We start from the raw sequence: 57,671 nt of genomic DNA on the forward strand, positions 1-57,671 counted from the left end.
GCGTACGCAAACGATCCGGCGCCGGCGAAACGCTCGAAGGCATTCCCGGTGCTGCTCTCGCTGCTGGCTGTCGCGATTCTCGCGCTCGGCGGCGTCGTCGGCTGGCTGCTCTTCACCGGGACCAACAGCGACAGCGGGACAACGATTGCCACTGGCGCTCAGGGCGTGCCCTTGACTCAGGCCAACCCGACCGCACCCGCGCAGCCGAGTGGCGCAACACCGGCACTGCCCGCCGGCGCGACACCGTGTCCGGCCGCGAGCGGTGCCACTGGCACCTACACCCGGTCCGCGGCCGGAAATGCCACTACGTCATGCCCGTTCGCCGAGGAGGTACGTGAGGCATACGTCGCCGCGGGTGCTCAGCCGAAGCAAGTGACGGCCACGAGTCCGGTGACGGGCAAGTCGTACAGGTTGACCTGCACAACGTCCGGCAAGGTGGTTACCTGCACCGGCGGAAACAATGCGGTCATCCACCTCTACTGAGATCGGAAAGTATTTGCGCGCATGGCTTTACGCCATGCTCGTTGGAGTTTTCGCGATCTTGGGATGTGGATCGGGACCGAATGATGGGGCAAGCGGTACCTCGGTCGCCGCGGCGGAGACAACCGCCCCGCCGACACCACTGGCTGCCGCCTTGCGCGAACTCGAGCGGGCTCTCCCTGCCAAAGTGGGGATCGGCGTCGCCCCCGTTGGAGGTACTTCCGCAGTTGCGGTGACGCAGGCGGGCGAATGGACCACGGGTGTCGCGTGGTCCACGATCAAGGTGCCGCTCTCGCTCGCGGCCCTACGGGCATCCGGCGCAAGCGCCGATTCGCTGGCCACCGCCGCGATCACCCAATCGGACAACGTTGCGGCCGACGGGCTTTGGTCCCTGCTCGGCGATCCGATTGCCGCGGCGCAGGCGGTCGGATCGGTGCTTGCCGAAACGGGTGATACAACGACTCAGGTCCAGTCGCAGCGGGTGCGCCCGCCGTTCAGCGCGTTCGGTCAAACGATGTGGAGCATTGCCGATCAAACCCTGTTCACCGCGCAGTTGCCCTGCCTGCCCGGTACCGAGGCGGTGACGTCTCGGATGAGGGAGATTGTGCCGGAACAATTTTGGGGGCTGGCTCGCGTCGAGGGTGCAGTCTCCAAAGGAGGCTGGGGTCCGGGCGAGGATGAGCGCTATCTGGTGCGCCAACTTGCGGTGATCACCACGCCGCAGGGGCAGAGCGCGGTAACCGTTGCCGCCGAGCCGGCGTCGGGCGCGTTCGCGGATGGCGTCGCGATCCTGGACACCGTGGCGGCCTGGGTTGGCGAGCATCTCGATCTGCTGCCCTACGGCATATGCCCGTGAACGGAAGATTGGTTGCGATAGACGGAGTGAACGCTTCCGTTCACTCCGCCTAGTCGGTACCGCGAACGAGCGGGCTACCTCGTCGCCGGCGTCCCGTGGTGCCCACCGAACAGCCCGCCGAACCGGGACTTGTGCCGCGGTTCCTCCGCTGCTCGTGGCGCGTCCGCTGTTCGCGGCGCGTCGGCGTAGCCGGTGTCCGTTGCTGCCACAGCGGGTTCGCGCGCGTAGGCCCGACGGTCGGCGTATTCGATATCGCGCGCGGTCCGCACCGACAAGCGGCCGAGTGCGGTTGCGCCGAAGAAGACGATCACGGCTCCGAGGCCGTAGAAGTAGGTGATCTCGAGGAGCGCGCGCTTGGTGTCTCCATCGGCGATCGGGAAGCCGACACTGCCGATGTTCAGCGGTCCGGCAAACACCTGCCCGACCACGAACCAGGCACCGGCCACAACAGCGAGCCAGCCACCGAACATCGCGGTCGCGCGGTTCCGGGTCATCAGCAACAGCAGACCACCGAAGGCCGCGACGGCTCCGGGCAACACTTCGAGCCAGCCGCGTGCGGCGGTCCAGGTCCACGCCTCGTCAGGGGTGTAGGCCCAGTTGAAGTACGGCCCGATGAACGGAATCAACGCACCCCAAGCGCCGAGTGCTATCAAAAACAAACCACTCAATGCACCACGGCTACGCGGCATATGCATCCGCCCGCCGCGCTGCGCCGGTACACCGGACTGCACGTTGGTCATGACGCCCTCCTTCGAGGCTGCGCCGTCTGCGGTCGCAGTCGGCCTCGAAGTGGGCGTACCCCGTCCAGCGGGCACTAACCCGCCGGACGAGGAGAACGATCAGACGAGCTCCATGTCCTCTGCGCTCCAGACGGCCTTCATGCTGGTGATCTTGCCGTCCTCGTTGAACTCCATGATGTCGATCGGAGCCAGGTTCATGGTCTGCTCGCCGGCCTTGGTGGATAGACGGAACCAGAACGCCGCGACGTTGCCGCCGATACGCGTGGTGAGCAGCTCGGTTTCCTTTTCGAGCGGCTCGAGGATCTGGTAGAACTCGCGGATCGCCTGGTGACCGTGACGCGGCTCGGTGCCGATCGGGTCCTCCACGGTGGCGTCTTCCGCGTACAGGTTGACGATGTCCTCGGTGGCTCCGGCACCGACGAACTTCACGTAGAGCTCGACGGCGGTGCGGATCTGATCAGCTGATGGCATGTGATGGCCTCCTTGGCGCGAAATGTAACACGTTCTAGTTTCGCACCGGAAGGCCTCGTCAGCGCTGGGCGTACTCGAGCATCGGTTGCGTCGCCGCCACCTGACCGCTGCCACTCACGATGACGAGCGCGCTCGGATCGATGCGGTATTCCGTCTGACCGGCCGAGGTCGCCACGGTGAATCCGGAGGGGGTACGTACCGGGTCATCGAGTTCAATCGCCGCGCCGTCGCTGATGCGCATGCCCTTGTAGTAATACCGGCCAGTCCGTTCGACCTGGCACACGACCACGAGCGAATTCGTCGTGCGCCCGATCGCGACAGCCGAGTCGGCCGCGTTGCATCGCGCCGTCTCGGTTGCAAGAAAGCCCTGCTGGTCCGCACCGCCAACCGCACCCGAGAACAGCGGCGGCGCCACGCCGGTCGGGGGCGTCGGCTGCACCGCCGGTATTGGAGGAGGATTCACTGCGCTCGGCGTTCCGGGTGTGGGGGACGCCGCGACAGGGGCATCCGACTTTTCGTTCGAATCATCGCCGGACACAGCGAGCCCGGCCGCGATGCCGCCGAGCACCAACACGCCAATTGCCATCAGGATCAACACGATTGGCGCCAGCGATCGCCGCGCGCGGGGCGTCGCCGCATCCGCTGGCGCCCACTGCGGTTGAAGCGGTGAGTGAGCATGGGCCTGCGGGTTGGCGGTCCCGGCTGACAGCACTACGGTCTCGGTGAGCCGGCGAGTGAGCGCGCTCGCCGCCACCGCGTCGGCGCCAGTCACGGCTTCGCGTGCGGCCCTGGCAAATTCACCAGTTGTCGAGTAACGGTCGGCTGGGTTCTTTGCCATCGCACGCGCGAGGACGGCATCGATGCCAACCGGTACACCCGCGACAAGCGTGCTCGGCCGCGGTGGCGGCTCTTCGAGATGTGCGTGCATCGCGGTATTGGGCGTTGTGAAATCGAATACCTTTGCACCGGTGAGTAGTTCGTGGAGGGTACAAGCCATTGAGTACGTGTCGGCTCGGTCGGTGACCGAGCCGCCGCCGAAACCCTCCGGCGCCATGTACGCATACGACCCGACAGTCATAGCCCGCGTGATGAGGGAACCTTCGCGAGCATCGGCTGCGATACCGAAATCGGTCAAGTACGCGAAGTCATTACCGTCCGCGGTGATCAGGACGTTCTCGGGCCTTACGTCCCGGTGCATCAAGCCCGTGGCATGCGCAGCATCGAGCGCGGCGGCGACCTGGCTCACGATAAGCACTGCACGCGCTGGGGGCATCGGACCGGACCCGCTGATCAGTGCCCGCAGGCTCGGGCCCTGTACCAGGCGCATATCGATGTAGAGCCGGCCGTCGATCTCGCCCCAGTCGTAAATCGGGATAACGTGCGGTTCGGTAAGCACCGCAGCGCTCTGTGCCACCTGGCGGAACCGGTTCGCGAACTCCGGATCGCGGGCGAGCGCTGCGGGCAAGACCTTGAGCGCGACCGTCCGTTGCTTGACGGTGTCGAAGGCCTCGAAGACGTCCCCCATTGCGCCGCGACCGATAAGCGAACGCAGCTGATAGTGACCGAGTTGGCTACCGGCCTTCGTCTCGCCGACCATATGGACGATCCTCACCTGCCTCGGCGACCACTCGGACGAACGCAGCACGGGCCCGACCGCCGACCCACCGGTTGCCGGATCAAGCGACGACGTTGACCATGCGGCCCGGCACCACGATCACCTTGCGCGGAGCCTTGCCGCCGAGCAGCGCGACGATCTTCTCATCGGCGAGCGCCAGTGCTTCAACCTCGTCCGCGGTGGCATCCGACGGCACTGTGACCTTGCTGCGCACCTTGCCGTTCACCTGGATCGGATACTCCACCGTCTCCGCGACCAGATATTGCGGGTCGGCGGCCGGGAACGGACCCGAGGCCAGCGATTCGAGGTGGCCGAGGCGCTCCCACAGCTCCTCCGCGATATGCGGCGCGAGTGGTGCGAGCATCAGCACCAGCGGCTCGACCACCGAGCGCGGTGCACCGTCGGGGTAGGCCTTGGTGAGGTGGTTGTTGAGCTCGATCAGCTTCGCGCCGGCCGTATTGTCGCGCAGCGCAGCGTAATCCGCGGTGACACCGTCAATCGTCTTGTGCAGCAACCGCAGTGTGTCGGCAGAGGGGTCGGCATCGGTGACGCGGAGCTTCCCGGTCTCCTCATCGAGTACGACTCGCCATATCCGCTGCAGGAACCGGTGCGCACCAACGACATCCTTGGTCGCCCACGGCCGCGACTGGTCCAGCGGGCCCATGGACATCTCGTAGAAACGAAGCGTGTCGGCGCCGAAGTCATCGCAAATCTGGTCCGGCGCAACGGCATTACGCAGACTCTTGCCCATCTTGCCGTACTCCTGGAACACCTCGGCGTCCTGGTGGTAGAACTTGCCGTCCCGCTCGACAACCTCATCGGCCTGCACGTAGGCACCGCGCGCATCGGTGTACGCGAAGGCCTGGATGTAGCCCTGGTTGTACAGGCGGCGGTACGGCTCGCTCGAGCTCAGGTGGCCGAGGTCGAACAGGACCTTGTGCCAGAACCGCGAGTACAGCAGGTGCAGTACCGCATGCTCGACGCCACCGACGTAGAGGTCGACGCCGCCGGGGTCGTTCGCACCGTGCAACTCTGGCCGCGGGCCGACCCAGTACTCCTCGTTCTCCTTGGCGCAGATCGCATCCGGGTTGGTCGGGTCGATGTAGCGCAGCTGGTACCACGAGCTGCCGGCCCAGTTCGGCATCACGTTGGTGTCGCGGCGGTACTGCTTGGGGCCGTCGCCGAGGTCGAGCTCGACGTGTACCCATTCGGTCGCCTTCGCCAGCGGAGGCGACGGCTCGGAGTTCGCGTCGTCCGGGTCGAACGACACCGGCGCAAATTCTTCTACCTCCGGAAGCTCTACGGGTAGAGCACTTTCCGGTAGCGGATGCGCGTTGCCATCCTCGTCGTACACGATCGGGAACGGCTCGCCCCAGTAGCGCTGGCGGGCGAACAGCCAGTCGCGCAGCTTGTACTGGATGGTTCCTTCGCCGTGGCCATCAGCCTCGAGCCGGCCGACGACGGTGGCCTTCGCGGTCTCGATGTCGAGGCCGTTGAGGTAATCGGAGTTGACCAGCGCACCCTCGCCGGCATGGGCCGCGTCGGTCACGTCGCCGCCCGCGATTACCTCGACGATCTCGAGACCGAACGCTGTAGCGAATTCATGGTCGCGGTGATCGTGACCCGGGACGGCCATGATCGCGCCGGTGCCGTAGCCGCTGAGCACATAGTCGGCGGTGAACACAGGCACGCGGTGGCCATTCACCGGGTTGGTGGCGTACGCACCCAGGAAGACGCCGGTCTTCTCCTTGTTCTCCTGGCGCTCCAGATCGGACTTCGCCGCGATCGAACGCCGGTACGCGGCAACGGCTTCCACCGGGGTTGCCGCACCGTGGTTGGTCCACCGGGCGTCGACATCGGCGGGCCACTGCGCCGCGGTGAGCGCGTCCACCAGATCGTGCTCCGGCGCGAGCACCACATAGGTGGCGCCGAACAGAGTGTCGGGCCGGGTAGTGAAGACCTCGATAGCGCCGGCATCGGTGTCGAAGCGAACGGACGCACCGCGCGAACGACCGATCCAGTTGCGCTGCATGGTCTTGACCTTGTCCGGCCAATCCAGGTGGTCGAGGTCGTCGACAAGGCGATCGGAGTAGGCGGTGATCCGCATCATCCACTGCTGCAGGTGCTTCCGGAACACCGGGAAGTTGCCGCGCTCGGAGCGGCCGTCCGCGGTGACCTCCTCGTTGGCCAGCACAGTGCCCAGTCCTGGGCACCAGTTGACCTGCGAATCACTCAGGTAGACAAGGCGGTACGAGTCGATCAGCTTGCGGCGCGCATCGGCGTCGAGAGCGTCCCAGCTGCCGCCGTCCGGAACCTGTCGTGTGCCCGAGGCGAAGTCGGCCTCGAGCTCGGAGATCGGCCGCGCGCGGTTCAGGTCGGTGTCGTACCAGGCGTTGTAGATCTGCAGGAAGATCCACTGCGTCCAGTGGTAGTAGTCCACATCGGTGGTGGCGAACGAACGCCGCTCGTCGTGGCCGAGACCGAGGCGGTCGAGCTGCGCCTTCATGGTCGCGATGTTCGCCTCGGTGGTGATCCGCGGATGCGTGCCGGTCTGCACCGCGTACTGCTCGGCGGGCAGGCCGAACGCGTCGTAGCCGAGGGTGTGCAGCACGTTGCGGCCGCGCATGCGATGGAACCGGGCGAACACGTCGGTGGCGATATAGCCCAGCGGGTGCCCGACGTGCAGCCCAGCGCCGGACGGATACGGGAACATGTCCTGCACGAAAAGCTTGTCCGTGGGAACGTCGGCCGGGTCGCTGGGCGCAAGCGGACCGACGGGGTTCGGTGCCTCGAAGGTGCCGCGCTCGCGCCAGCGCTCCTGCCAGCGGCGCTCGAGCTGCCCGGCGAGCTGCGCGTTGTAGCGATGCAGGGGTTCCGCGGCGAGCCGCGCATTATCTGCCGTCTGCTGCGCGTCGCTGGCCTTAGCGGTGGCGGGCATCTCGGGGTTCGGCACGACTCGTCTCTTCTTCTCGGCGGGCTGTTCAGTCAGGGGCGGCTCCGCAGGCCGCGCGCCCTGCTCGGTCGGGGAAGCTGCGCGCCCTGTTCGCCTATCCAGGGTATGCCGCGCGCCACTGTGACCTGCACCCACCCGAGACCCGATGCGACGTACTCCCGAGTAGGACCCGTATCCTTCTTGGGTGCTCGTTGTCGCAGTTGTCCTGTTCGTTCTCGCCCTCGCGGCTGTCGGTTGCGGTGTGGCGGCCCTGATCGGACGGCTGCCGCGCAATCGCTGGGTCGGTATACGCACCCCGCACACCATGCGCAGCGACGCGGCGTTCCGGGTCGCCAACAAGGTGGCCGCACCCACCACGATCACCGCCGGCGTGCTGCTCGGCGTGGGTGGTTTCGCAGCAATTGCCTTCGACGGCATGCTCGCCACCATCGGCGTTGTCGTCGCAGTCATCGCCGGTGTCATCACCGCAGGCAACGGCGGCACGCTGGGCAATCGCGCAGCCGAGGCCATCACCGCCTCCGCCGGGGCCGGGGGCTGCGGTCATTCCTGCGGCTCCTGCTCGCTCAAGGACACCTGCGCACCGTCCTGACGTGAAGGCGGCCGCCTCGGAGAGGCGCAAAAACTGCCGTCGCGGCGGGTCGTGATTGACTGCACATCCGTGAACACCCGACGCATCTTCGATCCGTGGGGCTTGGCGTTCGGCGTTCTGTTGCCGTTGCTCGCCGCCGCGAGTGGGCTCGTGCTCACCTCGATCTGGGAATCACGGCTGCCGACCGAGATCGTCACGCACTGGGGACTCGACGGACCGGACGGTTACTCGACCCCGATGTCTTTCGCCTGGGTGTTCGCGCTGGTGACCATGTTCGTCGGCGGCGGATGCGCCTCATTCGCGGCCCTCGCGCAGGCCCTCCTGATGTGGCGGCGGATCATGCTCGTCACCGGTCTCGTCGTCACCGGACTGCTCTCGACGCTGCTGGTCGCGGTGCTGTGGGTGCAGCTCGACACGGCCAAGGGCGATGACGTCGAACTCCCGGGTGCAGCGATCGGCCTCGGGGTGCTCATCGGCTCCGCCCTCGGCGTGCTCGGCGCGTCGCTGCTGCGCGACTACCGCGTGCGTGTACCTGCCCTCGGTCCGCCCGACGCGAAGTTGCCGCGCGGCGCGGCCGAGCCGTGGCGGATGGTCGGCGGGTTCGGCACCGTCGGGATCGTCGTGATCGCAGCGATCGGAGTCGGAATCGCGCTGTTGGCTTGCGGGACGATTGGCTCCACCTGGCCACTCTGGGTCGGCCTCCCGGTGATCGTGCTCGTGGTCGGCGGATTGCGCTACGACGTCACCATCGACTCGACCGGCGTGCGGGTGCGCAACTTCGGTCTGACGACGTTCGACGTCGACATGGACGAGATCATCGGGGCGAAGCTCACCGATGTGGCGGCGTTCAAGGATTTCGGTGGCTGGGGGCTGCGCGCCAAGGGGCCCGGCCGCTACGGCGTCATCACGCAACGGGGGACCGCAGTCGAGATCGGAACCGCCTCCGGACTGACGCTAACCATCACCACACCGCAGGCCGAGGAAGTGGTCGGCGCACTCAATACCTGGGCGAGTCAGCAGCACGCTGAGCGCTAACCCCGCCAGAATTCGCAGCCCTTCCCCGGGGGCAAATTGTGTAAACGGGGGCGAAACTTCGCACCCACGAAGAAGGTTTGCACTCACGAAGCGCGGGTTCCGCTCAGTCGGGGCTGGCGAGCTGCTCGTCCAGGAGCGCCGCCACCACCGCGGTGCCGGCCGCCGGGTCGCCCACCGCGATGCGGGCGCTGCCATTCGGATAGCTCTTGGCGACGATTCCGGCCCGCCGCAGCGCGGGGGCGATTGCGGGTCCGTCGAGATAGAGGAAATTGGCGTGGCTGTCCGGGACGGCAACACCGAAGCGGCGCAGCGTGGCGGCGAGCCGCTCACGTTCGGTGTTGATCGCCTGCACCCGCTCGCGCAGCTCGGACTCAGCCGCATATGACGCGCGGACCGCCGCGGCGGCGGCGGCGTTCATGCCGAACGGTACGAGCCAGCGTCGCACCCGTGCCGCGAGGTCTGGCGCCGCCACCGCATACCCGATGCGCAGACCCGCAAGTCCGTACGCCTTGGAGAAGGTCCGCAGCACCAGGACGTTGGGGAAGCGGCGCTGCAGGCCGACCACGTCGATGGTGTCGGCCGGGTGCAAAAACTCCACGTAGGCCTCGTCGAGCACCACCACCACGCGCCGCGGCACCGCGGCCAGGAAGGCCCGCAACTCTCCGCTGGGGATCAGCGTGCCGGTCGGGTTGTGCGGTCGGCACACCACGACCACCCGAGTGCGGGGCCCGATCGCCCGCACCATCGCCCACAGGTCCTGGCGCCCGAACCCATCCAGTCCGACCGTCCGGGTGCGCACACCCGCGATCCGGGCCATGATCGGATACCCGTCGAACGTCGGAGTCGAGAAGACCATCTCCTCGTCCGGCCCGATCAACGCCTGCATGATGTGCATCGCCACCCCGGTCGCACCCCCGCCGACCACCAGCCGGTCCGGCGTGACGCCGACCCGTTCGCCGATGATGCGAGGTAGCTGCTCCGGCAGGAACTCCGGATACCGATTCACCTGCGCCATCGATCGATTCAGCTCTTCGAGCACGGAAGGCAATGGCGGATAAGGGTTCTCGCTCAGCCCCAGCTCGAAGCGCTGCTGCACCGGCGCCGTGTACGGGCGGGTGTCGTCGAAGGTGCTTGTGCTCATGCCGCGCTTGCTCCCCACCGCACCGCCGCCGCCCCGGCAAAGTCGCCGGCATGCGCGAACGCGGACATCAGAATCAGCGCACCGTTGGGGATCCGGCCGGCACGGTTCTCCGCGTCGAGGGTGACCGGGATTCCCGCACCGAATAGGTTGCCGCATTCGTCGAAGGTGTCCGGATGCTTGTCCGCCGGCACCTCGAGTGCCTCGTGCCAGTTACGTAGGAACAACCGGTTCGGCTGATTGGTGACCAGCATGTCGACATCGCCGGACTTCGCCCCGATGTCCTTCAGCACCGCATATCCGGCACTGGGCACGAGCTCGTTGCCGCGGGTGAAGACCTTCGCGATCTTCGACTCGGTGAATCCAATTGTCGGCTCGCCGATTCCGGGCTCCCAATACTTCCGTGGCACAGTGCCTTTGGGCAGACCGACGCCCTCGAAGGTCATATCACCGGCGTATTCGGGATAGGTGCGACAGTAGGTGCCGAGAATCGGCGCGTCCTCGTTCTTCACCAGGAGGCCCACACCGCAGCCGTCACCGGGCACCGGCGCGAACGCGAGCTTGCGCACCTCGGGCTGCGTCATGCTGGGACCGGCCGCGTTCTGGGCCGCGGCGATCAGTGCGGTCTTCGCATCGGTGGTCGCCAGGATCATCTTGGCCAGTTCCATCATGTGCATGAACGACGCGCAACCGCCGTTGTGCACGTCGATTACCTTGTCCGGGTGCATTCCTAGCCTGCGTGCCACCTCTGGCCCGCTGCCGAGCACGGGGTTGTCCGGTAACTGGACGTGGGTCAGCAAAACGTCGACGCCCTTGATCATGTCGGCGCCGTGCCGCGCGATCAGCGGAGCGGTCGCGCGCTCGATCATGTCGACGGCGGTTTCATCGCGCGCGACATGGTGACGGTACTTCGGCGAGCGGAACATGACGTTCTTCGCCATTCGTTCCGACCGCGCGAATTGCGTGAAGTATTCGGTGGGAACACGGTTTTCGGGCAGGTAGCTCGCTACGTCGATGAGGCTGACGGTGGGCATGGTGTCGGTCATTCGGCTCTCACTTCATCCAGTCGGGCTTGATCGGCAGGCCATGGCTTGCGCGGTATTCGCAAATTGCCTTGAGGTTGTCCATTTCCATCTGGTGGCCGGCGTAGAAGAGGTCCCAGCCGTCGCCAACCCACACCGGACGGCCGGGCGGAGCCGTTTCCGGATAGGGGTTTTCGTCGTAGAACGGGTGCTTGCAGTTCACCCAGGTGACCACCGAGCCGGGCTTGTTCAGCACAACCTGCGCGTCGATCACCCGCATCAGGTAGATCATCCAGAGGTGCTTGCCCTGGTCCCAGGCGCAGTGATAGTCGACAGTCATGGCGTCGGGATTGGCGATCGTGCGCGCATAGCACTTCGTCTGCCCGCCGACTCGGTCGAACGACTCCCACAGGCCCGGTTCGTCGGTCTCGACGAAGCCCCGGAGGCTGTAGGTCCATTCCTCCAGACTTCGGGTGTCCGCAAGGTACTCGTACACGTCCCGGAACGGCGCATCTATGTAGGCGTTAATGGGACAGAACTCGCCGAACATCTGCGCGTGCGGATACACCGAACGGGTCCGGTCGAAGATGAGCTCCTTGGCCTCATCCTTGTCTTGCGTCTCGATCCTCGTCACGCCGGGAAGCGCATCGGTGATATCGCAGAGGGCGGGCAGCACGTCGGTAGTGGTCACGTTGGATCTCCTCGGGGTTGATCAATCGCCGGCCAGGACGGCCAGAAATGGTGCGAATGGGGGGATTTCGTCGGGATCGCAGTCGATGGCGATGAATGCGGGCCCGGAGACGGTCGCCGTTTCGGACAGTGCGTGGTCGAGTTCCTCCGAGGTTCGAGCGGTGAATGCGGGCAATCCCGGGAACATCGCGGCAACACCTTCGCCGATCCGCGTGGGCCGGAACCTGTTGAAGCTGTATCGATCTCGGTAGAGCAGCTGCTCGCGCGTCACGCACATGGCATGCGCGTTGTTGTTGAAAACGACGAAGGTCATCGGTAGGTCGTGCTCGATCGCGGTATGCAGTTCCATGCCGTGCATGAAGAACGCGCCGTCGCCGGCGATGACGAACGTCCGCCTGCCGTTATCAGTGCAACGAGCGAACGCCGAGCCGATCCCGGCACCGAACGCGTACCCCATTCCGCCCATGCCGAGCGCGACCACGAAGCGGCCACCATCCGGGACCGGCAGGTGGTGCACCACGGCGGCACCGGTGTTTCCTGCGTCCGCGAAGACATCGGTGCCGGGCGGCAGCATCGCAGCGATCGCCTCCACCGCTTCGCGGTAGCGCAGCCCGGGGCCGGTCGCGGCCGGGACGGACAGCGCGCTTGGTCGCTGCGACGACCTGGCCGGCTCGCGACTAGCGCCGTCCGCCAACTCGTCGGCGAGTTTCGCCAGGTCGGTGGCGAGGTCTGTGCTCGTCGCGTGCATCGCCCGCGCGTGCGGCGGCTCCACACCGATACTCGACACCGCGGATTCGGCGAGAAGGTCGTCGAGCCCGCCGCGTGCAGTCACCGGCATCCGGGTTCCCACCAGTAGGCAGATCGTGGCCTCGCGGAGCGCATCGCGGAGTTCGGGATGGCCCATGATCCCGGCGACGCCGCAGTACCCGGGCTCGTTCGCGCCGTAAACGTCCTTGGCGTCCGGGACCACGCCTACGCCCGCATCCAGTGCTTCGGCGAGCCGCCGTAACGCGCCGCGCGCATCGTCGCGCGCGACCTGATCCCCGGCGATGATCAGAACCTTTCCCGCCCGGTGACCCGCGGCGAGGATGCCCTGCAGCGCCTGTAGACCCAGGCGGTCAGACACATGCGCTAGAGCGGGCGGCTGGAACGGCTCGTCCGGATGGAACTCGGCCTGCTGAATGTTCTTGGGCAGCAACAGCACTGCCGGTCCGCCGCGCTTCGCAGCGGCCACGGCGCGGGCGAGGTGCTCGGGGAGATCGGCCGGCCGCTCGACACGGGCGCAATAGCGAGTGATCTCGGAGTACATCTTCTCAATGTCGAGCGTGCCCGCGCGGCCGCTGGTGTCCTGGAATGCGCCGTGGCCCTCGAGGTTCGTCGGGGGCTGCCCCACCAGGGCGAGCACCGGAACGCGCGATTCGTACGATTCGGACAGGCCTGCAACGAGATTCATCGCACCACCGCCGGAGGTCGCCGCGACCACACCTATCCCTGACGTCGACCGTGCGTATCCGTCGGCCATCGTCGCGGCGGCGAACTCATGCTTGGCCACCACACCGGTGACCCGGCCCGGATGGCTGCAATCGGCATCGAAGATCGCGTCGTAGAGATCCTCGATGTTGGCGCCGTCGACCCCGAACACGTGTCGCACGCCGAGCGCGGCAATGGCCTCGACGAGATAATCGACGACCCGTGATGGGCGGTCAGTTTGGGTGGCCGTATCCACTCGCACCTCCTAGGGTCGGCACTGACTGTGCGTGCGTCCCGTCCATGGATACGACCGGGCGTCCGCCGGGGTTCACCACCGACGGCACCGGTCACATCACGCTGGACAGCAGAACTTGTTGGGTAGCCGTCGACCGGATGTCGACCTGCTGGATGTCGGTTGGCGGCAAATCGATCGACGCGCTGGCGTTGATCACATCGCCCGGTTTGGCCGCCCACGTGGCCAGATGCGTCTGGATGCCCGCCGTGGAGGTGACCCACATCGAGTACTCCCCGGTGTAGGCCATGCCGGCGTCGTCGTAGCGGCACTCCATATTGATCAGCGACCCACCGGCGGTTCCCGCGAACAGGTCGAAGTCGGCAGACAGCGGCGTCGGTACCAGCGGCTCCATCGTGCGGGAGGCGACCACCTCGGGTTGCCCCGTCGCGGTCGTCGAAGTGTCATGGGAGCCCGCGTTGACGACCAGTGGCACGGCGATCGCAATCGCCGCGGCGGCAGCGGCAACCGCCGCACCGACGGCAACCCAGCGACGGCGGCGGCGATCCCGCCGGGTGCGTTCGACCAGGCTGTGCATGAGCGCATCGGGGGGTTCGGGGATGTCACGCATCACCAGAGCCGGCGCACCACGTGGTGTCGGCGGCGCGTCGTCGAGCAGCGCGAGCGCTGTCTGGCGCGGCACCAGCGCGAGCATTCCGGGCAGGCCGGCGAGGTCTGCCACCGTCGCGCGGCAAGCCGGGCAATCGTCCAGATGCTGCTCGTAGCGACGACGGTCCGGTGGGGTCAGCGCACCGAGCACATAGGCCGCGTCCCAGGTCGCGAACTCGTCCTCACCGATCTGCGCGTCACCCATGCCGACATCGAAGTTGTCTGAACCGGTGGTCATTTCATCACCCCCATGTCCTGGAGGGCGGCACGCAGCGCCCGCATGCCGTAATGCATCCGGGACTTCACGGTGCCTTCCGGGATGGCGAGCTGGGCCGAGATTTGCTGAGTCGAGAGCCCGCCATAGTAGGAGCGCACGATCACGTCCCGATGGTCCTGGGACAGGGTGGCGAGCGCGTCGGCGACAACCCAGGTGTCGACCGCTCGTTCGGTTTGATCTGCGCTCGGCTGCTCCGGAGGTGCATCCATCCGGATTTCGCGTCGGCTGCGTGCGCTGCGGTGTTCATCGAACGCGAGGTTGCGCGCGACCGTGAAAAGCCACCCGCGGGCAGACCCGCTCGACTGGTCCAGCACCTTGGGGTGCTGCCAGGCTCGAAGCAGTGTCTCCTGCACGATGTCCTCCGCGCGTCCCGCATCTCCGACCAAGCTGAAGGTGTAGCGCCATAAAATCGACGCGTGCTGGTCGTACAGAGCCTGCAAGAGATCGGCATCGTCCGTGCGCACCCGCTCACCTCCACCTCGTCAACGACAGAGCCGTTCGGACGGTTCACCTGCCTCTACCGAAGTAATGGCGGGGCGACGGTGGAACGTTTACATAAGGACAGAAAACTAGTCGGCGGTAGTTTTCGAGGGCTTCTTCGACGGTACTCGCCGGGTGCGTCAATTCCCGCGAAATCGCTGGTCGCAGCGCTTAGCCTTGAGCCGTGAAACGACTCGTGCATCCCGACGGCGTTTTGGCTCCGGCATATACCGGCAGGCTCGCGACGAATCCGGTGCCGGCGTTACGGCTACCGGATTCGGAAATGGATCCCGATCAGGCGTATCAGTTCATTCACGACGAATTGATGCTCGACGGTAGTTCCCGACTCAATCTCGCCACCTTTGTCACGACGTGGATGGATCGCCACGCCGAGAAACTGATGGCCGAGACATTCGACAAGAACATGATCGACAAGGACGAGTACCCGGCCACCGCCGCCATCGAGTCTCGATGCGTGAACATGGTGGCCGATCTGTTCAATGCCCCCGGCCTCGATCCGGTCGACCCGGGTTCGGCCACCGGCGTGTCCACCATCGGGTCCAGCGAGGCTGTCATGCTCGCCGGGCTGGCACTGAAGTGGCGATGGCGCGCTCGTGGCGCCGGATCGGGCACACCCAACCTGGTTCTTGGCAGCAACGTCCAGGTGGTGTGGGAGAAGTTCTGCCGTTATTTCGAGGTCGAGCCGCGCTACCTGCCGATGGCGCATGACCGCTACGTCATCACACCTGAGCAGGTGCTGGAAGCGTCGGACGAGAACACGATTGGCGCAGTAGCCATTCTCGGCACCACGTTCACCGGCGAACTCGAACCGATCGCCGAGATCGTCGCGGCACTCGACAAACTGGCCGCGGGCGGCGGTCCGGACATTCCCGTGCACGTCGACGCGGCGAGCGGCGGATTCGTGGTGCCGTTCCTGCACCCCGACCTGTCTTGGGACTTCCGGCTGCCGCGCGTCGCGTCCATCAACGTCAGCGGGCATAAGTACGGATTGACCTATCCCGGAATAGGTTTCGTCGTCTGGCGGGACAAGGAATCGCTACCCGAGGATCTTGTGTTCCGGGTGAACTACCTCGGCGGCGATATGCCGACCTTCACGCTGAACTTCTCGCGCCCGGGTAATCAGGTGGTCGGGCAGTACTACAACTTCCTGCGGCTGGGCCGGGATGGGTACACCGCGATCATGGAGGCGCTGCGCGATACGTGCCTGCGGATCAGCGGAAAGCTGCGCGAGATACCGGAGCTCGAGGTGATCACCGACGGCTCCGCCATTCCGGTGATCGCGTTCAAGCTGCGTGACGGCGAGGAGTTCGACGTCTTCGACGTGTCCCACGAGCTCCGAGCCCGTGACTGGCAGGTGCCGGCGTACACGATGCCCGACGACGCCACCGATGTCGCCGTGCTTCGCATCGTGGTGCGCGAGGGCTTCAGTGCCGATCTGGGGCGGATGTTGTGTGACGCCATCGCCGAGTCGCTGGCCGCCCTCCGCAAGGGGAAGGGCGGGCATTCGGAGGCGCGCGCCTTCGCGCACTGACCGGTGGGTTAAGTAGCCGAATCGGCATGCAAAACGCCCAGGGAGCAAGTCCCTGGGCGTTTCCACCAATCCCTGGAAGGAAGAGTGGCGCTTACCGTACAGCGACTATCGAGCCGCGTCCAGAGCCGACTTCCGGACCGCGCCAACAACACCCACGCCCATGGCATGGGCCGCTTGCGGCCTACTTGGTCATATCCAGAACGACGCGGCCGTCGATCTTGCCCTGCTCCATAGCGGTGAAGATGTCGTTGATGTCGTCGATCGGCCGTGTGGTGTAGGTCGGCGAGACCTTCCCGCGAGCGAAGAAGTCGATCGCCTCGGTCATGTCCTTGCGGGTGCCGACGATCGAACCGCGCACCGTGAGCCCGAACAGCACCGTGGTGAAGATGTCGAGCGGGAACTGCTCGGGCGGCAGCCCTACAAGTGACACCGTGCCACCGCGACGCAATCCACCGACCGCCTGCGGGAACGCGTGCGCGTTGACAGCGGTGACAAGCGCACCATGCACACCGCCGCCGGTCTTCTCCTTTAGCTCACCGGCCGGGTCGGACGATGTGGCGGCATTGACCGTCACCTCGGCGCCGTGTTTCTTGGCGAGCTCGAGCTTCGAGTCGTCGACGTCGATAGCCGCGACCCGAAGGCCCATCGCGATCGCATATTGCACGGCCACGTGACCGAGTCCGCCGATGCCGGAGATGAGCACCCATTCGCCCGGCTTCGTGTCGGTCACCTTCAGACCCTTGTAGACGGTGACGCCGGCACACAGGATCGGACCAACCGCCGCGAGTTCGAGCCCGTCGGGAATCCTTGGCGCATAACGCGAATCGACGAGCATGTACTGCCCGAACGATCCGTCTACCGAGTAGCCGCCATTCTTTTGCGCCTCGCACAGGGTTTCCCAGCCGGTCTCGCAGTACTCGCATTCACCGCAGGCACTCCACAGCCAGGCGTTGCCGACGGTGTCGCCGACCTTCACGCGGGTAACCGAATCACCGATCTCGACGACGGTGCCCACGCCTTCGTGGCCGGGAACGAACGGCGGGGAGGGTTTGACGGGCCAGTCACCATGCGCGGCGTGGAGGTCGGTATGACACACGCCCGAGTACTGCACGCGCACGAGGGCCTCGAAGGGACCCGGTTTGGGAGTCGGAATTTCCTCGACTTTGAGCGGTTCAGTGAACGAGTGAACAACCGCTGCACGCATCGTCTCGGACATGAGAAAGTTAGTTCCTTTCCACCTCGATGGGGTGTGAGGCGAGCATCGCCAGGGGGAGCGGCTGACGCCGCAGAACATGCGCCCACAGATCGACCCGAGGCGGGCCAATGAGATCGGTGGGCAAGGCGGACAGCACGATCCAATCGTCTCGGTCCAACTCACCCTCGAGCTGACCGAAGGTCCAGCCGGAGTAGCCGGCGAAGACCCGCAGTCCGACGATGTACGGCGCGATCTGGTCCGGATCGGAATCGAGATCGACCATCGCGACGCGCCCGTCGACTCGGCGTAGCCCTGTCACGTCGGTGATGTCGGCGCCGATCCGGATAGTGGCCAGGCACAGCGCCGCGTCACGTTTGACCGGTCCACCGACGAACAGCGCCTTGGGCCGGGCAGCTAGCTCTGACCACTGCGGCAACACGGTGTGTACCGCGGTCTCGCTTGGGCGGTTCAGCACAACGCCGAGACTTCCGGCGTCGTTGTGTTCGATGACGTAGACGACGGTGCGTCGAAAGGAAGGTTCGACCAATTCGGTCGACGAGACCAGCAGGCTACCGGGGCGGACCGTTCGATCTGCCGCGATCCCCTCACCGCGGTCCCAACGTTCGCCTCGGGCGGTGCGATCCTCGGGTTCCTCCGCATGTGCCACGAAATCATCATGGCACCGTTGGGGGCCATATGTGTTCAGACGCTCGGCGAATCGTTATCGCAATCGGAGGGATTCCACGAGCACGTCGAGGTGGTGCTCGAACAGTTCTGCGGGGTCATCGAAGGTGTCCGGGCCGTACTGCCCGAAGACCTCGAAGTTCACCGCGCCGAACAACGCCGACCAGGCGAATACGCCGCGCGTAATCACCTCGCCGGGCGTGTCTATGCCGAGTTCGGCCCGGATCCGCTCGAGGCTTGCCGCCAGTTTCTCCGGCGTGTTCGTGCTCGCCGACAGAGCCACGGCACCTGCAGCCCAGGCTCGGTCGTAGATGCCGACGAGGGCGTAGATCACCCGGGTGCCGGGAATGGTGGTCTGCTCGGCCGGGGCCGCGTAGCCCGGCACTGGGCTGCCGAACAACAGCGCGTAGCGGGCCGGCTCGCGTAGCGCCCAGGCCCGGACTGCACGTCCAACCGTGCGGAACTGTTCTGCGAAATTGTCCTCCGGCACTTCCTTCAGCGCGGCGTCCACCGCGTCACCGAGCTCGTTGTACGCGTCGACCACGAGCAGCGTCAGCAGCTCGTCCCGGCTGCGCACGTATCGGTACACCGCCGACGACACCACCCCGAGATCGCGGGCCACCGCGCGCAATGACAGCGCGGCCGCGCCTTGCTCGGCGAGATGGGCCCGCCCGATACGGGTGATGTCGGCCATCGTCTGCGCGCGGGCGCGGTCGCGCGGTGTTCCGGTCACGACCACAGCGTGGCCAATTTCGCGAGCAGTGTCAACAAAAGAGAGCAGTGCTCTTGACACTGCAGCGCTGCGGGTGCAGGCTGGAGTCACAACAGAGAGCAGTGCTCACATTTACCGGAGGTCGTCATGAGTCAGCTTCACCTCGTCACCGGAGCAGGACCCGTCGGATGGAACGTCGCGGAACAACTCGCGGAGCGTGGCCACCGGGTCCGGGTCCTCACCCGGTCCGGCAGCGGCCCGGATCACCCGCAGATCGAACGGCGCCGCGTCGATGTCTCCGATCCTGCGGCCTTCGCGAGCGCGATCGAGGGCGCGACCGCGATCTACCACTGCACCCACGGCTCGGCTTACTCGGCGAAGGCCTGGCGCGCCGAGCTCCCTGCGATGGAGCAAGTCGTCCTGGAAGCCGCAGGGCGAATCGGTGCGGTGGTCGTGTTTCCGGAGAGCCTGTACTCGTTCGGCAAGGTCGACGCGCCGATGACGGAGGACACCCCGCGCTCGGCGACCACCGGCAAGCTGGGCATTCGCGCCGAACTTCTGCGGGCCCGCGAGGATTCGGCCACCGCGACCATCAGCGTTGCCGCATCGGACTTCTTCGGCCCGCATGTGCGCGGCGCCCACGCCGGCGAGCGGATGGTGCCCACGATCATGGACGGCAAGACCATGCGCGTGATCGGCAGTCTCGACCAGCCGCATTCGTTCACTTACGTGCCCGACCTCGCCGCCGCCATGGTCACCGCGGCCGCGGAACGCGACCTGTGGAACAGCTTCCTCTTCGCGCCAACCTCAGCCGCGGTCACGCAGCGGCAGCTGATCGAGACGTTCGCTGCCGCCGCGGGTGTGCCCGCGCCCAAGTGCTCGGCCATCCCGGCCTGGGCGATGGATGCGGTCGGTTTTGTCCACGCCGACACCCGTGAACTCGCCGAAACCGCATACCAATTCGCGCGTCCGTTCGTGATGGACAGCAGGACCAGCGAGCGCCTGCTCGATCTGGCACCCACGCCTCTCGCGGATGCGGCGGCCGAGACGGTGCGGTGGTGGCAGGGCCTGCGGGCGGCCGCCTGAGGTCCTGGCGATCACCCCACGAAATCGGGCTCGCCGGCCCGGCTCACCGCATCGAGGCGTCCATCACCGTCCCGATCGACCACGGCCAAGGTAGGCGAAACGAGCAATGCGTCGTAACCCGCCCGGCCGGCCGCGCTGATGAGAACACCGTCAGCGCGGCCGTCGTGGTCGACACCGAGCGCTGCCTGCTGTGTCTGTTGATCGAAATCGGCTGCAGTGAAGGGCTTTTCGATCCCGCGCAGGCCCTCCGATTCGACTGCGGACTGTCGGGCACCCGGCGATTCGTGTGCCCATACACCCCTGCCGCCCGGGTCGACGAAGAACCGCTCGACACGGCCGTCATCGTCATAGTCGAGCGCTGCGGTATCGGCGATACCGTCACCGTCCGAGTCCCACATCGCGTCGTCACGCCGGCCGTCACCGTCGAAATCTAGAGCCACGGCATCGGCGCCGCCCGGGGTGCCGAGATCGAGATCGGCCGGTGTCGACCACACCACCGGATCATCGAAACCCGTGCCGAACGAGTACTCGAGCTCCATACCCGGTAGACGCGATGCCGCCCAGTGCGGTTCCTCGAGCATTCATGCGGCCGTAATCGACACGAGTCCGACCGCGGGCACGCCGCATCGGCGGGCCAAGTATTGTTTCAGCGATCATGACTGGCGCACTGCACCGATGTCCGGGGCCGTGAAGGCACCCGGGGTTGGCCGATCCTGGCTGGACCAATGGTTCGCCAAGACGGCAGCATGGGCCGATCCGGTCGCCACGCTCGGCGCCGGAACGGCCACCGCGCTGTTGCCTGATGTCCTGGTCAGCGCGCTATCCGAAGGCATTTTGAGCCGCTTCGGCGGCCAGCGAATCGACCTCGTCCTACGCGGACGGCCGATGTCCGCGCATCTCGTCTCGCTCGAAGTCCGCCGTACTGGCGCATCGTTCCGCGCCCGCGCCGAGCTCACCGACGTGGACTGGGACGGCTACGGTTTCGACTCCCTCAGCATCACCGCGAACGGTGTCCGGCTCATTCCCAGCCTGGCCACGCGGTTCCAGGCCGAACAGATCGATATCCAGGGCGAACTGCCGCTGTCCGAGCTGATCGAATGGCTCAACGGGCATGGCCTGCAGTGGGCGCTCGGAATCGACGACTCCGGATTGATCCGTGCCAAACATTCCCGGCGCAAACTCGTCGCCCTCGTCGATGCAGCCGTCGTCAACGACCTACTGCGCATCGAGGTCAAGCGGGCGCACTGGATGGGCATGGTGATCCCGAACTCACTGCTCACCACGCGTTCGATGCCGCTTCCCGCGCTACCGAACGATGGCCGGATCGTGCGGGCCACCCGGCACGGCGACACGGTGCGGTTCGCGATCGACATCGCCTCGATGTCCGGCAGCGTCGATCTTGCTCAGGTGCGTACCGCCATCGCTGCAGGGAGCGGCTTCACCATCTGGTGAGCCCCGGCTACGCCCAAGCTCGCAGCGAGCGAATGACACCCCGCGTCGCGGACTCGACCGCGAGCAGGGGCGAGAGGGCAAGTTCGGCCACATCGACGATCCGCTCGACGCGTTCGACGATGCCGTCCAACCGCACGGCGATATCATCCAACCGCCCCACCGCGGTATCGACTTTGCCCAGCGTGTCGTTGAACTTGCCCATCGCGCCGGTAAATCCGTTCAGCGCGCCATCGAAATCGGTTAGCGCAGTGCCGAGATCGTTGATGACGGCGTTGAGTTGGTCGACCGTGAGATCGGCATTCAGCGCCGCTTGAGCCAACTTCCGGATACGCCCGGGTTCACCGGCGGTACGGTCGGCCATCGCGTCTCCTCAGCACATTTTCCTACTGACGAAACGACAATAACGGCCGGCCGCGGGTGCTTCTAGCGACGCTCACGAACGCGCCGAATCGTGCTGGACCACAAGAGCTTCGGAACGGCGACAGCCTGTGCCCGAGTCGAACGGCGGATGCGGGTCGTATTCGATGACGAGCTGAGCCACTTCGGCATGCTCGCGCCTTGCGATCTGCACGATTTCGGACGCTCCTCGATTACATGGGGCGGTTGTCGAGCAGCTTGCGCACGCGCTGCTTGTTGCGCTCGAGCACGCGTGCCTCGTACGCGATCGGCAGGTAGCGAATCCGTTCCGGCAGCAGCGGCGTCACGCGGGCAACGACCCAGCCGATGCGGACCAGCTTGCGCTCGTCGGCCTCGGTCCACTCGAGCCCGAGCAGGTCACGGGCGTGCTGGGGCGTGGTGCCGACCGTGACGAAGTGCTGCAGCTTTCCGACCGGGCGGGTGATGGTGCGCCACGCCGGACGGAATACGCGCGGCAGCTTCGGCGGCGGCGGGATGACCGCGATGCTCTTGAGGAAGTCGTAGGCGGTGGGATGTGCGACCAGACGCTCTTTGACGAGCTGCTCGAACTTGACCTCGAACTCCGCGTAGGTCTTCGGGATCTCCTTCTCCGCCACGTACAGGTTGCGCCAGATCTGGAGGGTCTCCGCGTAGTAGTCCTCCTTCTCCTGATCGGTGAAGGGCCGCTTGGCGAAGTAGCGGGCACCCTCGATGAACGCGTATGCACCGGTCAACATGACCCAGGCCCACGGTCCCGAGGACAATGCCTTGTGCCGGACGCCGTTCTCGTCGGTGGAGTTCAGGGTGGCGTGCATCTTGCGCAGCCGGTCGGCTTCGACCAGCGCCTCGTCACCGCCGTAGACCCAGGTCATCACCGAGGCGAGGCTGCGGGTGGCGCGACCCACGGCGTCCGTGCGGAACGTCGAGTGCTCGCCGACGACGGTGCCGATGGTCGGCTCCATGGTCTGCAGCAGGAAGGCGGTGCCTCCGGTCAGCGAGAAGGTGACGAGCCCAATTTCGTCCCACAGCCGGGTACCCGGCTCGATGGGGCGGCGGCGCGCCTCAGCGGGCGCCTGCGGCGCATTCGCCTCAGCAGGGACGGTGTCGGGGGTATCCGTGACCTCTGGGGTCCGGAACTCGGCAACACTCATACCAGTCGGCCTCCTTGCCGATAGAGTGAGAGAAACGTGTTGCAAATCTCTCACCTACCGGCAGGCGCTGTCAAGCCCGATCTGGTCGAACGTTCAGTTGCTGCGTTCGTTCCACCATCCGAGCAGCGCAGCCTCGGCCTCATCACGGCTCAACGGACCACGATCGAGCCGCAGTTCCTTCAGGAACTTCCACGCCTCGCCGACCTGTGGACCAGGCTCGATTCCCAGTAGCTGCATGATCGCGTTGCCATCCAGGTCCGGGCGTACGCGCGCAAGATCCTCGGCCTCCTGCAGCCGGGCAATCCGAACTTCGAGATCGTCGTAGGTGGCCTGCAGGGCGGCCGCTCGGCGCTTGTTGCGGGTGGTGCAGTCCGCCCGGACCAGCTTGTGCAGCCGGGGGAGTAGCGGTCCCGCGTCGGTGATGTAGCGGCGAACCGCCGAATCGGTCCACTGCCCGGTGCCGTAGCCGTGGAAGCGCAGGTGCAGGAACACCAATTGCGCAACATCGTCGATGACGTGCTTCGGGTACTTCAGGGCCCGCATCCGTCGCCGCACGAGCTTGGCGCCGACCACCTCATGGTGATGGAAGCTCACGCCGCCACCGGCCTCGTTGCGCTTGGTATCGGGCTTGCCGATGTCGTGGAGCAGCGCGGCCCAGCGCAGCACCAGGTCGGGGCTTGGCACCTTCGTCGGATCGTCGGCCGGGCCGCCGTCCTCGAGGTCGATGGCCTGCTGGAGCACGGTCAGCGAATGCCGGTAGACGTCCTTGTGCTGATGGTGCTCGTCGATCTCGAGTTCCATTGCTGGAAGCTCGGGCAGCACCTGGTCCGCGAGACCGGTGCGGCACAGCACCTCTACGCCGTCCACCGCGTGCGCGCCGAGGATCAGCTTGTCCAGCTCCACATGCACGCGCTCGACGGTGATCCGGTTGAGCTCCGGCGCCATCGCGACGATGGCGTCCTGCACCCGGGGCGCGAGCTCGAAACCGAGCTGGGACACGAACCTCGCCGCCCGCAGCATCCGAAGCGGATCGTCGTTGAAGCTGTCCTCCGGTGCCGCCGGGGTATCGAGCAGGCCCGCGAGCAGGGCCTCCATCCCACCGAGCGGGTCGATGAACTCCTGCTTGCCGCCGGTGCCGAGCTGGACCGCCATGGCGTTGACGGTGAAGTCGCGACGCACGAGGTCACCCTCGAGGGTGTCGCCGAAGCGAACCTCGGGATTGCGGCTCACACGGTCGTAGGCGTCGCTGCGGAAGGTGGTGATCTCGATCTGGTGCTCACCCTTCGCGGCGCTGACTGTGCCGAACGCCAGTCCGCCGGTGTCCCAGATGTGATCCGCCCAGCCACGCATGAGCGCGAGCACCTGCTCAGGCCGTGCATTGGTGGTGAAGTCCAGATCGGTGCCTAGCCGGCCGAGCACCGCGTCGCGCACACTGCCTCCGACGAGGTACAGCTCATGACCCTGCGCGGCGAACAACTCACCGAGTGGAGTAAGTACATCCGACAGCCGCCGCAACGTGATCGCGGCGGAGGCGAGCAACCTGGTCCGGCGCTCGTCGTCGATCGGGAAAGGGGGCGCAACCACGGGTGGCCAGCATACTTGTAGCCGGTCGGGGTGGGGCATCCCCAGGCCCTGCCACCAGGGCAGCTAAGATTGATCGGGTGTCTCCGGCCGAACGTGCGAACAACCGGCGCCGCCACTCGCGGCGTCGCGGTTCGGTCGGTGGAGGCCAAAAACCCCAGCTTCGCACCGTTCGCGAAACCTCCGCCGGCGGGCTTGTCCTCGAAGGCCTCGATGGGCCGCGCGACAAGGTGTGCGCAGCGTTGATCGGCCGGACAGATCGCCGCGGCCGGCTGCTCTGGTCGATGCCGAAGGGTCATATCGAGCAGGGCGAGACCGCCGAACAGACCGCGATGCGGGAAGTCGCCGAGGAAACCGGCATTCAAGGCCGGGTGTTGGCGTCGCTGGGCAGCATCGACTACTGGTTCGTCACCGAGGGCCGGCGGGTGCACAAGACCGTGCACCACTACCTGCTGCGCTATGTCGGCGGTGAACTCTCGGACGCCGATGTCGAGGTCACCGAGGTCGCGTGGGTTCCGCTAGCCGAACTCAACTCCCGGCTCGCCTACGCCGACGAACGTCGCCTCGCCGAGGTCGCCGGCCGGCTGATCGAAGAAATGGCCGGCGGGGATTCCCCATCCGATAACACCGGGTCACAGGCAGCATTCGTGAATGCGCCGCAGCAGGGCATCGGCAACGAATGACGCGTGGGTTTGCGATGCGGTCCGCGCTGATACTCGTGGCGGCCGCGGTTATCGGTGGCTACGGAGCAGGACCTGCCCTCGCGTCGCCATCGCAGCCGCGGCAGCCGATCGGCGACAGCGCGGAGAACGGCGACTCACCCGCAGCTGACCAGACCGTAGATCAGGACTCCGACGAAAGCCCCGAATTCCTCGCGCTTTCCATCGACTCGGTAGCGCCGACAACCGTGACGCCGGCAAGCTCGCCGTACTTCGTGGTCGAGGCGACCGTCCGCAACGTCGGTGATCGCACGGTCAGCGATGTCGATGTCCGCATCCAGCGCGGCGACGCCATCGCCCAGGCGTCTGGGCTGCGGACCTCACTGCAACTCGATCAGACCAATTTCGAGGTCGCCGGCGAGTTCGTCACCGTCGCAGAAAAGCTCGCCAAGGGGCAGAGCAAGCACTTCCGGCTGACCATCCCGCTGCGGGCCGGCGGCGTGGACACGCCCGACCTCGACATCCAGAAGCCGGGCGTCTACCCGATGCTGCTGAACGTGAACGGCACGCCCGAGTACGGCGATGCCGCTCGTCTCGACGACGCGCGGTTCCTGCTCCCAGTGCTCGGTCTGCCGCCTGTGCCGACGGCGGACGACCCCGACGCCGCGAAAGCCGTTGCCGCGCCGACAGATGCGCCGGTGGCCATGACGATGCTGTGGCCGCTCGCGGATCGCCCGCGAATCGCGGCGGGGCAGCCCGGCTCGCTGGATCAGCCGATCCGGCTCGTCGACGACGGCCTCGCCACCTCACTCGCCTCGGGCGGGCGGCTCGACGGGCTCGTCGCGGCGCTCGAATACGCCATCGGCCCGAACACGGAGATGGGCAGCCGGATCGCCGAAGGCACGTGCCTGGCAATCGATCCCGACCTCCTCGTCACGGTCAGCAGCATGACTCGCGGATACCTCGTCGTCGAGGACCCCGCCGATCCGACCGGCCCGGCACACGAAGGCGCCGGTGCGGCTGCGGCCACGCAGTGGCTCGACCGGGTTCGCGCGCTTGCGGGCGGGCTCTGCACGGTTGCGCTGCCGTTCGCACAGGTGGACGTAGTCGGGCTGGAGACGGTGCACAACGAGGCGCTCGAGGCCGACGCCCTCGACAGCGGGCCCGATGTGGTGGATCGGGTGCTCGGCATCACGTCGGTACGCGGGGTCGTGTGGCCCGATTCGGGCAGCATCGACGACGACACGGCAGAGATGCTGGACCGACGGCGTGCGGGCACGGTACTGCTCGCCAGCAACGCGGTCACCAGGTCCGATGAGCCGGCTGTCCCGCCGGATGTCGTCGAACTCTCGGCATCCGACACCACCGACGAGGACGAGCCCGAAACCGGCACAGAACCCGCGCCGAATACCGCGACGACATTGCGCGCCGCGCCATTCGACGTTTTTGCCGCCACCGCGCTGGCTGCGGTCGGCACCGATCCGCAGACGCCGTCCTTCACCCCGGCGCGTATGCGCTACGACCTCGATGAGGATTCGGGCACCGCCCGCCTGCAGGACGCGCTCGGCGCGTTGACCTGGACCGCCCTCACACCGCAGCCGAATCATCCGCGTTCGGTGCTGTTCGCCCCGCCGCAAATGTGGACTGCGGACCGCACCGAGGCCGGTGCGCTGCTCGCCGAGGCGGCGCTCCTGATGCAGACCAATCTGGCCAACCCGCGCGGGCTGTCGACCCTGCTCGGGCAAAGCGCGGGACCGCAGCCCTTCGAGACCAATTACGTCGCACAGGCCGTGCGTGATGCGGTGCCGGACGCGACTCGGGCGGCGGCCGGTTCCCAGGCCGCGCGGATCGACAACCTGAATGCCGCGCTCGTCGACGACCCGCAGCGCGAACTGACACCGACGCGCTACCTGTCTCCCGTGCGCGAGGATCTGCTTCGCGCGATGAGCCTGTCCGGCCGGCGCGACAACCACAGCATCGCGCAGCAGGCCTCCGACGATCGCATCGACGCCACGGCTCAGTCGGTTGAGGACATGTACGCCGGAGTCACCATCCTCGCCCCGGGCGGCGTGTACACCCTCGCCTCCGAACAGAGCCCGCTGCTGCTGGTTGCGCGCAACGACCTCCCGGTAGGGATTCGCGTCCTGGTTGATATCGACGCCCCCGCCGCGATGTCGGTGACCGACCTCGGCGAACAGCAGCTGCCCGCCAGCGGCAGCCGGACTCTGCAGGTGCCCGCAAAGGCGAGCGATTCGATCAACATGGCCGTCGACGTCGCGCTGACCACCCCCGCGGGCGTGCCGCTGGGGACCCCGACCACGGTGTCGGTGCGCTCCAACGCTTACGGGCCAGCGCTGGCGATCGTGACCGGCTGTGCGGGCGGGCTGCTTTTGCTGCTCGCTGGGCGGCGGCTGTGGCATCGTTTCCGTGGGCAACCCGATCCCGCCGACGACGATTACGAGCGCCGATGAACTGGATCGAACCGGGCCAGCAGAGCCACCAACTACGGCCGCCACCGGCACCGTGGGAGCGGGTCTCGTGGCCGGTGCGCCGTCCTGCGCATGCCGCGGCGCCGCAGGGATTCAACGGTGGGTATTCGGCGCCCAGTCCAGCTGAACCGCCGAACGTCCCGCCGCGCCACGCCCAGCCACAACGAATCCCGGCAGCTGTTGTGGCGGCTGCCCCGGCACCGCAAGCCCCGCCGCGCACCGCGCCTCAGCCGATTCAAGAACGCCCGACCGACACCCAGCGCGGTCTGCTCGCCGCTACCGGATCCATCGCCTTCGCGACGTTGATCAGCCGGATGACCGGCTTCCTGAAGCAGATGCTGCTTCTCACCGTGCTCGGCGGCGCGGTTGCGAGCTCGTTCACGGTCGCCAGCCAGATTCCCAACATGATCGCCGAGCTGGTGCTCGGCGCCGTGCTGACCGCGATCGTCGTGCCCGTGCTCGTCCGCGCCGAACGGGAGGACGCCGACGGCGGCGCTGCGTTCGTCCGCCGGTTGTTCACCGCAGCGATGACGCTCCTCGTGATTGCCGCCCTGATGGCAACGGCGGCCGCTCCACTGCTGACCACGCACGTGTTCCTGTCCGACGACGGCAAGGTCGACACGTCACTGACCACAGCGCTGTCGTTCCTGTTGCTGCCGGCGATCCTGTTCTACGGCCTGTCCGCCCTGCTCACCGCGATCCTCAACACCCGGCAGGTCTTCAAGCCCGGCGCGTGGGCACCGGTGCTCAACAACGTCGTCGTCCTGACGGTGCTCGGTATCTATCTGGCTATGCCTGGGGAGATTTCGCTCGACCCGGTGCGGATGAGCGATCCGAAGCTGCTCGTCCTCGGGCTCGGCGTGCTGGCCGGCGTGGTCACCCAGGCGGTGAGCCTGGTTCCCGCGCTGCGCCGGCAGGGCATCTCGTTGCGCCCGCTGTGGGGGCTCGACGACCGGCTTCGTCAGTTCGGCGGCATGGCGGTCGCGATCGTTCTCTACGTCATGATCAGCCAGATCGGTTTCGTGTTCGCCACCCGCGTGTCCTCGCATGCGGACGCCGCCGGGCCTGCGATCTACAACAACGCGTGGCTGCTGCTGCAACTGCCCTACGGCGTGCTCGGCGTGACTGTGCTGACCGCGATCATGCCGCGGCTGAGCCGCAACGCCGCCGACGACGACACCCCGGCCGTGGTCGACGACCTTGGCACAGCCACCCGGCTCACGATGCTCACCCTGGTCCCGGTCGTCACTTTCCTGACTCTCGTTGGACCACAGGTCGGCCAGGCCCTCTACGGCTACGGCAACTTCGGCGACGCGGACGCCGAACGCCTCGGCCAGGCGGTCAGCTGGTCGGCGTTCACGCTGATTCCCTACGCCCTCGTGTTGATTCACCTGCGCGTTTTCTACGCTCGCGAAGAAGCGTGGACACCGACGTGGATCATCATCGGCATCACCGCGGTGAAGATCGTGCTCTCCGCGCTCGTCCCGGTGTTCGCTGCCGACGACAACGTCGTGAGCCTGCTCGGCGTCGCGAACGGCATCAGCTTCGCCGTCGGCGCCGCAATCGGCGGCTACCTCCTGCATCGCAGCCTCGGCAACCTGCACATGGCGAACGTCGGCAAGACCGTATGGCGGGTACTGGTCGCGTCGCTCGCCGGAGGCGCCCTGATGCTCGTCGTCGACTGGGCGATCGGCCTCGAGGTGGTCTCCAGGCAACTCGGCAGTGTCGGTTCGGTGCTGCGGGTCGCCTTCGACGGCGTGCTGATGCTGTCGGTGACGTTCGTGATCCTGCGCCTCGTCCGCGTCCCCGAGGTCGTCGCGGTAACCGTCGCGATCGAGCGCCGCCTGCGCGGCCGCCCCGCCGAAGAAGAGACCGCGGACGAGTACGACGGGTCCCGGCCGGATACCGATCCATTCGCCGCATACGCCAGGAGCCGGGCCTACGACCCGCTCATGGATGCGGAAACTATGGTATTGCCAGTCTTCGGCAGCGGTGCTTCGATACCTTCTCGCAGTCGAACGGTCCCGTACCCTGTTCGACAAGACCATGTAAAGGGCCAGGAATGGGTGGCTACACAAGAAGGAGCGAGGGTGAGCGACGACGCGAATTCCGGCGGCTCGGCCGGTAATTCGGGCGGCGACGCCACGGCCAACAGCGCCACCGACACGATGGACACGGGCGGATCGCCCGAAGGTCAGCGTGAGGGCCGCACCAACACAGCTCCTCAGCCAGTGGTCCGTGACAGTGACGATTCACGTCCGCACGACCCGACGCTCGACACCGGTGCGATTCCGGTCGCCTCGCCCACGATGCCGCCCATGGGTGGAGCCGGTCGCGGGGCGGTTCCGCCGCGCGGGCCGAAGCTCGTGCCCGGTGCCTCGGTGGCCGGCGGTCGGTACCGCCTGCTCGCCCCGCACGGTGGTGCGCGTGGCCTGACCTTCTGGCAGGCGCACGACATCAAGCTCGATCGCCAGGTTGCGCTCACCTTCGTCGACGCCGATCAGAAGGACGGGCAGAACCAGAACAACGACGGCCCGCAGGCCATCCTGTCGCGCACGCTGCGGCTCGGCCGGATCAATGCGCCCGGTCTCGCCCGCGTGCTCGATGTCGTGCGCGGCTCCTCGGGCGGCATCGTCGTCGCCGAGTGGACGCCGGGCCGGTCGTTGCGTGAGATGGCCGAGACCGCCCCCTCGCCGATCGGTGCGTCGCGCGCGATCTACTCACTGGCCACGGCTGCCGAACTTGCCCACCGCAGTGGCGGCGCCCTGTCCATCGATCATCCCGACCGGGTCCGGATCAGCACGAATGGCGATGCGGTGCTTGCCTTCCCGGGCACCCTTGCCGACGCGACTGCACCGTCGGATGTGCGTGGTCTCGGCGCATCGCTGTACGCGCTGATCACCAACCGCTGGCCCATCGAACCTCCGCTCGGTGTCGTGACCGGCACCGCCGCCCCGCCGCCCCCGTCGGAGATCGGCGGTATCCCGCTCGCGGCGCACGGCCCGGATGGCGCACCAATCGAGCCGCGCGAGCTACGACCCGAGGTCCCGTTCGAGATTTCCGCAGTGGCAATGCGGGCCCTTGCCACCAACCGTGGCGTCAGCACCGCGGCCACCGTGGCGCATGTGCTCGAGCAGGCCTCGGTCGTGGACCAGAAGACCGACTTGATCCCGGCACTGCGCCTCGGACAGCGCCAAACCGGGCAGCCCGGTCACTCGCTCGCCGAGCCGGTCGGCGAGGACGACTCCAAGCCGTCGAGCCGGTTGATGCTCATGCTTGCCGGCCTGGGCCTGCTCGCGGTGGTGCTGCTGGGTCTCCTGGGCTGGTGGCTCGCCAATGCGCTCGCCGGCGGTACCTCGAGCGAAACCTTCGACGACAACGCGCTCGGGCTCACCACGGCGGCATCGGCTCCGAGTGTCGACGGGTCCGCGGGTCCGCCCCCAGCGGCGAGCGGCGTCCCCGTTCCGGCCAGTGAGGTCTCGGTGTTCTCGCCGCAGGGCACCCCGGACGCCCCCGCCACGGCCCGCTTTACGCTCGACAACAATCCCGCCACCGTGTGGCGCACGGATGCGTACTTCCAGCAGTTCCCGGCACTCAAGAGCGGTATCGGCCTGATTGCCACGCTGCCCACCGCGTCGAAGCTCAGCGGTGTGTGGATCAATTCGCCCACCCCCGGCACCAAGGTGGAGATCCGCTCGGCGCCGAGTCGCACCCCGACGCTGGACCAAACACAGGTGATCGGGACGGCGACGCTCGGCAACGGTGTCTCCCAGATTCCGATCGAGAGCGGCCAGCCGACCCGCTACGTGCTCGTCTGGATTACCTCTCTCGCGAACAACGGCGGACAGTTCCAATCGGGCGTCGCCGACATGGGCTTTACAGCAGCCAACTAATTGTAAATTTGCCCCTGACCTGCGGTGGTAGCTAGGATCGGCCCCGCGCTATTGGGGTGTTTGCGGCTTGCCAACAACCACCACTCTGTCGACAGATACGCCATTGGGGGGTTTATCGTCGCGGCGCTTGGAGGGGGGACCGTTGCCGCCGCAGACGCCAGCACGGGGTGCTGAGCCTGATTCCGAGCCCCCGCCTGCCCGCACAGTGTCCGAGACCGCGACACGACGCGCGCAACCCGAGACGGCTACCGCGGAGCCCACACGGACCGATGGCGAACTTCTCGCCGCTCACGTCGCCGGTGAACCACACGCCTTCGCCGAATTGATGCGTCGCCACTACGACCATCTGTGGCAAACGGCGATGCGCACCTCCTACTCCCGCGAGGACGCCGCGGATGCGCTGCAGGAGGCGCTATTGTCCGCCCACCGGACGGCGGACACCTTCCGGGCCGACGCGGCCGTGCGCAGCTGGCTCCATCGGATCGTGGTCAACGCATGCCTGGACCGAATCCGCCGCAATAAAGTTCGCCCCACCGTGCCACTTGCCGACGGTGACGAGCCGCGCGAGGACAAGGACGAAATTGCCGATCTCGAGTTGTCAATCGTTGTGCATCACGCCCTGTTCACACTGCCGCCCGAACAACGCGCCGCGATCGTCGCGGTGGATATCGAGGGGTATTCGGTATCGGAAGCGGCAAAGCGGCTCGGCGTGCCCGAGGGCACGATCAAGAGCCGGTGCGCACGCGCGCGGTTGAAGCTGGCCACGATCCTCGAGCCCATGCGAGATATGCAGAATCGTTACTGAACCGCTGGAACCGGTATCAGTCGTTGAGCGTCGAACCAAGTTGACAGGAACAGTAGAAGCTCCCGCCGGAAGGGGTGATCGTGGGCGTGTCCCTTCCCCGGCATTCGATACCCGATCACCTGCTGGCCGACCTGCACGCGCAGAACCTTCCGGCCGACGCCGAGCGGGACCTGTGGGAGCGGATCGCGACGGATCCCGAGGCCGGCCATGTACTCGATGCACTCGATGATGTGACGGCAGTGCTGCGCCAACTCCGGGACACGCCCCAGGCACCACCTGCGCCGGCGGACATCGTGGCGCGGCTCGAGGGTGTTCTCGAGAGCTGTACCAACGACGAACTCGCCGCCCGGCGCAGGGACACGGGCTCGCCCCGCCGCCGGATTTCGCGCAGGTGGGTTGCCGGTCTCAGCGCCGCCGCAGCAGGCGTCGCTGTTGTGATCGCCGCCGGTGCGGCTCTCGCGAGCGGAGTCTTCTCGTCGGGAGCGGACTCCGAATCAACGGCCGTTGTTGCCTCGGCCACACCGGGCGCCGAGATCAACTCGCTTTCCCACCAGACGCTGATGTCCGCACTCGGGCGCGAGTCCGTTGTCGGGCGCCTCGCGGACCGCAATCTGTTGTCCGAGTGCCTCGCCGGAGCAAGCGCGAGCGGCCCTATCCTCGGTATGTTGGACGTCGACTACCGAGGCAATTCAGGTGTCCTCGTGCTGGTGGGCCAGAGTGGGCCCGGCGGCATCACCGCGCTGGTTCTCGGCACCGCGTGCAACCACGACGACCCGCGCATCCTCGCTCGTACCGAACTGCGCTGACACCCCGCGGCGAGCCGCGCAAAGTCACTGCGGCGAGCCGCGCAAAGTCACCGCGGGAACGCCCGCCGCGCGCCACCGGGATGTGTCCGGTCCCGCATTCTCGCTCCCGCATGTGACCTGAGCACGCCCCTGCCTGCGCTGGGAACAACAGCCCTTACCCTGGTGTTGACCGAATCGAGATTTACAAGAGTTTGCCGCACATCTTTCGAGAGGCTTGTATGACTACCGCTGTTCGCGAACTGATCATCGTCGGATCGGGACCGGCCGGGTACACGGCGGCCGTCTACGCCGCCCGTGCCGAACTGCAGCCGCTGGTTTTCGAGGGCACCCAGTTTGGTGGTGCGCTGATGACGACCACCGAGGTGGAGAACTTCCCCGGGTTCCGCGAGGGCATCATGGGCCCGGACCTGATGGAAGAGATGCGTGAGCAAGCCAAGCGCTTCGGCGCCGACATCCGCACCGAGGATGTCGATGCGATCGACCTGAGCGGCGACATCAAGACAGTCACCGTCGGCGGCGAGACGTACTCCGCGCACGCGATCATCCTGGCGATGGGCGCGGCTGCGCGGTACCTCGGTATCGAGGGGGAGCAGACCCTGCTCGGTCGCGGCGTCAGCGCCTGCGCCACCTGTGACGGCTTCTTCTTCCGCGATCAGGACATCGTCGTCGTCGGTGGCGGCGACTCCGCGATGGAGGAGGCCACCTTCCTCACCAAGTTCGCGCGCAGCGTGACTATCGTGCACCGCCGCGAGGAGTTCCGCGCTTCGCGGATCATGCTCGAGCGTGCCCGCGCGAACGAGAAGATCCGCTTCATCACCAACGCGACCGTATCGAAGGTGATCGGGGAGAACAGCGTCACGGGCATCGAGCTCGAGGACACCCGCACCGGCGAGCGCAGCACCCTCGACGTGACCGGACTGTTCGTCGCGGTCGGGCACGACCCGCGCAGCGAACTGGTCAAGGGCCAGGTCGAGCTCGACGCGGACGGCTACGTGCAGGTGCAGTCACCCACCACGGCCACTACCGTCGATGGCGTTTTCGCGGCCGGCGACCTTGTCGACCACACCTACCGTCAGGCGATCACCGCGGCCGGCACCGGCTGTTCCGCGGCGATCGACGCCGAGCGCTGGCTCGCCGACCGCGGCGACATCACCAGCAACACCGTTGATCACGCCAACCCGGACACCGTCCGGGCGTAGGCGCTTCCCGTACTCACTGCGCGGCTAACCGCTGGCGCAACCGCCCGTTCCAGCACCAGCCGAAACGGGTACACCAACCAGACGCAACATCACTTCGAACAGGAGATGCAAGGTGGCCGATAGCAAGACCTCCGAGACCGCGACCATCACCGTCACCGACGACTCGTTCGCCCAGGATGTCCTGGCGAGCGGCAAGCCGGTCCTGGTGGATTTCTGGGCGACCTGGTGCGGGCCATGCAAGATGGTCGCGCCCGTGCTCGAGGAAATCGCGGCAGACCACTCCGACAAGCTGACTGTCGCGAAGCTCGACATCGACGCCAACCCGTCGACGGCTCGCGATTTCCAGATCATGTCGGTGCCGACCATGATCCTGTTCGCCGACGGCAAGCCGGCAAAAACGATCGTCGGAGCCAAGGGCAAGGCTGCGCTGCTGCGCGAGCTCGACGGTCTGCTCTGACCAGGTCACACCCCTAGGGCCGCCGCGCCGCATTCGCGCGGATTCTTCGGAATCCGCGCGATTCTGCGAGAATCTGACCCTGTGCCGCCGCATGGCGGCGCTATGGTGTTGGCTCCGCAGCGCCGTAGCGCGGTGATAGCGCCACCACCGCCGCGGTGCGGTGATAGTGACACTGTTATCCGCAAGTCGAGGAAGGCACTCTCCATGCACCGACTCCGTCGCGGTGACCACGGCCCGGCAGTTGCCGAGGTGTACGGTGCGCTGTCCGGTCTCGGATTTCTCGACGATGGCACCGACGGAAGTGGTGCCGTAGTAAACGGCGACTACTGGCGCGATACCGATGCGGTCTTCGACAACGTCCTCGACAGTGCAGTACGCGGATTTCAGCAGCAGCGTGGATTGCTCGTGGACGGCATCGTCGGGCCCGCGACGTATCGCGCGCTCAAAGAGGCGTCCTACCGCCTCGGTGCGCGAACGCTGATCTATCAGCTGTCAGCACCGCTGTACGGCGACGATGTCGCAACGCTGCAGCGACGCCTACAAGACCTCGGCTTCTACGTCGATCGGGTCGACGGGTTCTTCGGCCCGGTCACCCACGACGCCCTCACGTCATTCCAGCGCGAGATCGGGCTGGCCGCCGACGGCATCTGCGGTCCCGACACCCTGCGCTCGCTCGAGCTGCTCGGTCCCCGGGTCACGGGCGGCAACCCGCACCGGATCTCAGAAGAGGAGCTCGTCCACCGGTCCGGCCCACAGCTCACCGGCAAGCGCATCGTCATCGATCCGGGCCTGGGTGGTCCGGACAAGGGCATCGCCGTCCCCACCGAGTTCGGCGAGATGTTCGAGTCCGAGATTCTCTGGGATCTTGCGAGCCGCCTCGAGGGGCGGATGGCCGCCACCGGTATGGAGACGTTCCTGTCCCGCCCGTGGGATGCGAACCCCACCGATTCGCAACGAGCCTCCACGGCAAACGGTTTCGACGCCGATCTGATGATTGCGCTGCGCTGCGCCGCAAGCAACAGCCCACTCGCCAACGGCGTCGCGAGCTTCCACTTCGGCAACCTGCACGGTTCAACGTCGATGATCGGTCAGGTGCTCGCCGGCTTCGTTCAGCGCGAGGTCGTTGCCCGAACCTCGTTGCAGGACTGCCGGACCCACAGCCGGACCTGGGACCTGTTGCGCCTCACCAAGATGCCGACCGTCCAGGTCGACATCGGTTATCTCACCAACGAGTACGACGCCAGAGTGCTCACCAATCCGCGCTACCGCGACGTCATTGCCGAGGCGATTCTGATCTCGGTAAAGCGGCTTTACCTCCTCGGCCAGGACGACCAGCCCACCGGCACGTACACCTTCGCCGAACTGCTTGCGGAGGAGCTGGCCGCGATCAACCGGGGCTGACCTACCCGAACAGATGACGAAGGCCCCCGGCGATTGTCGGGGGCCTTCGTCATATCCGCTCTAGGACTTCACGTTCAGCCCAGTACTCGGGGCTTTAGCCAGCCGGCTCAGCCGTGTCGCTGGCTCGCGCAAGCTCAGCCGGTGCCCACCATCGTTCGTTCCTCGGTGAGCGCGGCCGCCGCGAGAAGTTGATCGAGCGCGTACTCGACGTCGGCCTTCCAGCCGTGATCGCTGTCGAGCTCGAGGCGCAGCCGCGGGAAGCGGTGGTGCGGCGCAATGACTTCGAAGCCGACGTCCTCGAGGAAGTCCGCGGCGATCATGCACTGCTGCGGCGAACACTCCCGTGTCGAGGTCGCGAGCGGAACGTCGGACGGGAGTTCCTCCGCAACCGGGATCTCGCGAATCCCAAACGCCTCGAGCGCCCGGACGCCGCGGCGGATCAGATCGGCGACGACCGCTTGGACCAGCCGGCGTGACAGATCGTCAGCGGCCTCGCCGTGCACCGACATACCCGTGCCCGCGATGCCCTCGAGGCGCAATGTCGTGAGCAACACTGCATCCGAGCTCACCGGCGAGGTGGGGAAGAGGTTGGCACGTGGCACCGATCCGGGCGGGGAGTAGATCGCGCAGCCGGCTGGGATGCCGTCGCTGGTCGCGACCTGACCACACGACCCCCACTCGAGCATCACCATCGAGAGCCAGGCTTCCTTTTCGAAAACCGGATCGGAGAAAGTGTTGCCGTTCGTGAGACCCGGCTCCACTTCCCAGAACAGGCATCGCCGGGAGTGGACGGGGAGCTTGTCGAGCCCGTCGAGGGTCAGTGCAGAGACGCTTGTGGACACGCTTTACTCACGCTCGGCCGCGAGCAAGACTGCGCGGCGATTATTGTTGTGCCACAACGCTTCCCGGCGAGGTGTCACAGTGACGTTTTGGCCGTAGGTGGTAGGCCCTGGAAAAACGCTCATGAGTTCGGCTGGTTTTGCTCCATCAGGCTGATGATGCGTTGCAGATCGTCGACGGATCCAAATTCGACCACGATCTTCCCCTTCCGCTTCCCGAGACTGACCGTCACCCGGGTTTCGAACGAATTCGACAACCGCTCGGCCACGTCCTGCAGTCCGGGCATCTGAATCGGCTTACGACGCTGGGGGGTGGGCACTGCGGCCGCGTCGTCGCGATTAGCAAGCGTGACCGCTTCCTCGGTGGCACGCACCGACAGACCCTCGGCGACGATCCGCGCCGCGAGCGCCTCCTGCGCCTCCGCACCCGCATCGAGGGACAGCAGCGCACGAGCGTGACCGGCGGACAGCACGCCAGCAGCAACACGACGTTGCACGGGAATCGGCAGCTTCAGCAGCCGGATCATGTTCGTGACGACGGGACGGGAACGCCCGATTCGGGTCGCCAACTCCTCGTGCGTTACCTCGAATTCCTCGAGCAGCTGCTGGTAGGCAGCGGCTTCCTCGAGGGGGTTCAGCTGCACCCGGTGGATGTTCTCGAGCAGGGCGTCGCGCAGCATCGATCCGTCGGTGGTCTCGCGCACGATCGCGGGGATCGCGGCGAGGCCGGCTTCCTGGGCCGCCCGCCACCGACGCTCGCCCATGACGATCTGGTAGGACTCAGCGCCGGTGCGCCGCACCACGATCGGCTGCATCAGGCCGAATTCGCGGATTGAATGGATGAGCTCGGCGAGCGCTTCGTCGTCGAAGACCTGCCGCGGCTGCCGCGGATTTGGCTGGATCTGGCTGGGCGGAATCTCCCGGTAGATCGCACCGGCAGGGGAGAGGTCGGTCGCCGACTCCACCGCAACGCTCGACGATGCACGTGAACCGGCCGCATGGTGATCCGTGCCGATTACGACATCCGCGGCGGCCTCACCGAGACCGCTGTGCGTATCCGGTCCGGTCGGGATGAGCGCCGCCAATCCACGGCCCAATCCACCCTTACGCGCTTGACTCATCGATCAGTTCGCCCTTTCCGCTGCCACACCATTGCTACGTTCCGCCAGCTCCCGACCCGCGTCGAGATAGCTCATCGCACCGCGTGAACCCGGGTCGTAATCGAGCACTGTTGTGCCGAAACCGGGTGCCTCGGAGACCTTCACGCTGCGCGGAATGACCGAGCGAAGGACGGTGTCGCCGAAGTGGCTTCGTACCTCCGCCGCGACCTGATCGGCAAGTTTCGTTCGCCCGTCGTACATCGTGAGCAGCACGGTCGAGACGTGGAGTTCGCGGTTGAGGTGGGCCTGCACCAGTTCGATGTTGCGGAGCAGCTGGCCGACACCCTCGAGGGCGTAGTACTCGCACTGGATCGGGATCAACACCTCATTGCCCGCAACGAGTGCGTTGACGGTGAGGAGGCCGAGCGACGGCGGGCAGTCGATCAGCACGAAGTCCACACCGTACTCATCGAGCACCTCGGGCGAGAGGGCGGTCTTCAACCGACCTTCGCGAGCGACCATAGAGACGAGTTCGATCTCCGCACCGGCCAGATCAATTGTCGCGGGGACACACAGCAGGCGCTCGTTGTGCGGACTCTGCTGGATCGCTTCGCGCATGCTGATCTCGCCGAGCAGCATCTCGTAGCTCGAGGGGACACCGGCACGGTGGTCCACAGAAAGGGCCGTACTCGCGTTGCCCTGCGGATCGAGATCCACGACGAGCACCGTGAGTCCCTGCACCGCCAGCGCGGCTGCGAGGTTGACCGCGCTTGTTGTCTTTCCGACGCCGCCCTTTTGATTCGCGATCGTGATGACCCGGCGTTCCGCCGGCTTCGCGATCAACGAGTCGCCCGGATGCAGGACCTGGCTCGCACGGTGCGCGGCGGCGCCGATGGGGGTGTCGGTCATCGACACAGCCCAGGACTCGTCCTTGTACTCGACTGGGCCTGAAGACGGCGATGCGCCGTTGCGGGTCGCAATCCCGTGCGTTTCACGTGAAACACCGGTCATGGGTGGTGCTGCATTCTCCGCGGCGCGTGCGTTCGTTTCACGTGAAACGTTGGCGGTGGGACCGTCGGGCATCGATCACTCCTTAATTGAACACAGCACAAGCCGGGCCTCGACCACATTCGGTCAACGTCGATGGTGTTTGCGAGGGAGCCTTTGCGCACGAACAACAATGGTCGGCGTTGGCACTACGTCACCTCCGCATTCGAGTATCTCTAGCTTGCCAGCACCCGCCTCGGTTAGGGAAGCAGCCTCGCGGGTGAGTTCGTCACGTGCCGATGATCCTTTGAGCGCAAGCATGCGGCCGTTCTCATGAACGAGCGGAAGGCACCACTTTGCGAGCTTTCCGAGTGGCGCGACGGCGCGGGAAACGGCCGCGTCGGCGCCACCGGCCTCCTTGATAACGCCGGGTTGCTCGGCTCGTCCCCGGACGACGACTACGTCCAGGCCAGCCGACTCTATGAACTCGACGAGAAACTTGGTGCGCCTCAGTAGCGGCTCGACCAACGTCACGCGGAGATCCTGCCGAGCAATCGCGAGGGGGATACCGGGGAGTCCAGCGCCGCTACCTACGTCGACGACGGTCTCTCCCTCGCCGAGCAATTCAGCGACCACTGCGCAGTTGAGGATGTGGCGATCCCACAGCCGCGGGACCTCTCGCGGTCCGATCAACCCGCGGACGACTCCGTCGGTCGCCAAGGCCTCCCAGTACCGTTCCGCCAACTCCAACCTGTCTCCGAAGACGGCTGTCGCGTTGGGCAGCGGCTGCCGGTCGTGCGGGTCTGGTTCCACGTGAAACATCCTCCATTCCTCCGCATCGTCCGTTGAAATCACAACCCGGTAATTCGCGCGGTTGACGTTCGGTGTGCGGGGCACTGAAAAGGCCCCCGGCCTAACGCCGGGGGCCTGTCCATACTTTCACTGCACTGCCGCGGGCGGCACCAAATGAACTGCCGCGGGCGGCACCAAATGAACTGCCGCGGGCGGCACCAATTGCACCGTCGCGGGCGCAACCAAATGCTCAGTCGCGAATAACAACGACGCGGCGAGACGGCTCTACGCCTTCGCTCTCGCTCGTCACCCCGTCGACCGCCGCGACCGCGTCGTGGACGATCTTGCGCTCGAACGGAGTCATCGGCGCCAGCACCTCGCGCTCGCCGGTGGACAGCACGCGTTCAGCGGCCTCCTTACCGATCGAGGTGAGATCCGCCCGACGCATCGCGCGCCAGCCGGCGACGTCGAGCATCAGGCGGCTGCGGTCACCGGTCGCCTGCTGCACCGCGAGCCGGGTGAGCTCCTGCAGCGCATCGAGCACCTCGCCCTTACGGCCGACCAACTTGGTCAGGTCCTCACCGCCGTCGATGCTCACCACGGCACGGTCGCCTTCTACGTCGAGGTCGATGTCACCATCGAAATCGAGAACGTCGAGCAACTGCTCGAGGTAATCGCCGGCGATCTCCCCTTCCTCGATCAGCGCCTCTTCGGCGTCGTTGTCGAGGCTGCCCTCGACGACCGCCGTACTCGTTGCCGCATCGTTCGCTGCCGTCTCTGTTGCGACATCATCCGCCGTCGGAATCACAGCCTCATCGCCTCCGTCGTCTGTCATGGCTTGTTCGGTCATCGCCGTCTTCCCTCATCACGCTTCGCGATCGCCGCTCGGCGATCGCGGATCAGCGTCGCTTCTTCTGGTTCGCCTTGCCGCGGTTACCCGGCCTGGACTGGCCACCGGTCTTGCGTTGGCCCTGGGCGCCCTTCGCCGGCGCCTTCTTTGCAGGGGTGCTCTTGCCCGCCGTCGATCCGTCGCCCGACCCAATCGTGTCGTCCGTCGTTTCGTCGCCGGCCGCCGAGCCCGCGGATGCCTTCTTGGTGTCGGTTGGCTTCGCGCCCGGCTTAGGTCGAGCACCAGGTTTCGGCGCGTTGGACGCGCGCCGCTCGATGGCCTCCTGCTTCTTGGCCTCTTCTTCCTGGTCGATCTTTCGGAAGACGATGTGCTGCTGCGCGTAGGTCCAGATGTTGTTCGAGACCCAGTAGATGATGATCGCGATCGGCAGGAACGGGCCACCGACAAGCACGCCGAGCGGGAACACCCACAGCGCCAGCTTGTTCATGATCGCGGCCTGTGGGTTGGCCGCGGCCGCCGCGCTCTGGCGCGCGACCGAAGCCCGAGAGTTGAAGTGCGTCGCAAGGCTCGCAATGACCATGAGCGGGACCGCGACTGCCGCGATTTCCCAACGGGTCGGGACACCGCCGAAATCGGAGTAGGCGGCCAGCGACTCGGTCGGCTGGGTGATCCACGCCGAGATCGGCGCGCCGAACAGACGCGCGGAAAGGAAGGACTGGACCTCTTCCGGGCTGAAGGCGTAGTTGCCCAGCTGTGCGTTCTCCTCGGGGGAGAGGCCAAGCTGACCGAAGCCGGTACCGGTTCGGTTGAAAGACCGCAGCACGTGGAACAGGCCGATGAACACCGGCGCCTGCACCAGCACGGGCAGGCAGCCCATCAGCGGATTGAAGCCGTGCTCGCGCTGCAGCTTCTGCATCTCGAGCGCCATGCGCTGACGGTCCGACCCGTACTTCTTCTGCAGCGCCTTGATCTGGGGCTGCAGCTCCTGCATCTGCCGAGTAGTGCGGACCTGCTTCACGAACGGCCAGTAGAGGAACAGCCGCAGTGTGAAGACAAGGAACATCACGGACAGCGCCCACGTGAAGCCGTTGTCCGGACCGAGGACCGCACCGAAGACCTGGTGCCAGACCCACAAGATCCAGGAGACCGGATAGTAAATGAAATCGAGCACGGCGCTAGGTACTCCTCTGTTCGTTCACGCCCGCTACAGAGAGCGAGCCGGATGAAGTCTGCGGGGCACAGGTATGTCCGTGCTGGGATCGGTTCTTGCGCTCCGGAACCGGATCCCACCCACCAGGGTGCCAGGGGGCGCATTTTGCCAGCCGCACCACGGTCAAGAACAGACCCCGTACCAGGCCGAACTCGCGCAGCGCGGTGACCGCGTACTCACTGCAAGTCGGGGTGAAGCGGCAGGTTGGAAGCCGCAACGGCGAGACGAAGTTTCGGTACAACTCGATCGTGAAGATGACGATCCGTGCCGGCAATGCCCGCACCGATCCCACGATCGAGGATGCGCTCATCGTGCGGCGTCCGAGTCCAGCAACTGCAGCTTTGCGAGCCCGCCGCGAACCTGGCGCTCGAGCTCGTCTGACGAGGCTGTCGCCGCGCCCGGCAGAGCGCGAATCACAACATCGATATCGGAGGCGAGACCGGGGCGGAGTTCGGCACAAACATGCCGAAGCCGGCGCGCCACCCGACGACGGACGACGGCCGGCCCAACGGACTTACTGACAATCAATCCGAACCTGGGGCCGCCGAATCGCACGTCGGCTACCGGTTCACTGGCAGAGCAGTCGAATCCGTGCACGACGAGATCACGTCTCCCGATCCGTTTGCCGCGGCGCACCGTCCGGGAGAAATCTGCGTGATGATGCAACCGATTCGGCTCAGGAAGCACCCCGAGCGTCCGAGCGGTGCTTAAGCCCTTATCAGGCAGTCAGCTCGGCGCGGCCCTTGCGGCGACGCGCCGAGACAATTGCACGACCGGCGCGCGTGCGCATCCGGAGACGGAAGCCGTGAACCCGCGCCCGACGACGGTTGTTCGGCTGGAACGTCCGCTTGCCCTTGGCCACGGTGAACTCCTCGAATATCGGCACCTGTCGGTGCCCTAACTGATGGACAAAATCTTTGGTCTACCTGCGATGGGATCGGCCCGGACGGCTAGCGGGATTCGCGACGGTGTCTTGCGGCGATGTCAGCGATCCTGGTCAGCACGGAACGGCCACCTCATCGAGGGCGACCTTTCGAGGATACTGAAGCCCTGCCGGTAGGGTCAAACCAGGTCCCAGGCGAATCTTCTTGAACCTATCTGTGATTTCCGCAACGTATACGTAATACCGCTGCTACGTTCGCTTGCATGCGTGTGCCGTCGGACACGACCTTTCCGCGACGCGAGAGCGGCTGTAGCCGCCGTCGTCGATGGCGGGACAACGGACGGCACTGTACGGACCTTTGCTAACCACAGTCGGTGTGCCTACCCGGGGGGCGTGACGCCTTCGGCTGTCCGCACGACTGACACTGCAGGCCAACGGCTTGTTCTTCGAGATTTCTCCAGCCTGATTACTAGTGCTGTCGTTTTCCACATCTGTGGATAATTGTGTGGACATACCTCTCAGGTGGCATCATTCATGGTTCCCGAAGGCGACCGTTGGAGCGGAGCCTGCGCAGCGACCAGGACGCATAGTCTTTGCCGGGCGGGGAGATCGCGAACGCAACGGCGCGTTCCGCGGCTCGATGTGAGACGACGACGGCGTGCGGGTTTCTCGCACGACTCGACCCGGGAGGATGCGCTGTGGAAGACGAACGGCCTTTGTTGTCCGACGTATGGCCGGATGTCGTCGTAGAACTGACCCAAGGGTCTCCCGACGGCTCGATCCCGCCGGTCTCCGGTGCACAGCGCGCCTGGCTCCGGCTGATCACTCCACTGTCGGTCGTCGAAGGTTTCGCGCTCCTCGCAGTTCCCTCGGAACTAGCCCAGGAAGCTGTGGAACGCGATCTTCGCGAGCCGATCCTCAAGTCACTCGGCCGGCGTCTCGGTTCTCGGGTCGAAGGTCTCGGTGTCCGGGTACGTCAGACCGATGAACCCGACAGCGCGAAGAGCAACGGCGTCGCGGCCGCATCGACCGCTCCCGCCCGCGAGCCGATCTCGAACGGGCATCAGGCCTCGAACGGACATCAGGGCCAGGCCGCCGACAACGGTTATCAACCCGTCGCAGCCATCGTGGACACAACCTCGGATACCGGCTTCGCCCTGCCGCCGGAGAGCCACGACTCGCCCACCGACTGGGAACGGCGCCGGCTCGATGCCACGCCCGCTGCCGCCTACGACGACGACGATGAGGTCGACACCATCGCCGCCGAGCCCTGGCCGACGTATTTCACCAGGCCGGTGAACGGCAATCAGTCCGCAGACCGCGGGGCGACGACCCTCAACAACAAGTACACCTTCGACACGTTCGTGATCGGCGCGTCGAACCGGTTCGCGCATGCAGCCGCGGTCGCGATCGCCGAGGCGCCGGCCCGCGCCTACAACCCGCTGTTCGTCTGGGGCGCGTCCGGACTCGGCAAGACCCACCTGCTGCACGCGGCCGGCCACTACGCCCAGCGGCTGTTTCCCGGCATGCGGGTCAAGTACGTCTCCACCGAAGAGTTCACCAACGACTTCATCAACAGTCTCCGTGACGACCGCAAGGTGGCGTTCAAGCGCCGCTACCGCGAAACCGATGTGCTGCTCGTCGACGACATCCAGTTCATCGAGGGTAAGGAAGGTATCCAGGAGGAGTTCTTCCATACCTTCAATACGCTGCATAACTCGAACAAACAGATCGTCGTGTCCTCCGATCGGCCGCCGAAGCAGCTGACAACCCTCGAGGAGCGCCTGCGGACGCGGTTCGAGTGGGGCCTCATCACCGACGTGCAGCCGCCGGAGCTCGAGACCCGGATCGCCATTCTGCGCAAGAAGGCACAGATGGACCGGCTCGATGTGCCCGACGATGTGATGGAACTTATCGCGAGCCGGATCGAACGCAACATCCGCGAGCTCGAGGGCGCACTGATCCGGGTGACAGCCTTCGCCTCGCTCAACGGGGCGCCACTGGACCTCACCCTCGCCGAGATCGTGCTTCGGGATCTCATCCCGGACACCTCCGCCGTGGAGATCAGCGCGGCGACGATCATGGCGGTCACCGCGGAGTACTTCAAGATCTCCATCGACGACCTCTGCGGGCCCGGCAAATCCCGTCCGCTGGCCCAGGCCCGCCAGATCGCGATGTACCTGTGCCGCGAGCTCACCGACCTGTCACTGCCCAAGATCGGGCAGACCTTCGGCCGCGACCACACCACGGTTATGTACGCCGACAAGAAGATTCGCAAGGAGATGGCCGAGCGGCGGCACATCTACAACCAGGTGCAGGAACTCACCGCGCGCATCAAACAGCGCTCGAAGCGCTGACATGAGTCCAGATCCCGCTCCGGATGACGTCCGGGGCGGGATTTTTTGTGCCATTCACACCTGTGGATAAGCGTGTGGAGAAAGGCGGACAGATTGGGGATGAACTCGAGGAATCCTCGAGGAATCCTCGAGGAAAACCGCTAATGACCTCGAGGAATGCACAGCGGAGACGATTGCTCCTCGAGTTTGTTACGAAAGTATCACCAAGCCGACACGGCCTCGAGCAGCACGTTCGACGGCAGTCCACAGATTCCACACCCCCTAATACTGTGATGGATTTTCATCTCTAGAAAAGCTCCTTAAAAGCAGGGTTGTGAGCAAGCGCCGGTGCACAGCCAAAACCGCCCGCCCGGCGTCCCGGAGAGCGGTTTGTCGGAACCCGCCAGAACGCATAGCGTGTTGGTCTGCTGCGTGACAGACTTCGTCCGTGCCAACTCGCGAGCACCCCACTCGTGACATGTCGGGGCGGGAGTCGCCACCGCGAACCGCGCAGTTACCCTCACCGCCGAACTACCCAGATGGCGTGCCAACCACACACCCGACCGAGAGGAATCCTCGACCGATGGACTCTGCGAGCATGAAGTTCCGAGTTGCTCGAGAGGATTTCGCGGATGCAGTGGCCTGGGTGGCGCGCAGTCTCCCGTCACGGCCGCCGGTTCCCGTGCTCGGTGGAGTGCTCCTCGTCGCGGATGACAACGGGCTCTCGGTTTCGGGATTCGACTACGAGGTGTCCGCGCAGATGCGGCTCTCGGCAGAGGTCGCGGGTCCGGGCGAGGTGCTGGTCTCGGGCCGCTTGCTCGCCGACATCACCAAGGCGCTACCGGCCAAGCCGGTCGACGTGGCGGTCGATGGCGCTCGCGTGCTGATCACGTGTGGCAGTGCCAAGTTCTCGCTGCCGACCATGCCGGTCGAGGACTACCCGCAGCTCCCGGCACTGCCCGAGCGCACCGGCGGAATCGCGCAGGAACTGTTTGCCGAGGCAGTCGGCCAGGTCGCTGTCGCGGCCGGCAAGGACGACACGCTTCCCATGCTCACCGGTATCCGGGTCGAGATCGAGGGCGGTGACGTGGTTCTTGCCGCGACCGACCGATTCCGCCTCGCAGTGCGCAAGCTGACCTGGGACCCGGCGCGTCCCGACGTGACCACCGCTGTCCTGATCCCGGCCCGCACTCTGTCGGAAACCGCGAAAACCCTTGTCGGAACATCGGATTCGGCGGTCGAACTCGCGCTCGGCAGCGGTTCGGCGATCGGCAGCGACGGCCTCCTCGGCATCGTCAACGAGGGTCGGCGCACCACCACCCGGCTGCTCGATGCGGAATTCCCGAAGTTCCGGCAGCTGCTGCCCAAGGAGCACACCTCGATGGCTCTCGTCGAGGTCGCACCGCTGATCGACGCGATCAAGCGTGTCGCCCTGGTTGCCGAGCGTGGGGCACAGGTGCGTCTCGAGTTTTCCGCGGACGGGCTGCGGCTCACCGCGGGTGGCGACGATGCCGGCAAGGCCGAGGAACGCCTCGAGGCCGACTTCTACGGCGAGCCGCTGACCATCGCCTTCAACCCGGGCTACCTCACCGACGGGTTGACTGCGCTGCACACCCCGCGGGTGTCATTCGGGTTCACCACGCCTAGCCGTCCCGCGGTGCTGCAGTCCGCCGACGATGCCGAGCTGACCCCGGATGCCTCCGGCACGTTCCCGGCACCCGACCGCGATTACACCTATCTGCTCATGCCGGTACGTCTGCCCGGCTGAGGCCGGTGTTCGTACGCAGGCTGTCGCTGGCCGACTTCCGGTCCTGGCCCGAGCTCGACATTTCGCTCGAGCCGGGACGGACCGTATTCGTCGGCTCGAATGGGAACGGCAAGACCAACATCCTCGAGGCGCTCGGGTATCTGGCGTCGCTCTCGAGCCATCGGGTCGCGGCGGACGCACCGCTGATTCGGCAGGGCGCCAGCCAGGCCCGGGTCGGGGCGACCGTGGTGAACGAGGGTCGTGAACTCACCGTCGATGTCGAGCTGAACAGCGGCGCGGGCAACCGCGCCAGGATCAACCGTTCGCCGGCACGGCGACCGCGCGAAATTATCGGAATTCTGCGCACGGTGCTGTTCGCGCCCGAGGATCTGTCCTTGGTTCGCGGCGACCCGTCCGAACGACGCCGATTTCTCGACGAACTCGCCACCACTCGTAGACCCAGGATCGCCGCGGTTCGCGCCGACTACGACCGGGTGCTGCGCCAGCGCGGCGCACTCCTGAAAACCGCCGGCCGCGGGCGCGCTCGCTCGGGTGAAGCAGAACTGAGCACGCTCGACGTCTGGGACGGACACCTCGCCACGCATGGCGCCGAGTTGCTCCTCGAGCGGTTACGCCTGGTCGGGGTGCTCGAGCCGCAGCTGGCGGAGGCGTATCGCTCGATCGCGCCGGAGTCACGTCCGGCGACCGTGCGATACCGCAGCAGCCTCGGTGATGGGCTGCCGCCGGAATTCCTCGATCCGGCGCGGGAGCCGGCACCCGATGACCGCGAACTGCTCGAGGCGATCTTCCTACAGCAACTCGCCGTGGCCCGGCCACGTGAACTCGAGCGCGGGGTGTGCCTGGTCGGTCCGCATCGCGACGACCTCGACCTCGTGCTCGGCGACACGGGAGCGAAGGGGTTCGCCAGTCACGGCGAATCCTGGTCGTTCGCACTGGCTTTGCGCCTCGCATCCTTCGAGTTGCTGCGTGTCGAAGGGGCCGAGCCCGTACTGTTGCTCGACGATGTATTTGCCGAATTGGACCGGCGTCGACGCAGTGCGTTGGCTGCCGTCGCGGCAGGTGCGGAGCAGGTGCTGATGACCGCAGCGGTCCCCGAGGACGTGCCTGGGGAACTCGAGGCGACCCGGATCGGAGTGGAGACCACGACCATGGAATCGGGCCGAGTGTCCCGGCTCGTGGTCGGTGATGGTGCGGAGGAGGTCAGTAGGTGAATCCTGACGACAGCGCATCCGAGCAGCGTTCCGCGGAGAATGCAACGGGCGCAGCCGGTGGAGAGAACACTGCCAATTCCGCGAGTCCATCGCCTCCTTCCGGCAGCGATATCGCCCGGCGCGCCCTCGAGGAGGCCCGAGCCCAGGCGCGCGCCAGCGGGAAAGCGGTCGGTCAGGGAAAGGCCTCGCCACGGAAGGCCCGTCCGGCGGCCGTGCGGCGTTCACGCGGCTGGTCGGGGCCTGGTCCGGATAACCGAGACCCACAGATGCTCGGCAGCCTGGTGTCGGGGATGGCGCGCAGTGCCGGATGGTCGGACAAGTTCGCGGAGGGAACCGTTTTCGGTCGGTGGCCGGCGGTGGTTGGAACCGATGTGGCCAGTCACTGCGCGCCGACCGCGCTGCGGGAGCGGGTTTTGCACGTGTCCGCGGAATCGACGGCCTGGGCGACGCAACTGCGGCTACTGCAGCCGCAGATCCTCGCCAAGATCGCTGCCGCGGTAGGAGATGGCGTGGTCACGGGGTTGCGGATCACTGGGCCCGCGGCGCCGAGTTGGCGCAAGGGTGACCGGCATATCCCCGGTCGAGGGCCGCGCGACACCTATGGCTGACGCGGCCGGCAGTCGTGGGGGCGGACAACACGAGTGGCCGCAGAAACGAGCGTGACCCACATCCGGTCTCGGAAAGTCGTCCGAAATTGCGCCTGCGGGCCAGTCAGGCGGCTTCCCGGGGTGTCAAGGTACCGCTACTACCCCTACGTACCAGTAGGATGAGAGATACCGGCGCCGAGCCGACCTTCCTGCGTGTGAGCGCCGTGGATCGCCGCTGCGCCATCGCGCCGGGAAGTGGACGAGTCGAGAAGGAGAACCGGGGAGAGTGGCTGCGCAGAAATCTGGCAAGAGCGACGGCGCGAAGAGCGAATACGGCGCCTCGTCCATCACCGTCCTCGAGGGACTCGAGGCGGTCCGCAAGCGCCCCGGCATGTACATCGGCTCCACCGGCGAGCGCGGTCTGCACCACCTGATCTGGGAGGTCGTCGACAACTCTGTCGATGAGGCGATGGCCGGTCACGCGACCCAGGTGGACGTGACACTGCTCGCCGACGGTGGCGTGCAGGTCGTCGACGACGGCCGCGGCATTCCCACCGGAATGCATGCCTCCGGTGTGCCCACCGTCGAGGTGGTCATGACTCAGCTGCACGCCGGCGGCAAGTTCGACTCCGAGTCCTACGCGGTCTCGGGTGGTCTGCACGGTGTCGGCATCTCCGTGGTGAACGCGCTCTCCAGCCGCCTCGAGGTGGAGATCGACAACGCCGGCTACCACTGGAACCAGGTGTACAAGGACGCGGTACCCGGCGAGCTCGAGCAGGGCGACGCGACCAAGCGGACAGGTACCACCATCCGGTTCTGGGCCGATCCCAATATTTTCGAGACCACCGTCTACAACTTCGAGACGGTGTCGCGCCGCCTGCAGGAGATGGCGTTCCTTAACCGAGGCCTGACGATCACTTTCACCGACGAGCGCGTCAGTGATGATGACATCACCGAAGAAGTGGTGAGCGAGACCGCGGAAGCGCCGAAGGCAGAGGGCGAGGCGCCCGTGCACAAGGTCAAGTCCCGCACCTACCACTACCCGGGTGGCCTCGAGGACTTCGTCCGCCACATCAACCGCACCAAGCAGTCGATTCACAACTCCGTTGTGGGCTTCACCGGGAAGGGCACCGGGCATGAGCTCGAGGTCGCCATGCAGTGGAACTCCGGCTACAGCGAGTCGGTGCACACGTTCGCCAACACGATCAACACGCACGAGGGCGGCACGCACGAAGAGGGCTTCCGCGCGGCGCTGACCACGGTGGTGAACAAGTACGCCCTGGACAAGAAGTTGCTCAAGGAGAAGGACGGCAAGCTCACCGGCGACGACATCCGCGAGGGTCTCGCGGCGATCGTCAGCGTGAAGGTCGCGGAACCGCAGTTCGAGGGCCAGACCAAGACCAAGCTCGGCAACACCGAGGTCAAGTCGTTTGTGCAGCGCACCTGCAACGAGCACCTCGCGCACTGGTTCGAGGCGAACCCGGCTGACGCGAAGACGATCGTCAACAAGGCGGTGTCCTCATCCCAGGCCCGAATGGCTGCGCGCAAGGCTCGTGAGCTGGTGCGCCGCAAGAGCGCGACCGACCTCGGCGGTCTGCCGGGCAAGCTCGCCGACTGCCGATCCAAGGATCCGAGCAAGTCCGAGATCTACATCGTGGAGGGTGACTCCGCCGGTGGCTCGGCCAAGTCTGGCCGCGACTCGATGTACCAGGCGATCCTGCCGCTGCGCGGCAAGATCATCAACGTCGAGAAGGCCCGCATCGACCGCGTCCTCAAGAACAACGAGGTGCAGTCGATCATCACCGCGTTCGGCACCGGTATCCACGACGAGTTCGACATCGCAAAGCTGCGCTATCACAAGATCGTGCTGATGGCCGACGCCGACGTGGACGGTCAGCACATCTCCACGCTCCTGTTGACCCTGTTGTTCCGCTTCATGCGTCCGCTCGTCGAACACGGCCACGTCTATCTCGCGCAGCCGCCGTTGTACAAGCTGAAATGGCAGCGGTCCGAACCCGAGTTCGCGTACTCCGATCGCGAGCGTGACGGGATGATCGAGGCCGGGCTGGCCGGGGGCAAGAAGATCAACAAGGACGACGGCGTACAGCGTTACAAGGGTCTCGGCGAGATGAATGCCAAGGAACTGTGGGAGACCACGATGGACCCCGCGGTCCGGGTGCTGCGCCAGGTGACGCTCGATGACGCCGCGGCCGCCGACGAACTGTTCTCGATCCTGATGGGCGAGGACGTCGAGGCGCGGCGCAGCTTCATTACCCGTAATGCCAAGGACGTTCGCTTCCTCGATGTGTAGGCGCCCCGCGTGACACGAATGAATTTCGCGCGCGTGCGCAACGGATTCCAATCCGTGCGCACGACCCTTAAGGAGATTTCATGACCGACACCACGCTGCCACCGACCGGGGGAACCTCGGGCGATCGCATCGAGCCTGTCGACATTCAGCACGAGATGCAGAACAGCTACATCGATTACGCGATGAGCGTGATCGTGGGCCGGGCGCTACCCAACGTCCGCGACGGGCTCAAGCCTGTGCACCGCCGGGTGCTCTACGCGATGTACGACAACGGCTACCGCCCCGATCGCGGCTACGTGAAGTCCGCGCGCCCGGTCGCCGAGACGATGGGTAACTACCACCCGCACGGCGACGCGTCGATCTACGACACCCTCGTGCGCATGGCCCAGCCGTGGTCGCTGCGTTACCCGCTTGTCGACGGCCAGGGCAACTTCGGTTCCCGCGGCAACGACGGGGCGGCCGCGATGCGGTACACCGAGTGCCGGCTGACGCCGCTCGCGATGGAGATGCTGCGCGAAATCGACCACGAGACAGTCGATTTCATCCCAAACTACGACGGCCGCTCGCAGGAGCCGACGGTTCTGCCGAGCCGTGTGCCGAACCTGCTGATGAACGGCAGCGGCGGCATCGCGGTCGGTATGGCGACGAACATCCCGCCGCACAACCTCAACGAGCTCGCCGAGGCGATCTACTGGGCGCTCGAGAACTTCGACGCCGACGAGGAAGCCACGCTGGCGGCGTGCATGGAGCGGGTCAAGGGCCCGGATTTCCCGACCTACGGCCTGATCGTCGGTGGCCAGGGCATCCATGACGCTTACACCACCGGTCGCGGGTCGATCCGTATGCGCGGTGTCGTGGAGATCGAAGAGGACAACCGTGGCCGGACCACGATTGTCATCACCGAGCTGCCGTACCAGGTCAACACCGACAACTTCATCAACGGCATTGCCGAGCAGGTGAAGGACGGCAAGATTGCCGGCATCTCTGACATCCACGACGAGTCTTCGGACCGCGCGGGTATGCGGATCGTGGTGACGGTCAAGCGCGACGCGGTTGCCAAGGTGGTGCTGAACAACCTCTACAAGCACACCCAGCTGCAGACCAGCTTCGGTGCGAACATGCTCTCGATCGTGGACGGCGTGCCGCGCACGCTGCGTCTCGATCAGATGATCCGGCTCTACGTCGAGCATCAGTTGGACGTCATCGTCCGGCGTACCCGCTACCTGCTGCGCAAGGCGGAGGAGCGGGCCCACATCCTGCGTGGCCTGGTCAAGGCGCTTGACGCGCTTGACGAGGTCATCGCGCTCATCCGCCGTTCGCCGGACACCGAGACCGCGCGCACCGGCTTGATGGATCTGCTCGAAATCGACGAGATCCAGGCCACCGCGATCCTGGATATGCAGCTGCGTCGCCTGTCTGCCCTCGAGCGGCAGAAGATCATCGACGAGTTGGCCAAGATCGAGGCCGAGATCGCCGACCTCAAGGACATTCTCGACAAGCCGGAGCGACAGCGTGCCATCGTTCGCGACGAGCTCGGGGAAATCGTCGAGAAGTACGGCGACGAGCGGCGCACCAAGATTGTCGCGGCTGACGGCGATGTGACCGACGAGGATCTGATCGCCCGCGAGGACGTTGTCGTCACGATCACCGAAACCGGTTACGCCAAGCGCACCAAGACTGATCTCTACCGTTCGCAGAAGCGTGGCGGCAAGGGCGTGCAGGGTGCGGGGCTGAAGCAGGACGACATTGTCAGCCACTTCTTCGTCACCTCGACGCACGACTGGCTGTTGTTCTTCACCACCAAGGGCCGGGTGTATCGGGCCAAGGCGTACGAGCTGCCGGAGGCCAACCGAACCGCGCGTGGTCAGCACGTGGCGAACCTGCTCGCATTCCAGCCCGACGAGCGCATCCAGGGCGTCATCAAGCTGAAGTCCTACGAGGATGCGCCGTACCTGGTGCTCGCCACCCGCAACGGTCTGGTCAAGAAGTCCAAGCTCACCGACTTCGACTCCAATCGCTCCGGCGGCATCGTGGCGATCAACCTGCGCGGTGAAGACGAACTGGTCGGCGCCGTGCTGTGCTCGGCGGAGGAGGACCTGCTGCTGGTCTCCGCCAAGGGGCAGTCGATCCGGTTCTCCGCGACCGACGAGGCGCTGCGCCCGATGGGCCGGGCGACGTCCGGTGTCCAGGGCATGCGGTTCAACGAGGATGACGAGCTGCTTTCGCTCAACGTCGTCCGCGAGGAGACCTACCTGCTCGTCGCGACGGCCGGTGGTTACGCCAAGCGGACCGCGATCGAGGAGTACACCGCACAGGGGCGCGGCGGGAAGGGCGTGCTGACGATCCAGTACGACCCGAAGCGTGGCAGCCTGGTCGGCGCCGTCATCGTCGACGATGATGACGAGTTGTACGCGATCACATCGGGAGGCGGTGTCATCCGCACGGCCGCGAAGCAGGTTCGTAAGGCCGGCCGACAGACCAAGGGAGTGCGGTTGATGAATCTCGGGGAGGGTGACACGCTGCTCGAAATAGCACGTAATGCCGACGAGCCCGACGAGGTGGCGCAGAACGGCGCCGACCCAGCCAAGGAGTCCAAGTGAGCACTCCGAACCACCCGAACGACGCTGCTCGTCTTTCCGGTGAGGACGTGACCCCTCGGGGGCAGTCATCCGAGGCGGGGGCTGTAGGGCAGCAGCCGACGGAGGCAATCCACAACGTGCCCGGCCAGGCTCAGGAAAAGGGCCCCGGTCAGCCGCCGTGGAAGCAGGAACCGCAAACGAACCTGCAGCGGCCCGGTACGGCGCCGGTGGTAGGTCGTCCTGCGTCCGGCGGCAACGGTGTCCCGAGCCGCGGCCGGACTCCGAGCGAGGTCGAGCGGGCGGCGCAGAAGCAGGTCAATCGCACGAAGGCCGCGGTCATCGACGGGCCGACGCGCAACCTGGCTCGCCCGCAGCTGAACAAGGACATGCCGGATCTGTCGGCGGCGCGGCATCCCGGGTCCGTTGACCCGGACCTGCCGATGTACACGCCGGCTCGTGGTTCCGCGTCTGTTGCCGCAGCGGCAACCCCTGATCCGCTGCGCGCGACCGTTCAACTGCGCCGCATCGACCCGTGGACGACACTGCAAGTGTCGTTGGTCATATCTGCCGCGCTGTTCCTGGTGTGGATGGTCGCGGTCGGTCTGCTCTACGGCGTCCTCGACGGGATGGGCGTCTGGGAGCGGCTCAACAACGCGTTCACCGACATCGTCTCCGACGGGTCGTCTGACGGGCTGATTTCCGCAGGTCAGGTCTTCGGCTATGCCGCGGTCATCGGGCTGATCAATGCGGTGCTGCTGACGGCGCTCGCCACGATCGGATCGTTCATCTACAACCAGTGCACGGACCTGGTCGGCGGGATCCAGGTAACCCTCGCTGATCCGGACTAGCCATCCCAGAAGTACCGCCCGGGGCCGTTTTGGTTCTTCGCGCCCCGGTGCGGTAATCTTCTGCCTCGGTTCAGGGTGGTGAAAATGCCACCGGAACTGGTACGGGCCTATAGCTCAGGCGGTTAGAGCGCTTCGCTGATAACGAAGAGGTCGGAGGTTCAAGTCCTCCTAGGCCCACTCCCCGGCAGTCCCACGTAGGGTGGATGACATGAAAATTGTCCTCACTCTGGGTGCCGCGGTAGTCGTGCTTATCGGACTCATCAAGCTGCGCTCGCAGCAGGGAAAGTCCGATGTCTGGCACGATGCCACGACCGGCTGATCGCACTGGATCATTGGTCAAGGGGCCTTAGCTCAATTGGCAGAGCACTGCCTTTGCAAGGCAGGGGTTAGGGGTTCGATTCCCCTAGGCTCCACCCACTCGCATGTTCGGCCGTTCGGCCATTGAAATCTCGTTCGAATTCTCTGGGCATAGCCCCTTTGCGGTGCTAGCCTCCCCTCGAGGGAGGATATATGAAACCCAAGGTAACAGTAAGTTTGCCCCAGCACGAGGCGGTCATCGTCGGTGCCGGCTTCGGCGGCATGGGTGCCGCGATCGCACTGAAGCGCTTGGGAATCGATGACATCGTCATCGTTGAGCGTGAAGACGATCTCGGCGGCACCTGGCACGTCAACCGCTATCCCGGGCTCGCTGTGGATATCTCGTCCCTGACCTACTCGTACTCGTTCGAACCCAATCCGTACTGGTCGAGGCTGTTTGCGCGCGGCGATGAGCTCAAGCGCTACGCGGACCACGTCGCCGAGACCTACGACCTGCGCCGGCACATGCGGTTCTCCACGTCCGTACAAGGCGCGCGTTGGGACGAGGAAGCACAACACTGGGTGGTGGCGCTGGACAAGGGCGAGCCTGTTGCCGCACGTTTCCTGCTCACCGCCACCGGTTTCTTGTCGCAGCCGCACACGCCGGACATCCCGGGTATCGACACGTTCGCCGGAAAGATCATCCATACCGCGGACTGGGACGACTCGTTCGACCTGCACGGCCACCGTGCCGCGATGATCGGGACGGGTGCCACCGCAGTGCAACTCGTGCCCGAAGTAGCGCGCCAGGTGGACGAGTTGACCGTCTTCCAGCGCACACCGATCTACGTGGTGCCGAAGGTCGACACGCCCATTCCCGGTGTGGTGCAGGAGCTGTTCGCGCGGGTGCCGCTCACCCAGCAGGTCGCGCGGCTCGCGAACACGGCCATGCTCGAGGCGATGATGGTGACCAGCGTGCTGCACTTCCGGCAGGCGAAGGTGTTCAACCACGCCGCCGCGTTGCTTGCAAAAGCACATCTGCGCGCACAGGTTCGCGATCCCAAGCTGCGCGAGAAGCTCACCCCGGACTACGACTTCGGCTGCAAGCGGCCGACGTTCTCCAACGAGTACTTCCGCACCTTCAACGCACCGCACGTCCATCTCGAGACCGAGCGGATCGAGCGGATCGAGCCGGACGCGATCGTCACCGCCGATGGTGGTCGCACGGAGATCGACACCTTGATCCTGGCCACCGGGTTCAACCTGTGGGACGTGAACTTCCCGGCGATCGAGGTGATCGGGCGGGACGGTCGCAACCTAGGAAAGTGGTGGCGCGACAATCGGTTCCAGGCCTATGAGGGTGTTGCAGTGCCGCACTTCCCGAACTTCCTGACACTGGCAAGCCCGTACTCGTACAGCGGGCTGTCGTACTTCACCACGATCGAATCGCAGATGCGCCACATCCGGCGGCTGCTCAAGGAGCTGAGCCGCCGTGGTGCGAGCACGTTCGAGGTGACCGAGGAGGCCAACGCGGAGTTCCTGGATCGGATGACCGAGCGCCTCGGCGACTCGGTGTTCCACCTCGGCTCGTGTGCCACCTCGAACAGCTACTACTTCAACCCGCACGGCGAGGCGGTGATCCTGCGGCCGACGTCGACGATCAATGCATTCCGCGAGGCGAACAACTTCCCGCTCGACGACTACGCGTACGCCTAGCTCGCGATTGGTGCGTGCTGACTCAGGACGTCGCCCGGATCGTTTCCCGTGAAACCATTCGCGGCACAGTCGATCGATCCGCTCAGGCGCGGGCGAGCAAAGCGTCGAGGGCGGCGAAGGATTCGTTCATCCCGCCTTCCATCCCGGACTGGATCATGCCGTCGCGTTCTTCCTTCGTGAAGAACACGTCGTCGAGGACGACCTTCGTCCGGCCATCGCCGAGGTCGACAAACTTCGCGGATTCGATGCACGGGTGGCCGGGCATGCCGTCCCATTCGAAGGTCTGCTCGTAGGAGTAGTCCTTGGCGGCGATATCGCGGAAGCGGCCCTCGAAACCGTCGATGCCATCCTTGTGATGCTCGACGAAGCGCCAGTGCCCGCCGCGCTCGAACTCCCACTTCTCGACATCGAGCTTGTTGCCGCGGCCCCACCATTGCGCCAGCAGTTCGGACTCGGTGTAGGCGGCCCAGACGCGGTCGCGGGAGGCGTTGAATACGCGTTCGACGTGGATGTCCCGTTCGCCGGGCGTGGTCATCTGATACTCGTCGTTCTTCTGCGAGGTCATCGATCCTGCTCCGTTCGCTCGAGGAATTGTTCGAGACGATCCAGCCGTTCCTTCACCACCGTGCGGTAGTCGAGGAGCCAGGCGGCCTCCCGATCGAGCGGGTTGTCCCCGAGGCGGCAGTACCGCACCCGGCCCCGCTTTTCGGTGATGACCATGCCGGCGTCCTCCAACAGCGCCACGTGCTTCTTCATGCCGGTGAGGGTCATGTCGAAACGCTCGGCGAGCTCGGTGATCGACGCCGGTCCCCGCCGCAGCTGCTCGAGGATTCCCCGCCTTGTGGGGTCGGCGAGTGCTGCGAAGGAGGTGTCGAGACCCAAATACTGAACCATCCAGTTCAGTATTGCGCGATCCCGAGGGGATGTCAACCAACCGACGCTGGCAGACTTGACGTTTCGTGCGCGGGGGGAAGCTCACGAGGGGAGCAAGGAGATGCAAAGGGCGATCGCCGCTGCCTTTTTGGCGGTGCTGACGACCGCGGTGACCGGGTGTGGAGCGGCCGACCGGGAGGTGCAGGCGAATTTCGTATCCGCTGCCGACCCGTCGGTGACATCTGTTGT

The 57,671-nt window shown here is 66.0% G+C and carries 51 protein-coding genes, 2 tRNA genes and 1 pseudogene (1 of these 54 running past the window's edge); 26 read left to right on the forward strand and 28 right to left on the reverse strand.

Annotation, left to right across the window (positions count from 1 at the left end; all coding sequences use genetic code 11):
* Together A8G08_RS27525 and A8G08_RS16050 are read left to right on the forward strand one after the other, a co-directional pair.
* Window positions 1-483 (forward strand): annotated as a pseudogene (locus A8G08_RS27525) (serine/threonine-protein kinase); the annotation flags it as partial.
* A 229-nt stretch (window positions 484-712) separates the two neighbouring features.
* Window positions 713-1,336 (forward strand): serine hydrolase, encoded by a 624-nt coding sequence (locus A8G08_RS16050; RefSeq protein WP_084436354.1) that lies wholly within the window; start codon window positions 713-715, stop codon window positions 1,334-1,336.
* A 74-nt stretch (window positions 1,337-1,410) separates the two neighbouring features.
* Here the strand turns inward: A8G08_RS16050 and A8G08_RS16055 are convergent, their stop codons facing one another.
* The 4 genes from A8G08_RS16055 to leuS form a co-directional block, all read right to left on the reverse strand.
* Window positions 1,411-2,076 carry a hypothetical protein gene (locus tag A8G08_RS16055; protein WP_068276057.1) on the reverse strand — a complete coding sequence of 222 codons (666 nt, stop codon included), beginning with the start codon at window positions 2,074-2,076 and terminating at the stop codon, window positions 1,411-1,413.
* Between the two features lie 99 nt (window positions 2,077-2,175).
* Window positions 2,176-2,547, reverse strand: a complete 372-nt coding sequence (locus tag A8G08_RS16060; RefSeq protein WP_068276060.1) for a nuclear transport factor 2 family protein — start codon at window positions 2,545-2,547, stop codon at window positions 2,176-2,178.
* A gap of 58 nt (window positions 2,548-2,605) precedes the next feature.
* A complete protein-coding gene (locus A8G08_RS16065; RefSeq protein WP_068276063.1) occupies window positions 2,606-4,144 on the reverse strand; it encodes a serine/threonine-protein kinase in 1,539 nt (512 codons plus the stop codon).
* 79 nt (window positions 4,145-4,223) lie between these two features.
* Window positions 4,224-7,100, reverse strand: coding sequence for a leucine--tRNA ligase (gene leuS / locus A8G08_RS16070; protein ID WP_068276194.1), 2,877 nt, complete (start codon window positions 7,098-7,100; stop codon window positions 4,224-4,226).
* Window positions 7,101-7,299: 199 nt separating this feature from the next.
* Here leuS and A8G08_RS16075 point away from each other — a divergent pair, with 199 nt between their 5' ends.
* Both A8G08_RS16075 and A8G08_RS16080 read left to right on the forward strand, forming a co-directional pair.
* Window positions 7,300-7,704: an SdpI family protein gene (locus tag A8G08_RS16075; RefSeq protein WP_068276065.1), complete on the forward strand. Its 405-nt coding sequence runs from the start codon at window positions 7,300-7,302 to the stop codon at window positions 7,702-7,704.
* 69 nt (window positions 7,705-7,773) lie between these two features.
* Window positions 7,774-8,739, forward strand: a complete 966-nt coding sequence (locus A8G08_RS16080) for a DUF1648 domain-containing protein (protein ID WP_068276068.1) — start codon at window positions 7,774-7,776, stop codon at window positions 8,737-8,739.
* Window positions 8,740-8,842: 103 nt separating this feature from the next.
* Here A8G08_RS16080 and A8G08_RS16085 read toward each other — a convergent pair whose 3' ends face one another.
* From A8G08_RS16085 to A8G08_RS16110, 6 genes are all read right to left on the reverse strand, one after another.
* Complete coding sequence (locus A8G08_RS16085; protein WP_068276202.1) at window positions 8,843-9,880, reverse strand: aminotransferase class I/II-fold pyridoxal phosphate-dependent enzyme; 1,038 nt, start codon at window positions 9,878-9,880, stop codon at window positions 8,843-8,845.
* Window positions 9,877-10,911 (reverse strand): 3-oxoacyl-ACP synthase III family protein, encoded by a 1,035-nt coding sequence (locus tag A8G08_RS16090; RefSeq protein WP_068276196.1) that lies wholly within the window; start codon window positions 10,909-10,911, stop codon window positions 9,877-9,879. Before A8G08_RS16090 ends, A8G08_RS16085 begins: the two co-directional genes overlap by 4 nt.
* A 19-nt stretch (window positions 10,912-10,930) precedes the next feature.
* Window positions 10,931-11,590 carry an SRPBCC family protein gene (locus tag A8G08_RS16095; RefSeq protein ID WP_187344473.1) on the reverse strand — a complete coding sequence of 220 codons (660 nt, stop codon included), beginning with the start codon at window positions 11,588-11,590 and terminating at the stop codon, window positions 10,931-10,933.
* 21 nt (window positions 11,591-11,611) lie between these two features.
* Window positions 11,612-13,315, reverse strand: coding sequence for a thiamine pyrophosphate-binding protein (locus A8G08_RS16100; RefSeq protein ID WP_084436356.1), 1,704 nt, complete (start codon window positions 13,313-13,315; stop codon window positions 11,612-11,614).
* Between the two features lie 91 nt (window positions 13,316-13,406).
* On the reverse strand, window positions 13,407-14,198 hold the full coding sequence (locus A8G08_RS16105) for an anti-sigma factor family protein (RefSeq protein WP_084436358.1): 792 nt from the start codon (window positions 14,196-14,198) through the stop codon (window positions 13,407-13,409).
* On the reverse strand, window positions 14,195-14,701 hold the full coding sequence (locus A8G08_RS16110; protein ID WP_068276075.1) for a sigma-70 family RNA polymerase sigma factor: 507 nt from the start codon (window positions 14,699-14,701) through the stop codon (window positions 14,195-14,197). Before A8G08_RS16110 ends, A8G08_RS16105 begins: the two co-directional genes overlap by 4 nt.
* Before the next feature lie 200 nt (window positions 14,702-14,901).
* On the opposite strand from A8G08_RS16110, the gene gad reads away from it, so the two are divergent.
* Window positions 14,902-16,269 carry a glutamate decarboxylase gene (gene gad / locus A8G08_RS16115; RefSeq protein WP_068276078.1) on the forward strand — a complete coding sequence of 456 codons (1,368 nt, stop codon included), beginning with the start codon at window positions 14,902-14,904 and terminating at the stop codon, window positions 16,267-16,269.
* A 181-nt stretch (window positions 16,270-16,450) separates the two neighbouring features.
* On the opposite strand, the gene adhP is transcribed toward gad, so the two are convergent.
* From adhP to A8G08_RS16130, 3 genes are read right to left on the reverse strand one after another with little or no spacing between them, the layout of a single operon-like run.
* On the reverse strand, window positions 16,451-17,485 hold the full coding sequence (gene adhP, locus A8G08_RS16120) for an alcohol dehydrogenase AdhP (protein WP_222844272.1): 1,035 nt from the start codon (window positions 17,483-17,485) through the stop codon (window positions 16,451-16,453).
* Between the two features lie 7 nt (window positions 17,486-17,492).
* Complete coding sequence (locus tag A8G08_RS16125; RefSeq protein WP_068276080.1) at window positions 17,493-18,131, reverse strand: YqgE/AlgH family protein; 639 nt, start codon at window positions 18,129-18,131, stop codon at window positions 17,493-17,495.
* Window positions 18,132-18,185: 54 nt separating this feature from the next.
* Window positions 18,186-18,881, reverse strand: coding sequence for a TetR/AcrR family transcriptional regulator (locus A8G08_RS16130; RefSeq protein ID WP_068276212.1), 696 nt, complete (start codon window positions 18,879-18,881; stop codon window positions 18,186-18,188).
* Window positions 18,882-19,007: 126 nt separating this feature from the next.
* Between A8G08_RS16130 and A8G08_RS16135 the strand changes: the two genes are divergently transcribed.
* Window positions 19,008-19,946 (forward strand): NAD-dependent epimerase/dehydratase family protein, encoded by a 939-nt coding sequence (locus tag A8G08_RS16135; protein ID WP_068276084.1) that lies wholly within the window; start codon window positions 19,008-19,010, stop codon window positions 19,944-19,946.
* An 11-nt stretch (window positions 19,947-19,957) separates the two neighbouring features.
* On the opposite strand, the gene A8G08_RS16140 is transcribed toward A8G08_RS16135, so the two are convergent.
* Window positions 19,958-20,527, reverse strand: coding sequence for a hypothetical protein (locus A8G08_RS16140; RefSeq protein WP_245672851.1), 570 nt, complete (start codon window positions 20,525-20,527; stop codon window positions 19,958-19,960).
* Window positions 20,528-20,621: 94 nt separating this feature from the next.
* Between A8G08_RS16140 and A8G08_RS16145 the strand changes: the two genes are divergently transcribed.
* Complete coding sequence (locus A8G08_RS16145) at window positions 20,622-21,398, forward strand: hypothetical protein (protein ID WP_068276087.1); 777 nt, start codon at window positions 20,622-20,624, stop codon at window positions 21,396-21,398.
* A gap of 7 nt (window positions 21,399-21,405) precedes the next feature.
* Here A8G08_RS16145 and A8G08_RS16150 read toward each other — a convergent pair whose 3' ends face one another.
* From A8G08_RS16150 to A8G08_RS16160, 3 genes are all read right to left on the reverse strand, one after another.
* Window positions 21,406-21,759 (reverse strand): hypothetical protein, encoded by a 354-nt coding sequence (locus A8G08_RS16150; RefSeq protein WP_068276090.1) that lies wholly within the window; start codon window positions 21,757-21,759, stop codon window positions 21,406-21,408.
* 229 nt (window positions 21,760-21,988) lie between these two features.
* Window positions 21,989-22,945 (reverse strand): oxygenase MpaB family protein, encoded by a 957-nt coding sequence (locus A8G08_RS16155; protein ID WP_084436360.1) that lies wholly within the window; start codon window positions 22,943-22,945, stop codon window positions 21,989-21,991.
* Window positions 22,946-23,038: 93 nt separating this feature from the next.
* Complete coding sequence (locus A8G08_RS16160) at window positions 23,039-24,568, reverse strand: CCA tRNA nucleotidyltransferase (RefSeq protein ID WP_157108611.1); 1,530 nt, start codon at window positions 24,566-24,568, stop codon at window positions 23,039-23,041.
* Window positions 24,569-24,606: 38 nt separating this feature from the next.
* Between A8G08_RS16160 and A8G08_RS16165 the strand changes: the two genes are divergently transcribed.
* The 8 genes from A8G08_RS16165 to A8G08_RS16200 all read left to right on the forward strand — a co-directional run bounded on the left by A8G08_RS16165 (window position 24,607) and on the right by A8G08_RS16200 (window position 36,235).
* Window positions 24,607-25,209, forward strand: a complete 603-nt coding sequence (locus A8G08_RS16165; RefSeq protein ID WP_068276095.1) for an NUDIX hydrolase — start codon at window positions 24,607-24,609, stop codon at window positions 25,207-25,209.
* A gap of 14 nt (window positions 25,210-25,223) precedes the next feature.
* Window positions 25,224-27,656 carry a glycoprotein gene (locus A8G08_RS16170; protein WP_068276098.1) on the forward strand — a complete coding sequence of 811 codons (2,433 nt, stop codon included), beginning with the start codon at window positions 25,224-25,226 and terminating at the stop codon, window positions 27,654-27,656.
* 185 nt (window positions 27,657-27,841) lie between these two features.
* Entirely contained in the window at window positions 27,842-31,567 is a 3,726-nt protein-coding gene (gene murJ / locus A8G08_RS16175) for a murein biosynthesis integral membrane protein MurJ (RefSeq protein ID WP_425394567.1), read from the forward strand.
* 205 nt (window positions 31,568-31,772) lie between these two features.
* The gene (sigM, locus tag A8G08_RS16180) at window positions 31,773-32,372 is read left to right on the forward strand and encodes an RNA polymerase sigma factor SigM (protein ID WP_068276103.1); all 600 of its coding nucleotides are present in this window, start codon (window positions 31,773-31,775) and stop codon (window positions 32,370-32,372) included.
* 80 nt (window positions 32,373-32,452) lie between these two features.
* Entirely contained in the window at window positions 32,453-33,178 is a 726-nt protein-coding gene (locus tag A8G08_RS16185; protein WP_157108612.1) for a hypothetical protein, read from the forward strand.
* A gap of 218 nt (window positions 33,179-33,396) precedes the next feature.
* The gene (trxB, locus tag A8G08_RS16190; protein WP_068276109.1) at window positions 33,397-34,377 is read left to right on the forward strand and encodes a thioredoxin-disulfide reductase; all 981 of its coding nucleotides are present in this window, start codon (window positions 33,397-33,399) and stop codon (window positions 34,375-34,377) included.
* Window positions 34,378-34,489: 112 nt separating this feature from the next.
* The gene (gene trxA, locus A8G08_RS16195; RefSeq protein ID WP_068276112.1) at window positions 34,490-34,834 is read left to right on the forward strand and encodes a thioredoxin; all 345 of its coding nucleotides are present in this window, start codon (window positions 34,490-34,492) and stop codon (window positions 34,832-34,834) included.
* Between the two features lie 204 nt (window positions 34,835-35,038).
* On the forward strand, window positions 35,039-36,235 hold the full coding sequence (locus tag A8G08_RS16200) for an N-acetylmuramoyl-L-alanine amidase (protein WP_068276115.1): 1,197 nt from the start codon (window positions 35,039-35,041) through the stop codon (window positions 36,233-36,235).
* Between the two features lie 134 nt (window positions 36,236-36,369).
* On the opposite strand, the gene A8G08_RS16205 is transcribed toward A8G08_RS16200, so the two are convergent.
* The 9 genes from A8G08_RS16205 to rpmH form a co-directional block, all read right to left on the reverse strand.
* Window positions 36,370-37,077: a hypothetical protein gene (locus A8G08_RS16205; RefSeq protein WP_068276118.1), complete on the reverse strand. Its 708-nt coding sequence runs from the start codon at window positions 37,075-37,077 to the stop codon at window positions 36,370-36,372.
* A gap of 119 nt (window positions 37,078-37,196) precedes the next feature.
* Entirely contained in the window at window positions 37,197-38,195 is a 999-nt protein-coding gene (locus tag A8G08_RS16210) for a ParB/RepB/Spo0J family partition protein (RefSeq protein WP_068276121.1), read from the reverse strand.
* Between the two features lie 3 nt (window positions 38,196-38,198).
* Window positions 38,199-39,185 carry a ParA family protein gene (locus A8G08_RS16215; RefSeq protein ID WP_425394568.1) on the reverse strand — a complete coding sequence of 329 codons (987 nt, stop codon included), beginning with the start codon at window positions 39,183-39,185 and terminating at the stop codon, window positions 38,199-38,201.
* A gap of 123 nt (window positions 39,186-39,308) precedes the next feature.
* Window positions 39,309-39,983, reverse strand: coding sequence for a 16S rRNA (guanine(527)-N(7))-methyltransferase RsmG (rsmG, locus tag A8G08_RS16220; RefSeq protein ID WP_068276221.1), 675 nt, complete (start codon window positions 39,981-39,983; stop codon window positions 39,309-39,311).
* Between the two features lie 220 nt (window positions 39,984-40,203).
* Window positions 40,204-40,803, reverse strand: a complete 600-nt coding sequence (locus A8G08_RS16225) for a Jag family protein (RefSeq protein WP_068276127.1) — start codon at window positions 40,801-40,803, stop codon at window positions 40,204-40,206.
* A gap of 49 nt (window positions 40,804-40,852) precedes the next feature.
* Window positions 40,853-41,974: a membrane protein insertase YidC gene (gene yidC, locus A8G08_RS16230; RefSeq protein ID WP_068276131.1), complete on the reverse strand. Its 1,122-nt coding sequence runs from the start codon at window positions 41,972-41,974 to the stop codon at window positions 40,853-40,855.
* 4 nt (window positions 41,975-41,978) lie between these two features.
* Entirely contained in the window at window positions 41,979-42,323 is a 345-nt protein-coding gene (yidD, locus tag A8G08_RS16235) for a membrane protein insertion efficiency factor YidD (RefSeq protein WP_068276134.1), read from the reverse strand.
* Complete coding sequence (gene rnpA, locus A8G08_RS16240; RefSeq protein WP_068276139.1) at window positions 42,320-42,700, reverse strand: ribonuclease P protein component; 381 nt, start codon at window positions 42,698-42,700, stop codon at window positions 42,320-42,322. Before rnpA ends, yidD begins: the two co-directional genes overlap by 4 nt.
* A gap of 31 nt (window positions 42,701-42,731) precedes the next feature.
* Window positions 42,732-42,875, reverse strand: coding sequence for a 50S ribosomal protein L34 (gene rpmH / locus A8G08_RS16245; RefSeq protein WP_005516618.1), 144 nt, complete (start codon window positions 42,873-42,875; stop codon window positions 42,732-42,734).
* Between the two features lie 773 nt (window positions 42,876-43,648).
* Here rpmH and dnaA point away from each other — a divergent pair.
* The 10 genes from dnaA to A8G08_RS16295 all read left to right on the forward strand — a co-directional run bounded on the left by dnaA (window position 43,649) and on the right by A8G08_RS16295 (window position 56,549).
* Window positions 43,649-45,253 carry a chromosomal replication initiator protein DnaA gene (dnaA, locus tag A8G08_RS16250; protein ID WP_425394569.1) on the forward strand — a complete coding sequence of 535 codons (1,605 nt, stop codon included), beginning with the start codon at window positions 43,649-43,651 and terminating at the stop codon, window positions 45,251-45,253.
* Between the two features lie 562 nt (window positions 45,254-45,815).
* Window positions 45,816-47,000 (forward strand): DNA polymerase III subunit beta, encoded by a 1,185-nt coding sequence (gene dnaN, locus A8G08_RS16255; protein ID WP_068276145.1) that lies wholly within the window; start codon window positions 45,816-45,818, stop codon window positions 46,998-47,000.
* Between the two features lie 5 nt (window positions 47,001-47,005).
* Window positions 47,006-48,211, forward strand: coding sequence for a DNA replication/repair protein RecF (recF, locus tag A8G08_RS16260; protein WP_068276149.1), 1,206 nt, complete (start codon window positions 47,006-47,008; stop codon window positions 48,209-48,211).
* Window positions 48,208-48,819, forward strand: coding sequence for a DUF721 family protein (locus A8G08_RS16265; protein WP_084436363.1), 612 nt, complete (start codon window positions 48,208-48,210; stop codon window positions 48,817-48,819). The genes recF and A8G08_RS16265 overlap by 4 nt, the downstream gene beginning before the upstream one ends.
* Before the next feature lie 265 nt (window positions 48,820-49,084).
* Window positions 49,085-51,109 carry a DNA topoisomerase (ATP-hydrolyzing) subunit B gene (gene gyrB / locus A8G08_RS16270; protein WP_068276152.1) on the forward strand — a complete coding sequence of 675 codons (2,025 nt, stop codon included), beginning with the start codon at window positions 49,085-49,087 and terminating at the stop codon, window positions 51,107-51,109.
* 80 nt (window positions 51,110-51,189) lie between these two features.
* A complete protein-coding gene (gene gyrA / locus A8G08_RS16275; RefSeq protein WP_068276154.1) occupies window positions 51,190-53,709 on the forward strand; it encodes a DNA gyrase subunit A in 2,520 nt (839 codons plus the stop codon).
* Window positions 53,706-54,536 (forward strand): DUF3566 domain-containing protein, encoded by an 831-nt coding sequence (locus A8G08_RS16280; protein WP_187344476.1) that lies wholly within the window; start codon window positions 53,706-53,708, stop codon window positions 54,534-54,536. Before gyrA ends, A8G08_RS16280 begins: the two co-directional genes overlap by 4 nt.
* Window positions 54,537-54,639: 103 nt before the next feature.
* Window positions 54,640-54,713, forward strand: a tRNA-Ile gene (locus A8G08_RS16285).
* A gap of 163 nt (window positions 54,714-54,876) precedes the next feature.
* Window positions 54,877-54,949: transfer RNA gene (locus A8G08_RS16290), tRNA-Ala, on the forward strand.
* A 97-nt stretch (window positions 54,950-55,046) separates the two neighbouring features.
* Window positions 55,047-56,549, forward strand: a complete 1,503-nt coding sequence (locus A8G08_RS16295) for a flavin-containing monooxygenase (protein WP_068276159.1) — start codon at window positions 55,047-55,049, stop codon at window positions 56,547-56,549.
* A gap of 82 nt (window positions 56,550-56,631) precedes the next feature.
* Here A8G08_RS16295 and A8G08_RS16300 read toward each other — a convergent pair whose 3' ends face one another.
* The gene (locus A8G08_RS16300) at window positions 56,632-57,114 is read right to left on the reverse strand and encodes an SRPBCC domain-containing protein (RefSeq protein WP_068276162.1); all 483 of its coding nucleotides are present in this window, start codon (window positions 57,112-57,114) and stop codon (window positions 56,632-56,634) included.
* Window positions 57,111-57,443, reverse strand: coding sequence for an ArsR/SmtB family transcription factor (locus A8G08_RS16305; RefSeq protein ID WP_068276165.1), 333 nt, complete (start codon window positions 57,441-57,443; stop codon window positions 57,111-57,113). Before A8G08_RS16305 ends, A8G08_RS16300 begins: the two co-directional genes overlap by 4 nt.
* A 100-nt stretch (window positions 57,444-57,543) precedes the next feature.
* Here A8G08_RS16305 and A8G08_RS16310 point away from each other — a divergent pair, with 100 nt between their 5' ends.
* Window positions 57,544-57,671, forward strand: partial view of a hypothetical protein gene (locus A8G08_RS16310; protein ID WP_084436365.1) — the 5' portion only. It continues 565 nt past the right edge of the window; only the first 128 of its 693 coding nucleotides appear in the window; it begins with the start codon at window positions 57,544-57,546; the stop codon falls past the right edge of the window.

This window comes from Aldersonia kunmingensis (genome assembly GCF_001646865.1).
Lineage (GTDB): Bacteria > Actinomycetota > Actinomycetes > Mycobacteriales > Mycobacteriaceae > Aldersonia > Aldersonia kunmingensis.

What these genes read in the sequence shown, in the direction of transcription:
- leuS (WP_068276194.1), bottom strand. Translation starts at nt 7,100, where the DNA reads ATGCCCGCCACCGCTAAGGCCAGCGACGCGCAGCAGACGGCAGATAAT.
- A8G08_RS16085 (WP_068276202.1), bottom strand. Translation starts at nt 9,880, where the DNA reads ATGAGCACAAGCACCTTCGACGACACCCGCCCGTACACGGCGCCGGTG.
- A8G08_RS16210 (WP_068276121.1), bottom strand. Translation starts at nt 38,195, where the DNA reads ATGAGTCAAGCGCGTAAGGGTGGATTGGGCCGTGGATTGGCGGCGCTC.
- A8G08_RS16215 (WP_425394568.1), bottom strand. Translation starts at nt 39,185, where the DNA reads ATGACCGGTGTTTCACGTGAAACGCACGGGATTGCGACCCGCAACGGC.
- A8G08_RS16090 (WP_068276196.1), bottom strand. Translation starts at nt 10,911, where the DNA reads ATGCCCACCGTCAGCCTCATCGACGTAGCGAGCTACCTGCCCGAAAAC.
- A8G08_RS16170 (WP_068276098.1), top strand. Translation starts at nt 25,224, where the DNA reads ATGCGGTCCGCGCTGATACTCGTGGCGGCCGCGGTTATCGGTGGCTAC.
- A8G08_RS16105 (WP_084436358.1), bottom strand. Translation starts at nt 14,198, where the DNA reads ATGACCACCGGTTCAGACAACTTCGATGTCGGCATGGGTGACGCGCAG.
- A8G08_RS16140 (WP_245672851.1), bottom strand. Translation starts at nt 20,527, where the DNA reads ATGCTCGAGGAACCGCACTGGGCGGCATCGCGTCTACCGGGTATGGAG.
- A8G08_RS16150 (WP_068276090.1), bottom strand. Translation starts at nt 21,759, where the DNA reads ATGGCCGACCGTACCGCCGGTGAACCCGGGCGTATCCGGAAGTTGGCT.
- A8G08_RS16305 (WP_068276165.1), bottom strand. Translation starts at nt 57,443, where the DNA reads ATGGTTCAGTATTTGGGTCTCGACACCTCCTTCGCAGCACTCGCCGAC.
- A8G08_RS16160 (WP_157108611.1), bottom strand. Translation starts at nt 24,568, where the DNA reads ATGCCCCACCCCGACCGGCTACAAGTATGCTGGCCACCCGTGGTTGCG.
- adhP (WP_222844272.1), bottom strand. Translation starts at nt 17,485, where the DNA reads ATGTCCGAGACGATGCGTGCAGCGGTTGTTCACTCGTTCACTGAACCG.
- A8G08_RS16065 (WP_068276063.1), bottom strand. Translation starts at nt 4,144, where the DNA reads ATGGTCGGCGAGACGAAGGCCGGTAGCCAACTCGGTCACTATCAGCTG.
- A8G08_RS16200 (WP_068276115.1), top strand. Translation starts at nt 35,039, where the DNA reads ATGCACCGACTCCGTCGCGGTGACCACGGCCCGGCAGTTGCCGAGGTG.
- A8G08_RS16300 (WP_068276162.1), bottom strand. Translation starts at nt 57,114, where the DNA reads ATGACCTCGCAGAAGAACGACGAGTATCAGATGACCACGCCCGGCGAA.
- A8G08_RS16225 (WP_068276127.1), bottom strand. Translation starts at nt 40,803, where the DNA reads ATGACCGAACAAGCCATGACAGACGACGGAGGCGATGAGGCTGTGATT.
- A8G08_RS16145 (WP_068276087.1), top strand. Translation starts at nt 20,622, where the DNA reads ATGTCCGGGGCCGTGAAGGCACCCGGGGTTGGCCGATCCTGGCTGGAC.
- A8G08_RS16135 (WP_068276084.1), top strand. Translation starts at nt 19,008, where the DNA reads ATGAGTCAGCTTCACCTCGTCACCGGAGCAGGACCCGTCGGATGGAAC.
- A8G08_RS16055 (WP_068276057.1), bottom strand. Translation starts at nt 2,076, where the DNA reads ATGACCAACGTGCAGTCCGGTGTACCGGCGCAGCGCGGCGGGCGGATG.
- A8G08_RS16155 (WP_084436360.1), bottom strand. Translation starts at nt 22,945, where the DNA reads ATGAGTGTTGCCGAGTTCCGGACCCCAGAGGTCACGGATACCCCCGAC.
- dnaN (WP_068276145.1), top strand. Translation starts at nt 45,816, where the DNA reads ATGGACTCTGCGAGCATGAAGTTCCGAGTTGCTCGAGAGGATTTCGCG.
- A8G08_RS16060 (WP_068276060.1), bottom strand. Translation starts at nt 2,547, where the DNA reads ATGCCATCAGCTGATCAGATCCGCACCGCCGTCGAGCTCTACGTGAAG.
- trxB (WP_068276109.1), top strand. Translation starts at nt 33,397, where the DNA reads ATGACTACCGCTGTTCGCGAACTGATCATCGTCGGATCGGGACCGGCC.
- A8G08_RS16295 (WP_068276159.1), top strand. Translation starts at nt 55,047, where the DNA reads ATGAAACCCAAGGTAACAGTAAGTTTGCCCCAGCACGAGGCGGTCATC.
- yidD (WP_068276134.1), bottom strand. Translation starts at nt 42,323, where the DNA reads ATGAGCGCATCCTCGATCGTGGGATCGGTGCGGGCATTGCCGGCACGG.
- rsmG (WP_068276221.1), bottom strand. Translation starts at nt 39,983, where the DNA reads ATGTTTCACGTGGAACCAGACCCGCACGACCGGCAGCCGCTGCCCAAC.
- gyrA (WP_068276154.1), top strand. Translation starts at nt 51,190, where the DNA reads ATGACCGACACCACGCTGCCACCGACCGGGGGAACCTCGGGCGATCGC.